The organism is Dissulfuribacter thermophilus, assembly GCF_001687335.1.
GTDB classification, from domain to species: Bacteria; Desulfobacterota; Dissulfuribacteria; order Dissulfuribacterales; family Dissulfuribacteraceae; genus Dissulfuribacter; species Dissulfuribacter thermophilus.
The window spans coordinates 57,672-115,342 of the sequence record NZ_MAGO01000004.1; the positions used below are offsets into that span (position 1 = coordinate 57,672).

At 45.1% G+C, this 57,671-nt stretch carries 48 protein-coding genes and 2 pseudogenes (2 of these 50 cut by a window edge); 32 read left to right on the forward strand and 18 right to left on the reverse strand.

Annotated features, from left to right (window positions below; all coding sequences use genetic code 11):
• The 3 genes from DBT_RS04325 to hpt form a co-directional block, all read right to left on the reverse strand.
• A protein-coding gene (locus DBT_RS04325; RefSeq protein ID WP_067616842.1) for a 3'-5' exoribonuclease YhaM family protein crosses the window boundary here: on the reverse strand, positions 1-887 show its 5' portion. 187 nt of this gene lie to the left of the window's left edge; the window shows 887 of its 1,074 coding nt (coding positions 1-887); it begins with the start codon at positions 885-887; its stop codon lies off the left edge, out of view.
• Between the two features lie 91 nt (positions 888-978).
• Entirely contained in the window at positions 979-2,622 is a 1,644-nt protein-coding gene (locus tag DBT_RS04330) for an NAD+ synthase (protein WP_067616846.1), read from the reverse strand.
• 642 nt (positions 2,623-3,264) lie between these two features.
• On the reverse strand, positions 3,265-3,831 hold the full coding sequence (gene hpt / locus DBT_RS04335) for a hypoxanthine phosphoribosyltransferase (RefSeq protein WP_067616848.1): 567 nt from the start codon (positions 3,829-3,831) through the stop codon (positions 3,265-3,267).
• Positions 3,832-3,944: 113 nt separating this feature from the next.
• On the opposite strand from hpt, the gene DBT_RS04340 reads away from it, so the two are divergent.
• The 3 genes from DBT_RS04340 (at position 3,945) to DBT_RS04350 (ending at position 6,126) form a co-directional block, all read left to right on the forward strand.
• A complete protein-coding gene (locus DBT_RS04340) occupies positions 3,945-4,157 on the forward strand; it encodes an FmdB family zinc ribbon protein (protein ID WP_067616850.1) in 213 nt (70 codons plus the stop codon).
• A gap of 63 nt (positions 4,158-4,220) precedes the next feature.
• Positions 4,221-4,952, forward strand: a complete 732-nt coding sequence (locus DBT_RS04345; RefSeq protein WP_067616854.1) for an ABC transporter ATP-binding protein — start codon at positions 4,221-4,223, stop codon at positions 4,950-4,952.
• 10 nt (positions 4,953-4,962) lie between these two features.
• The gene (locus DBT_RS04350; protein ID WP_067616857.1) at positions 4,963-6,126 is read left to right on the forward strand and encodes a SufB/SufD family protein; all 1,164 of its coding nucleotides are present in this window, start codon (positions 4,963-4,965) and stop codon (positions 6,124-6,126) included.
• Between the two features lie 361 nt (positions 6,127-6,487).
• Here the strand turns inward: DBT_RS04350 and prxU are convergent, their stop codons facing one another.
• From prxU to DBT_RS04420, 13 genes and pseudogenes are all read right to left on the reverse strand, one after another.
• Positions 6,488-7,207 carry a thioredoxin-dependent peroxiredoxin gene (gene prxU, locus DBT_RS11735; protein WP_083186620.1) on the reverse strand — a complete coding sequence of 240 codons (720 nt, stop codon included), beginning with the start codon at positions 7,205-7,207 and terminating at the stop codon, positions 6,488-6,490.
• Between the two features lie 217 nt (positions 7,208-7,424).
• Positions 7,425-10,475: an efflux RND transporter permease subunit gene (locus DBT_RS04365; RefSeq protein ID WP_067616862.1), complete on the reverse strand. Its 3,051-nt coding sequence runs from the start codon at positions 10,473-10,475 to the stop codon at positions 7,425-7,427.
• Positions 10,475-11,563: an efflux RND transporter periplasmic adaptor subunit gene (locus tag DBT_RS04370; protein ID WP_067616863.1), complete on the reverse strand. Its 1,089-nt coding sequence runs from the start codon at positions 11,561-11,563 to the stop codon at positions 10,475-10,477. The genes DBT_RS04365 and DBT_RS04370 overlap by 1 nt, the downstream gene beginning before the upstream one ends.
• A 20-nt stretch (positions 11,564-11,583) precedes the next feature.
• A pseudogene (locus DBT_RS04375) lies at positions 11,584-14,636 on the reverse strand (efflux RND transporter permease subunit).
• Positions 14,633-15,739, reverse strand: coding sequence for an efflux RND transporter periplasmic adaptor subunit (locus DBT_RS04380; protein ID WP_067616865.1), 1,107 nt, complete (start codon positions 15,737-15,739; stop codon positions 14,633-14,635). The pseudogene DBT_RS04375 and the gene DBT_RS04380 overlap by 4 nt, the downstream one beginning before the upstream one ends.
• On the reverse strand, positions 15,723-17,150 hold the full coding sequence (locus tag DBT_RS04385; RefSeq protein ID WP_067616866.1) for a TolC family protein: 1,428 nt from the start codon (positions 17,148-17,150) through the stop codon (positions 15,723-15,725). Before DBT_RS04385 ends, DBT_RS04380 begins: the two co-directional genes overlap by 17 nt.
• Positions 17,151-17,188: 38 nt before the next feature.
• Positions 17,189-17,758, reverse strand: coding sequence for a PepSY domain-containing protein (locus tag DBT_RS04390; RefSeq protein ID WP_067616869.1), 570 nt, complete (start codon positions 17,756-17,758; stop codon positions 17,189-17,191).
• A 218-nt stretch (positions 17,759-17,976) separates the two neighbouring features.
• Entirely contained in the window at positions 17,977-19,386 is a 1,410-nt protein-coding gene (locus tag DBT_RS04395; RefSeq protein WP_083186622.1) for an ATP-binding protein, read from the reverse strand.
• Positions 19,364-20,041 carry a winged helix-turn-helix domain-containing protein gene (locus DBT_RS04400; RefSeq protein WP_067616873.1) on the reverse strand — a complete coding sequence of 226 codons (678 nt, stop codon included), beginning with the start codon at positions 20,039-20,041 and terminating at the stop codon, positions 19,364-19,366. Before DBT_RS04400 ends, DBT_RS04395 begins: the two co-directional genes overlap by 23 nt.
• 19 nt (positions 20,042-20,060) lie before the next feature.
• A complete protein-coding gene (locus tag DBT_RS04405; RefSeq protein ID WP_067616875.1) occupies positions 20,061-21,452 on the reverse strand; it encodes a sensor histidine kinase in 1,392 nt (463 codons plus the stop codon).
• Positions 21,442-22,119, reverse strand: a complete 678-nt coding sequence (locus tag DBT_RS04410) for a response regulator transcription factor (RefSeq protein ID WP_067616877.1) — start codon at positions 22,117-22,119, stop codon at positions 21,442-21,444. Before DBT_RS04410 ends, DBT_RS04405 begins: the two co-directional genes overlap by 11 nt.
• A gap of 493 nt (positions 22,120-22,612) precedes the next feature.
• Complete coding sequence (locus DBT_RS04415) at positions 22,613-23,521, reverse strand: phosphatase PAP2 family protein (RefSeq protein ID WP_067616879.1); 909 nt, start codon at positions 23,519-23,521, stop codon at positions 22,613-22,615.
• A gap of 250 nt (positions 23,522-23,771) precedes the next feature.
• Entirely contained in the window at positions 23,772-25,262 is a 1,491-nt protein-coding gene (locus tag DBT_RS04420; RefSeq protein ID WP_161939902.1) for an ArnT family glycosyltransferase, read from the reverse strand.
• 249 nt (positions 25,263-25,511) lie between these two features.
• Between DBT_RS04420 and asnB the strand changes: the two genes are divergently transcribed.
• Positions 25,512-27,329 carry an asparagine synthase (glutamine-hydrolyzing) gene (asnB, locus tag DBT_RS04425; RefSeq protein WP_067616886.1) on the forward strand — a complete coding sequence of 606 codons (1,818 nt, stop codon included), beginning with the start codon at positions 25,512-25,514 and terminating at the stop codon, positions 27,327-27,329.
• Between the two features lie 4 nt (positions 27,330-27,333).
• On the forward strand, positions 27,334-28,461 hold the full coding sequence (locus DBT_RS04430) for a glycosyltransferase (RefSeq protein WP_244155310.1): 1,128 nt from the start codon (positions 27,334-27,336) through the stop codon (positions 28,459-28,461).
• On the opposite strand, the gene DBT_RS11740 is transcribed toward DBT_RS04430, so the two are convergent.
• A complete protein-coding gene (locus DBT_RS11740; RefSeq protein WP_244155314.1) occupies positions 28,458-29,186 on the reverse strand; it encodes an O-antigen ligase family protein in 729 nt (242 codons plus the stop codon). The two genes, DBT_RS04430 and DBT_RS11740, sit on opposite strands and share 4 nt — an antisense overlap.
• On the opposite strand from DBT_RS11740, the gene DBT_RS12460 reads away from it, so the two are divergent.
• Genes DBT_RS12460 through DBT_RS04450 form a run of 3 tightly spaced genes read left to right on the forward strand, consistent with a single transcriptional unit; the run spans position 29,116 to position 32,595 of the window.
• Complete coding sequence (locus DBT_RS12460) at positions 29,116-29,853, forward strand: hypothetical protein (RefSeq protein WP_244155316.1); 738 nt, start codon at positions 29,116-29,118, stop codon at positions 29,851-29,853. The two genes, DBT_RS11740 and DBT_RS12460, sit on opposite strands and share 71 nt — an antisense overlap.
• Before the next feature lie 8 nt (positions 29,854-29,861).
• A complete protein-coding gene (locus DBT_RS04445) occupies positions 29,862-30,839 on the forward strand; it encodes a glycosyltransferase family 2 protein (protein WP_161939905.1) in 978 nt (325 codons plus the stop codon).
• Positions 30,840-30,843: 4 nt separating this feature from the next.
• The gene (locus tag DBT_RS04450) at positions 30,844-32,595 is read left to right on the forward strand and encodes an ABC transporter ATP-binding protein (protein ID WP_067616903.1); all 1,752 of its coding nucleotides are present in this window, start codon (positions 30,844-30,846) and stop codon (positions 32,593-32,595) included.
• A 373-nt stretch (positions 32,596-32,968) separates the two neighbouring features.
• Here DBT_RS04450 and DBT_RS04455 read toward each other — a convergent pair whose 3' ends face one another.
• Entirely contained in the window at positions 32,969-34,003 is a 1,035-nt protein-coding gene (locus DBT_RS04455) for a transposase (protein WP_167349660.1), read from the reverse strand.
• Positions 34,004-34,378: 375 nt separating this feature from the next.
• On the opposite strand from DBT_RS04455, the gene DBT_RS04460 reads away from it, so the two are divergent.
• The 24 genes and pseudogenes from DBT_RS04460 to DBT_RS04560 form a co-directional block, all read left to right on the forward strand.
• On the forward strand, positions 34,379-35,446 hold the full coding sequence (locus DBT_RS04460; RefSeq protein ID WP_161939906.1) for a type I glyceraldehyde-3-phosphate dehydrogenase: 1,068 nt from the start codon (positions 34,379-34,381) through the stop codon (positions 35,444-35,446).
• A gap of 56 nt (positions 35,447-35,502) precedes the next feature.
• On the forward strand, positions 35,503-36,963 hold the full coding sequence (gene ppcA, locus DBT_RS04465) for a phosphoenolpyruvate carboxylase (protein ID WP_067616909.1): 1,461 nt from the start codon (positions 35,503-35,505) through the stop codon (positions 36,961-36,963).
• Between the two features lies 1 nt (position 36,964).
• On the forward strand, positions 36,965-37,135 hold the full coding sequence (locus DBT_RS12180) for a hypothetical protein (RefSeq protein WP_161939907.1): 171 nt from the start codon (positions 36,965-36,967) through the stop codon (positions 37,133-37,135).
• Positions 37,136-37,343: 208 nt separating this feature from the next.
• Positions 37,344-38,777, forward strand: coding sequence for a sugar transferase (locus DBT_RS04470; RefSeq protein ID WP_067616914.1), 1,434 nt, complete (start codon positions 37,344-37,346; stop codon positions 38,775-38,777).
• 48 nt (positions 38,778-38,825) lie between these two features.
• The gene (locus DBT_RS04475) at positions 38,826-39,242 is read left to right on the forward strand and encodes a 3-phosphoshikimate 1-carboxyvinyltransferase (protein WP_067616917.1); all 417 of its coding nucleotides are present in this window, start codon (positions 38,826-38,828) and stop codon (positions 39,240-39,242) included.
• A gap of 52 nt (positions 39,243-39,294) precedes the next feature.
• Positions 39,295-40,203 carry a UTP--glucose-1-phosphate uridylyltransferase GalU gene (galU, locus tag DBT_RS04480; RefSeq protein WP_067616919.1) on the forward strand — a complete coding sequence of 303 codons (909 nt, stop codon included), beginning with the start codon at positions 39,295-39,297 and terminating at the stop codon, positions 40,201-40,203.
• Between the two features lie 19 nt (positions 40,204-40,222).
• Positions 40,223-40,747, forward strand: a complete 525-nt coding sequence (locus tag DBT_RS04485) for a transcriptional activator RfaH (RefSeq protein ID WP_067616921.1) — start codon at positions 40,223-40,225, stop codon at positions 40,745-40,747.
• A 453-nt stretch (positions 40,748-41,200) separates the two neighbouring features.
• Positions 41,201-42,337 (forward strand): GDP-mannose 4,6-dehydratase, encoded by a 1,137-nt coding sequence (gene gmd / locus DBT_RS04495; protein WP_067616926.1) that lies wholly within the window; start codon positions 41,201-41,203, stop codon positions 42,335-42,337.
• Positions 42,338-42,872: 535 nt separating this feature from the next.
• Positions 42,873-43,013 carry a hypothetical protein gene (locus DBT_RS12185; RefSeq protein WP_161939909.1) on the forward strand — a complete coding sequence of 47 codons (141 nt, stop codon included), beginning with the start codon at positions 42,873-42,875 and terminating at the stop codon, positions 43,011-43,013.
• Positions 43,010-43,084 carry a hypothetical protein gene (locus DBT_RS12855; RefSeq protein WP_425248298.1) on the forward strand — a complete coding sequence of 25 codons (75 nt, stop codon included), beginning with the start codon at positions 43,010-43,012 and terminating at the stop codon, positions 43,082-43,084. The genes DBT_RS12185 and DBT_RS12855 overlap by 4 nt, the downstream gene beginning before the upstream one ends.
• Before the next feature lie 697 nt (positions 43,085-43,781).
• Entirely contained in the window at positions 43,782-45,047 is a 1,266-nt protein-coding gene (locus DBT_RS04500) for an oligosaccharide flippase family protein (RefSeq protein ID WP_067616933.1), read from the forward strand.
• The gene (locus tag DBT_RS04505; protein WP_067616936.1) at positions 45,040-46,104 is read left to right on the forward strand and encodes a glycosyltransferase; all 1,065 of its coding nucleotides are present in this window, start codon (positions 45,040-45,042) and stop codon (positions 46,102-46,104) included. Before DBT_RS04500 ends, DBT_RS04505 begins: the two co-directional genes overlap by 8 nt.
• A gap of 95 nt (positions 46,105-46,199) precedes the next feature.
• Positions 46,200-47,220: pseudogene (locus tag DBT_RS04510) on the forward strand (IS5 family transposase).
• A gap of 183 nt (positions 47,221-47,403) precedes the next feature.
• Positions 47,404-48,720 carry an O-antigen ligase family protein gene (locus DBT_RS04515; RefSeq protein ID WP_067616938.1) on the forward strand — a complete coding sequence of 439 codons (1,317 nt, stop codon included), beginning with the start codon at positions 47,404-47,406 and terminating at the stop codon, positions 48,718-48,720.
• A gap of 464 nt (positions 48,721-49,184) precedes the next feature.
• Positions 49,185-49,829: a glycosyltransferase family 4 protein gene (locus DBT_RS12190; protein ID WP_161939910.1), complete on the forward strand. Its 645-nt coding sequence runs from the start codon at positions 49,185-49,187 to the stop codon at positions 49,827-49,829.
• Positions 49,819-50,400 (forward strand): putative colanic acid biosynthesis acetyltransferase, encoded by a 582-nt coding sequence (locus DBT_RS04525; RefSeq protein WP_067616943.1) that lies wholly within the window; start codon positions 49,819-49,821, stop codon positions 50,398-50,400. Before DBT_RS12190 ends, DBT_RS04525 begins: the two co-directional genes overlap by 11 nt.
• The gene (locus DBT_RS04530) at positions 50,401-51,642 is read left to right on the forward strand and encodes a glycosyltransferase WbuB (RefSeq protein ID WP_083186626.1); all 1,242 of its coding nucleotides are present in this window, start codon (positions 50,401-50,403) and stop codon (positions 51,640-51,642) included. It begins immediately after the preceding gene.
• A gap of 167 nt (positions 51,643-51,809) precedes the next feature.
• A complete protein-coding gene (locus DBT_RS04535) occupies positions 51,810-53,021 on the forward strand; it encodes a nucleotidyltransferase domain-containing protein (protein WP_067616946.1) in 1,212 nt (403 codons plus the stop codon).
• Positions 53,022-53,139: 118 nt separating this feature from the next.
• Positions 53,140-53,763: a VanZ family protein gene (locus tag DBT_RS11745; RefSeq protein WP_083186627.1), complete on the forward strand. Its 624-nt coding sequence runs from the start codon at positions 53,140-53,142 to the stop codon at positions 53,761-53,763.
• A gap of 99 nt (positions 53,764-53,862) precedes the next feature.
• Positions 53,863-54,750, forward strand: coding sequence for an ABC transporter ATP-binding protein (locus DBT_RS04540; RefSeq protein WP_244155315.1), 888 nt, complete (start codon positions 53,863-53,865; stop codon positions 54,748-54,750).
• Positions 54,747-55,568 carry an ABC transporter permease gene (locus tag DBT_RS04545; protein ID WP_083186629.1) on the forward strand — a complete coding sequence of 274 codons (822 nt, stop codon included), beginning with the start codon at positions 54,747-54,749 and terminating at the stop codon, positions 55,566-55,568. The genes DBT_RS04540 and DBT_RS04545 overlap by 4 nt, the downstream gene beginning before the upstream one ends.
• Before the next feature lie 321 nt (positions 55,569-55,889).
• The gene (locus tag DBT_RS11750; RefSeq protein ID WP_083186630.1) at positions 55,890-56,906 is read left to right on the forward strand and encodes a YeeE/YedE family protein; all 1,017 of its coding nucleotides are present in this window, start codon (positions 55,890-55,892) and stop codon (positions 56,904-56,906) included.
• A 193-nt stretch (positions 56,907-57,099) separates the two neighbouring features.
• A complete protein-coding gene (locus tag DBT_RS04555; RefSeq protein WP_067616950.1) occupies positions 57,100-57,387 on the forward strand; it encodes a PqqD family peptide modification chaperone in 288 nt (95 codons plus the stop codon).
• Between the two features lie 4 nt (positions 57,388-57,391).
• Positions 57,392-57,671: the 5' portion of a lasso peptide biosynthesis B2 protein gene (locus tag DBT_RS04560; protein ID WP_067616953.1), read on the forward strand. Its footprint extends 170 nt past the window's final position; only the first 280 of its 450 coding nucleotides appear in the window; the start codon lies at positions 57,392-57,394; its stop codon lies beyond the right edge, outside the window.

Consider the following 57,671-nt stretch of genomic DNA (forward strand, 5'->3'; position numbering starts at 1 on the left):
CCTTGAAGGAAGTTCAGCTTGGCATCAAGATCATCAATCAAGTGCAATACCAAGGCCTCTTCAGTCATAGGTAGCACCGGACTGCCAAACTCCTTGTGACCATGGTGACTGAGGATCATATGTAAAAGGAGTTTTGCCTTTTGTCCTTCTTTGTCCATACAGGTCAATGCCAAAAATCTCTCTATGATGTTCGTGCCAATTACCAGGTGTCCTAAAAGTCTGCCCTTGTCCGTATAATCTATTGGAGGGGCGTCGTAAGAAAATTCCTCTATCTTTCCAATGTCATGGAGCAGTGCTCCACAAAGGAGTAGATCTGAATCCAACCAGGGATAATACCTGGCGATCATCTTTGCCAGTTTTGCTACGGACAGAGTATGCTCCAAAAGGCCACCAATATAGGCATGATGCATCCTTTTTGCCGCAGGAGCGCGCTTGAATTCATCCTGAATTGTCTTGTCTGCAAATATGGCCTTGAGCAGGTTATTTAGTTCTCTGTCCTTTATTGATTTGAGGATGCGTCTAAACTCATCCCACATGGCATCTATGGAAAATTTTGTATGAGGTAGGAAGTCTTTGATATCAATGAGACTTTTGTCCAGGCTCTTTACCGACAATACACGAAGTTGAATCTGGGCTTTAAAGGCCTGAGAAACCCCCTTAATAAAAATATAATCTCCTGTATCAAATGAATTAAAGGCAGCCACTGCCCCATCCCAAATCCTGGCTGCAATCCGCCCAGTCTTGTCTGAAAGGCTCATTGCCACATAGGGATCACCATTTTTGGTCTCGAGGAGGGATTTTTCTTCTACAAGGAAGACCCCTTGGACCTCCTGGTTTGCATCCTTTATATCAGAAACATAACTACCCTTTTTTATTTGAGAATTCATATTTCTTCAGTCCTAGTGTCTTTTGTAGACGAAATACAGTCTATAGCCCTCTAAACCTTCAATCTTAAGCCTTTAAACGTATCCCTTGTGGTCAATCACCAACTTCAAATCCATGACACACAGGCCACCGTCTTCCACAGCAAAGGGCCTTACTGGTTATCCTTGGGCCCATGGGGGCCTGGCGCCTTTTGTATTCACTTTTAATTATCATTCTAACTATCCGTTCTACCACTTCTCTGGTGAACCCCATATTCACAATCTCTTCAACTGTCATACCATCCTCGATGTAGGCCTTGAGGACCTTGTCTAGCAAACTATAGGGAGGAAGGTCATCTTCATCTCTCTGTCCAGGTCGAAGTTCGGCTGTAGGCGGCTTTTCAATGACCCTTTTGGGAATGATCTCCTTTTCCCTATTTATAAATTCTGCAATTTCATAGACCAGGCTCTTTGGGCAGTCTGAGATAAGGGAAAAACCTCCACTCAGGTCCCCATAAAGGGTACAGTAGCCAACTGCAAGCTCGGACTTATTGCCTGTACTCAATACCAAGTGACCGAACTTGTTCGATATTGCCATGAGGATATTTCCCCTGATCCTGGCCTGTAAATTCTCCTCTGTGACATTCCATGGGGCATCCTTAAAGATGGGACCGAGACTCCCTATATAGGCATCAAACATCTCTTTAATGGGCACGATGTGGGTCTTTATGCCCAAATTTTTTGCAAGCGCTAGGGCATCTTCAATACTTTCTTGCGACGTAAACTCCGAAGGCATGAGTACGCCCAGGACCCTATCAGGACCTAGGGCTGATTGGGCAATCGATGCAGTGAGGCTAGAGTCAATACCTCCGCTAAGCCCTACTACGACCTCTTTAAAACCACATCTATCCATATAGTCTACCAAGGCCATTTTGAGGGCGTAAAAGGCCTGTTCTGGATGGCTAGTGGAAATTGCATGGACTGGCCCCACCTTGGCATCTAGGTCTACTATGGCTAGACCTTCTTCAAAGGCTGGCAATTGGCTGAAAACATGACCATTTTCATCCATTACAAAACTTGCCCCATCAAATACCAGACAATCCTGTCCCCCCACTGAATTACAGTAAACTAAAGGCGTATTTGACTTGGTGACAATAGAGTTTGCGATACGGATACGTTGCTCAAATTTCCCTAGGTGAAACGGTGATGCACTGACGTTTATCAATACATCTATTCCCTGCTCCACCAGGTCACTAACTGGATCCTCACTGTATCTACACTCTGGGCAAAGTTCCTGATTAGTCCAAATGTCCTCACACACTGTAAGGCCAAATCGAAGCCCATTAAACTCTACTGGGCTAGAACATGATCCTGGTTCAAAGTAGCGGGTCTCGTCAAATATATCATAGGCTGGAAGGAGACGCTTGTGCGTAGTGTGTAAGACCTTTCCATTGGCAAGCAGGCTAACTGAGCTAAAGAGGGGCTTTCCTGTACTTGAAATATTTTCAGAAAAATGGCCAAGTATCAAACCGACTTCATTTACATTATTCACCAATCGCTCAAATACTCTTTCTTGTGCCTCTATGAATTCCCGCCTTTCAAGGAGATCCTGTGGCGGATAGCCACTAAGTGCAAGTTCAGGAAAGACGATTAGATCAACTCCCTTTTTTTGAGCATATCGATATTGGGAAAGGATCTTTTCAAGATTCTTCTCAAAGGCTCCAATCCTATAATTTATCTGAGAAACTGCGATCTTCACTGGATCATATCCTCATTTCTTCTTTTTTATTTATTATTTGCTCTTTTTTCTATCTCCTAAACCCTGCGTGGCAAAAGGGAGTAACAGGTAGAAGGCAGAAGGTAGAAGGAAGAAGCAAGCCCTGCCTGTACAAAAGCCCGATGCGCTCCCTTCTAGCTTCAACTCAAAACTTCCAAAGCTCTTTTCCTTCAACTCAACACTCAACACTTAAAACTCAACACTTCTGAAATGCTCAAAACTCAAAACTCAAAACTTTTAAAGTCCTTTTCCTTCAACTCAACACTCAAAACTCAAAACTCAAAACTTTTAAAAGACTTCTCCCTTCTACCTAGTACCGCACATCCCTTTTTTCATCCACGAGGGTGACGAACCAGGTCGTCATGAAAGTTTAAGTATATATAAAACTTAAAATTATACATTATGAAAAGCCAGTGTAAATCTAAACAAAAGATCGAATACGTCCGCGCAAAAGTAGAGTCGTCATCCTAGGTTAGGGAGCTCACAGAGTCACAGAAGATGTAGGACAAAAGGGACGCATAGGCACTAAGCTGCTCACCCTCCTGGAAACGAACAAGATTTGTAAAACTCGTAGCCCCTTTGGGGCTCCAAAGGTGTTTTTTAACTGAGAGATCCCAAACCTATTTATCTATCGGATGGTGTGTATGCCTTGGGCTCATAAGATGGATTTAGGTGAAAGATTCCTGGAAGATTTCTATATTGTTCATTGTAGTCTAGACCGTATCCGACCAGAAAGCCCCTTGGGACATCAAATCCCACATAGTCAACGTCAACCTCCACCTTCCGCCTCTCCCTTTTATCTATGAGGCAGCATACCTTTACTGACAAAGGCCCCTTGAGTGCGAGGACGTCCTTTAAATATTTTAAGGTGTATCCTGTATCCACGATATCCTCTACCACAAGGACGTGTTTGCCTCCGATATCAAGCTCTATGTCCTTAGAAAAGGTAATCCTGCCCGATGAATCCGTACCGCTCCCATAGCTCGAAAGCCTCACGAAATCGATCTTTACAGGCATATTTAGGGCTCTGGCAAGATCAGCCAGGAAAATAAAGGCCCCTTTCAAAATGCCTATCAAAATGAGTTCTTGCCCACTGTAATCACGATTTATTTGATCGGCTAACGCCTTAATTTTATTGTCAATCTCATCCTTCGAGATTATCTCTATGAGTTCATCTCGCGTCTCAGACATGACTAATCTCCAATTTTGTGATATTTAAGCCTGTACTCCTTGACATGAAGTACTTTGATATTAATTTCATTTGTTATAAAGCTAAACACTTTATTTGACAAGGAGGAAGTAATATGCCCATATATGAATTTGTGTGTAATAATTGTAAAAAAACCTTTGAAAAATTTGTAATGTCTCACAGAGACATAAGAGAAATCAGTTGTCCAAAATGTGGCTCTAACGAGGTCCAAAAGCTCCTCTCCAACTTCAGCTGCGGCTGTGGATCCAGTTCTTTTGGAACCCTCGGAGCAGGATGTGGTAATACCTCATCCACACGTTTTGGGTGAGCATAGTCCAATAAGCCCGGGCGTTGCCCGGGCCTATCTTTCAAAACAACGGGAGATACATAAATGCTTCAAATAGAAGATCTTTGGGTAGAGGTTCAGGGCAAAGAGGTACTAAAAGGCATCAATTTGCACATAGGCAAGGGAGAAACCCATTGTCTTTTTGGCAAAAATGGTTCAGGGAAAACCACCCTCCTAATGACCATCATGGGTTTTTCTGGTTACAAGGTACGCCACGGGAAAATCATATTTAAGGGGGTAGACATCACCCATCTTCCCATAAATGAAAGGGCAAAATTGGGAATTGGAATCTCATTTCAGCGCCCCCCCACATTAAGGGGCGTAAAACTCAAAGACCTCCTTCAAATCTGCGGTGATGACAAGGGCCTTGGAAGAAGGCTAGCTGTTTCATACGGATTTGATCACTTCCTCGACAGAGATGTCAATCTTGGCTTTTCAGGTGGAGAGATAAAAAAATCAGAACTCCTGCAACTCCTTACCCAAAACCCTGACCTCACACTGTTGGATGAACCAGAGTCTGGGGTGGATATGGAAAATCTAGACGTAATTGGAAATATGATTGGAAAACTCCTCCAAAAAGACATTCACAAGGGGAGAGAAAAATCTGGGCTCATCATCACCCACACTGGATTCATCTTGAACTATGTTACCGCAGATAAAGGGCATGTAATGTTGAATGGCCAAATATATTGCCAGGGAAACCCAGTAGAGATATTCCAGGGAATTCAAAAATACGGATATCAAGAGTGCATTAAGTGCATGCAATGTAATGTATAAAGGAGGAACCATGGCCTCGAACGATAAGGAGCTTTTGGAAAAATTCATACCTGCCTCCGAGGTTGAAGGTATTAAAAGTGTTGAAGAACTCGAGGAAGAAGAGATAAAAAAACTCAAAGAAACTGGCTTTCAGCCCGACGAATCTGGGCGCATAGGGAGTTTCATACAGACAAACTGTAGCGTTGCCCACTGTGATTGTTCCGTGCCTGGAGTGGAGCTTTTACCAGTTACAGACGCATTAAAAAAGTATGATTGGCTCGAAGACTATTGGTGGAAGCTTGTATCCAAAGACAAGGACATTTTTACAGAAGAGACAGATCAGCACCTAGATAACGGCTATTTCATTAGGGCAAAGGCCGGAGAAAAGGTTGTATATCCGCTACAAACCTGCCTTTACATCCGTAGCGATAATGTTGCCCAAAGGGTGCACAACATCATAATCGCAGAAGAAGGCTCAGAACTCCACGTAATCACTGGCTGTGCCACACACCCTCACCTCACTTCAGGTCTTCATATAGGAATAAGTGAGTTTTTCGTCAAAAAAGGGGCCAAGCTCATATTTACCATGATCCATAACTGGGGTGAAAATGTATATGTAAGGCCGAGAACTGGCGTGGAGGTGGAAGAAGGCGGCCTATTTATGTCTAACTACATATCGCTCAAGGGAGTCAAATCTATCCAGACATACCCAGTTGCCACTTTGAAGGGGAAAGGCGCAGTTGCAAGATTTAATTCTGTGGTTGTCGCCCCCCAAGACTCCCTACTGGACATAGGCTCCAAGGTAATACTCGAGGCCCCAGAGACCAAGGCAGAGATCATATCCCGCACAGTGTCTAATGGAGGCACTGTTATCGCCAGAGGCCATCTCGTTGGAAAGGCCAAAGGTGCAAAGGCCCACTTGGAATGTCAGGGCATGATACTCGCAGACAATGGAATTATTCACGCAATCCCAGAGCTCGAGGCCCATTTGGATGACGTAGACATGAGCCACGAGGCAGCAGTTGGAAAGATAGCGCAGGAAGAGATAGAATACCTGATGGCAAGGGGATTGTCTGAAGAAGAGGCAGTTGCCACTATTGTCAGGGGCTTTCTCGATGTCAAGATCGAGGGCTTACCACCAGAGCTGGAAGAGGAACTCCAGCGTGCTGTTTCAGAGTGCCAGCATGGAATGTAGACCAGATTGTACCCTCTACATCCTGCATGACAAATTCGAAAAACACAAAATACTTGCTGTATCTTGGCAATACAGTTAAAAAGACGATCTTGCTTCTCTTTTAATAAGGTAGAAGGTAGAAGGCACGGCTTGCTTCTTCCTTCTACCTTCTGCCTTCTACCTGTTAAATCAGGCGTATTATCCCAACGGGTATTTTCCCGTAAATCAGGCAGCTTTAAGACTTGCCGAAGATGTAATATAAAAAAAAGGCTTATCAAACCCATGATCTGATCTCTAATCTTCCCCATTTAACCAAAAGGCCGCTTATTAGAGCGGCCTTTTGGTCTGTAACTACCATATCTTGATTTAGGGGAGCAAAATATTAGTCAAAGGCCTTCTCAACCTTCCATTCTTTCCAAACATTTCCAACAAGGTCTTTACCTGGCTTAAGTGTCGGCTTTCCAGGTTTCCATCCTGAAGGTGTTGCTTCAGTACCCTTTGATTCGCGTACAAGCTGAAACGCCTTTATCTGCCTTAAGGTTTCTTCAATATTGCGCCCTACAGGAGGAGACAGCACCTCATAGCCCTGAACAACCCCGTCTGGGTCTATAATGAAACGGCCTCGTACATCTACCCCTGCCTCGCTGTCATAAACACCATAAATAGTTCCTACCCTGCCACCCCCATCTGATAGCATGGGGAAAGGAATCCCGCCTTCTACCATTTTTGAAAGTTCATTGTCATTCCACATCTTGTGCACAAACATACTGTCAACGCTCATTGCCAGGACTTCCACACCCAACTCTTTCAACTCGTCATATTTTGCAGCAACTGCTGCCAATTCAGTGGCTCACACAAAGGTAAAATCACCTGGATAGAAACAGAGAAGCACCCATTTGCCCAGATAATCCGACAGCTTTACATTGACAAAATCCCCCTTGTAAAAAGCAGGGGCTGAAAACTCCGGTGCCTTCTTACCTACTGCTATCATTGTTCTCTCCTCCTCTTCAAAAATTGTTTCTGGTTGGTTTGGTTCTGTCTTCTCTTCACCAACAGGGGCGCCTGTTGGCCTTGCACATGCAATTTTGAGTTCTTCTGCCATGATTTACCTCTCGTACGCGTTTTTTGGCCTTTGACTTTTATGAATGGAGAAAAGTCTATTTTTTAAGCTAATCATGCCATAGGACTCGTCAAGGCTGGCTCACTCGTTATCAGGAGTCCGTCGAGATCCTGTAGCTGTAAAAATTTTGAGCAACAAGCTTTTTTCTCTGACAAGGTCCTGATTCATTGTAAGACAGACCAAAACAGGCAGAGAATAGTTAGGAAATGGCCTTGGATTTTTCAGTAAAAAGGACCAACACTGGTACGATAACGACTGTTGCAATAACGGCCGTAATGAGGCCCCCGATCACAGTAATGGCAAATGGTTGAAATATCCTTGATCCAACGGTTGTACCTATAGCTGTAGGTATCAATGCCGCTATTGTTGTGAAGGTGGTGAGTAGAATTGGTCTCAATCGAACCGAGACCGCCGACATCAATGCCTCTGCAATGCCCATTCCTGACAATACCTTTTTATTACAGTAATCAATCAGCACAATGGCATTGTTCACGGAAATACCGGCCAACGTCACTGCCCCCATACCCACTGATACGTCCAGACTGTGCCCTGTAATAAAAAGGGCGAGGACTGCTCCCACGAGGGCAATGGGTATTGTGACCAGGATGATGAGGGGCTGGCTCCAGGATCCAAACTGCATGACCATGATAAAGTATATGAGGACAACTGCGCAGAGGATGGCAAGGAGCATCTCAAACGCAGTCTTGATAACGACATTGTATTGGCCGCTGATCTCTATGCTGTATCCTTGGGGTAGGGAAACAGACCGCAGCCTGTCCTTCAACCGTGACACCACTGCCTGGATATTGCCATCTAACTCTGCAATAATCGTAACTTCACGCTGCCCATTGATATGGGTAATTGCAGATGGGGCATTGCGAATGCGTATGTCAGCGATTTGTTCTAGTGGGACCATACTCCCGTTCGGAGTGCCAATTGGCATCTTTCGAAGGGCCTCGAGGTCTGAGGCGTACTCAGGGTCCGTTTTGACAATGACTGCTACTTCCTGCCTGTTACGGAAGATCTTAGTGGCCTCAACGCCATTTCGAGCGGCCTGAAGGGCATAGAGGACCTCAGACGGTTCCAGACCGTAGAGGGCCAGTCGATCATGGCGTAACCGGACATCGATTTCAGAGGCCTTTACCTTTGTATTGTTTATCACATTTGAAATGGCAGGATCACTGGAGAGGATGTTTTCTACTTGTCCAGCCAGAAAAGCTAGTTTTTCAGTGTCAACACCGTAAATGGTTATTCCGAAGAGTGCTGGAAGCCCTGAGAAACTCTCGTCTATCTTCTCCTGAGTGGGCTGGTGATAGAGAAAGACGCATCCCTCAATCTTTGAATACGCCCTCTTTAGAGACTCAATAATCTGTGCTGCACTGCGACTGCGCTCTGTTTTCGGCCTTAACTTGATGAGTAATTCCCCCTTGTTTACGCCCTCTATTTGATAGCCGTTTTCTGGCGAGCCATTCCTTCGATAAACGCATGATACCCCTGGGTCTTGAAGGGCTATTCTATCCAATATCTCCCCAATACGATCGCTTTCAGCAAGGGAAGTGCCAGGGGGCATGATGTACTCGATGAGAATAGCGCCCTCGTCCATAGGCGGAAGGACTGCCGCCTTTCCCATAAAGGCCAAAAGCCCTGCCCCACCTAGTGAGATCAGAGCGACAATAATGACTGCTGCTCTGTGCCTAAAAGAGAACTTCAAGATTGTTTGCAACCTTCCATGGACAAACCAGAGCAAGCGTTGTCCCAAGAAGCCTTCCTGCTGAGTCAAGGCCTTCGTGCTCCTACTGAATAGAAGGGGCACCAGGGTTAAAGAAAGGAGGAGCGACACCACTAGGGCAGAGCTTATTGTCAGACCAAAGGGTCTTAGAAAAAGCGATGCTATTCCAGTCACCACAATGAGGGGGATAAAGGCCGCCACAGTGGTAAAGGTGCCTGAGGCATCAGGGCCAGCGATTTCCGCAGCCCCCTCTATGGCCGCTTCCTTAGGATCGCTTGTTGTCTTGCCATGACGAAATATGTTCTCTGCCACAACAATGGCGTCGTCCACTATCATACCTATTGCAAGTGCCATTGCCGTCATGGTAATCACATTGAACCCCAGGCCCAAAGAGCGCATCACCGCAATGGTGGCCAGGAGCGTAAGCGGGATTGTGATGCCAACTATGAGGGTGGGCCGAAGGTCTCCCAGGAAAAAATATAGCACCAATACAGCCAGGAGCGCGCCAACAAAAAGGTCCTGGACTATCTCGCTACGAGACTCGAGGATGATCTCAGACTGGTCATAGAACTTCTTTACAGTAGTCCCCTCTGGCAAAAGGTCCTTTAGCCCCAAAAGCACCTTGTCAACGTCCCTAACAACATCGATGGTACTGACCCCAGGCTGTTTATGGACTATGAGGGCAACTGCGGGTACGCCATCCCCCCTAACCACATAATGCCTTGGTACCCTGCCCTCCTGCACCTCTGCCACCATACCAAGAAGGACTGGGGCCTCACGGTTTCTTGTCACAGGGATGGACCGGAGGTCTTCAAGGGTTTTCAATCTGGCATCACCGCGAATCAAATATTCTTTGCCAGACCGCTCTATGAAACCTGCCACTGCCGTAAGGTTGTGTCTCTTTAAGGCAGTTATGACCTCTGTGATGGAGATGTGAAACCAGGCCAGGGCCTCAGGCCTCAAAGTCACTATAAAAGCCTGTCTGTCGCCCCCTATGACATCGACCGAAGATACTCCTTCGACGCTCATCAGTCTGCCTGCAATGGCATGCGAGACTGTATTTCGCAGGGTGACTGGGTCTCCACCTCCGTAAAAGACGTATCCAGAGACCTCCTGCAGAGTTGTGTCTATATTTTCGAGCCTTGGTCTCACACCTTGAGGCAGGATGTTTCTCACTCTGGCCAGTCTTGCCTGCACCAGTTGTCTGGCATCCCTCACAGTGGTCCCCCAACTGAACTCCGCCGTAACCAGTGAAAGCCCCTGGACAGACATAGAGGCCACGCGCTTTATGCCTGGGATGGTGCGCATCTCATCCTCCACAGGCCTGGATACGAGCATCTCCATGTCTTCAGGAGCAGCTCCAGGATAGTGCGTTATGATGTTGACTACTGGGACCTCGAGGTCAGGGAAGAGGTCTACAGGCATGTGCAAAAAGGAATATGCACCACTGAACACAATAAAAACCACTAGAAGTACTGTGGCAGTGGGGTAGCTTGTAATAAACTTCAAAAAGGCGCGCATCAGTCTGCCACCTTATAGGCCTTGGAGAAATCGCGGTAGAAAAGCTCATATGCACCGCGAACCACCACTTGGTCTTCAATGGAAATACCTGAGACTATCTCGATCCAGCCCCCCTGTTCGAGTCCGATCTCCACCGCCTTTTTCTGGTATCCCTTCACGTTTTTTACAAATACATAGGCCTTGTCCTGTTCATCATGCACTACAGCATCCTCTGGGACCGAAAGCACCCCCTTTCGGGTTTTGAGTACGATCCAGCCGGAAACACCCTCTCCAGGCCTGAGAAGATCATCGATCTCATCTCCTTCAATCCAAACAACAGTGGCCCCCCCTGGAGAGCGTTCAGGCATCACCCTCTGGACAGTCCCTGATGTCTCAACGCCAGAGGCCCCGTAAACCTCCACTCGCTTTCCCACTAACGAGACCCCAGGAGGCGGAAAGAGACGTGCAGTAATACGAAGCCCAGTAGATATGACATCTGCTAGGTGCACTCCCCTGTCCACTTCTTGACCCACATGGACCCTTCGGTTTGTAAATATTCCATCCATAGGGGAACGGACAAATAGGGCGTGTTTAAGCGCAGCCAATCTCTGTTTAGAGGCGGAAAGTTCACATTTGAGCTGATCCAGATGTTCCTGAGCCGTCAGGAGGTCTTCGCGCTTCACCATCTTTTCCGCCACTGCCCTCAGCCTTGTCTTCACTATGGTCTCTGCCCTTGATACCTGGCTTTCCAGGGCCAAGACGCGTTGACTGAGCAGTGCCTCCTCATGGGCGACCCTTGGCCCTCCCAATGTAAACAGTACGTCGCCTTTGCGTACATGGGCCCCGTCTTGGGCCTCGATAGAAGTGATCCTTCCATCCACAAGTGGATTAATCCTTACTATGCTCTTTGTTTCTACCTGGCCAAACCAGCGCAGGCGCTGGACAAAGTCTCGCCTCACTGGGTGTTGGGCCTCAATGGTGATGAGGCGTGGGAGGGTTGAGATGGGAACAATGTTCTGTCTGCTTTTAAAGGCATTGAGCCACAGAGCACCACCCAGGACTGCAACTATGGCAATCAATGTCAGCGTGCCTGTTGCATATGATTTCATGGCGCCTCCCCCCACATCCTTTATTCACCAGAGGTCACAGCATCCCTTTTCCCCATAAGGACGTACATGAGCACAGGGAGGACAACGAGCACCAGTGGAAACTGGATGAAGAGTCCGGAAATAATACTGATTGCAAGAGGCCTGAGCATGGCCGCACCCTGACCAATGCCCAGAGCCAGGGGCATAAGGGCCAGGATCGCTGCTACTGTGGTCATGCCTATGGGACGCATACGATTCCTTCCAGCCAGTATCATGGCCTCCTTCATGGATATTCCTTTGGGGGATGACGAATATTCTGAGAGGAAAAATATGGCGGTCTCTGTCACTATCCCTATGATCATGGTCATCCCCATCATGGAGGATATGTTGATCTCAGTACCAGTGAGCCAGAGCCCAACGAATACGGCAGAAAGGGAAAACAGCGTATTTATTATGACGCAAAAGGCTATGCGAAAACTCTCATACAAGAACAGTAGCACTAGAAAAACCAGGACCACTGCTGCCAAAAATACCGCAACAAGCCCTTTGAATGCGATCTGCTGCTGTCTATAGAGCCCGCCTAGTTCGTAGTAGACACCCTTGGGGAGCAGGCCTGGCCGCTCTAGCACCTTCTTTACGTCATGTATGACAGATCCCATGTCCCTGCCACTAATGCGGCCAGTGACCGCCACCATCAACTTTAGATCATCCCTTGTGATCTGTGGCTGACCAGTCAACACCTCCACCCTGGCAATGCGCTTAAGCGGAAAGATATGTCCATCAGCAGCCCTCAGACGAAGCGCCTCAATGTCTTTTTCTGTGGTTCGAAACTCTTCAGGTATCCAGACCCTCACCCCCACCATCTTTGGGGTCTGCTGGATGTGTGTGGTGACAACCCCATGGAGATAATGGGACAGCATGGCAGTGACAGCCTCTGGGCGGATGCCTTCGAGGGAGGCCTTGTCCCTGTCTACGTGGACCACGATGGCATCGCCAGCAAGCACGATCCCATCCTTTACATCCACCACACCTGGGATTCTCCTGATGGCATCTGCCACATTCGGCGCAAGCCTTCTGAGTAATCCCTCATCATCGGAAAAGAGCTTGATCTCTATGGGCTGAGGCACGGCTGTGAGGTCTCCTATGAGGTCCTCCATAAGCTGTGCCATTTCCACCTCTATGCCAGGCACCAGCCTTTCAATCCTCGTCCTCACCTCATCCATGACCGTTTCTATGGAACGCCTTGGTGGTGGATTAAGACGCACGAAAAAATCTCCCTCATTGGCCTCGGTAATAGAGCCTCCGAGGGAAAGACCTGTCCGTCTGGAATAGGTCTGAACCTCAGGGGTCTGCCTGAGTATATCCTCTACCTGACGGAGCAGCCTATCAGTCTCAGTAAGGGAGGTACCAGCAGAAGTGCGGTAGTCTAGGATAAAACCTCCCTCATCCATTTTCGGCATGAATCCAGAGCCCAGGTGCCGGTATGCAAGCCACCCAACTCCTACAAGCGCCAATATCACCGGAAGCACCAACAGTGGACGATCCAAAACAAATTTCATAAGTCGCTGATACCATGACAAAACCCCATGCATCCCCATGCCAGATTCTTCTGCCCGGCCCTTTTGGGACTTAAGCAGATACCCTGCTAAAAGTGGTACTCCAAGCCATGCCACAAGGTATGAAACAATGAGACTAGAGGCCATGGTAAGAGAAAGTGCCTTGAAAAAGGCCCCAGTTACCCCAGTAAGAAAGGCAAGAGGCAGGAAGATGATGGTAGTAGTCGTTGATGAACCTGCAAGGGGCTTGGTCATCTCCCTTACCGACAAGGCAATATTGTTTTTGGGCTCGCCTCTCCCTACCAACCTCCTTACGATGTGCTCTTCCATGACGATCATATCGTCGATTATCAACCCAACCGCCGCAGCCAGCCCCCCAAGGGTCATGATGTTGAAGCTCATGTGAAACACCTTTAGAAGGAAGATAGTGGCAGCAAGCACACTGGGCACCATAATTGCCGCGATCAGTGTCATTTTTACGTTTCGTAGGAACAACCACAGAATCAGCACAGCAAAGATCAATCCAATGAGGACAGCGTCCCTCACGCTTGCCGCAGAGGCGAGGATGAGTTCACTCTGATCATACCAGTTGGCAATCTTTAGGCCTGCAGGGAGATGGCTGCGAAACTCCTTGAGTTTTTTCTTGCAGTCCAAGGCGATCTGAACGGTGTTTCCGCCTGGCTGCTGAAATACCTGTACAATGACCGCGTCGTGGCCATCGGCTGTTACCCGTATCCACTGAGGGCGAGTTGCCTTAGACACGGTTGCAATGTCTTCAAGGCACACAGGCCATCCTCTCCAGACCTTACAATGGTCTCCTCTATGTCCTTCAGTCCCCTGAGACGGGTATCGGAGATGCCTAGATAGAGCTTGTAGTGATCCTCCATGCGCCCAACAGCCTGGATGACGTTTGAGGCAGAAAGGGCCCTGGCCACATCATCAATAGTAAGTCCTAGGGCATCGATCCGGTCAGGGTCAACCATCACCTGGTATTCGGCCTCTGCGCCGCCCTGGACCCCTATCTTGGCTACTCCCCTTACAGTGGAAAGCAGAGGCCTAAGCTGATAAAGGGCTATGTCACGCAGTTCCACCAACGAGAGCTTGTCTGAGGTGAGGCTGTAGGCGAGGACAGGAAACACAGTGGGGTCCATTCGCCTTACTGTAAACGAGGTGCCAGGGGGAAGAGAGGATCGGACCTGGTTTATATAGGATTCGACCTGAAGCATGGCCGATACCATGTCTTCGCCCCAATCGAAATTTACAGATATGTCTGCACTACCGCGACTGGTGGTGGAGCGTACGCTTCGAACCCCTGGCACTGCCCTTATGGCTTCCTCCACTGGCTGGGTAACCTCGATTACCATCTGATCTGCCGGACGGTCTCCTGCCTCAAGGCTGATCACCACCCGTGGGAAGTCCACGTGGGGGAAGAGGGCCACAGGCATTTGAAAAGAAACGACTATACCTCCAACAGAAAGTACTGTGATGAGAAACAGGATAAAGCGATGGTGCCTCTGCATCCAATGGGTAAAACTCATCTGTTGTCCCCTATCCTCACTGCCATACCGTCAGTCAATTCATAATTGCCAACTGTCACCACTTGATCTCCCACAGAGATACCATCCCCCCAGATCTCTACCTCATTGCCATTTTCTGTCCCCACATGAACAGTATTCAGCCTCGCCTTGCCATCCTTTACGAGGAAGATGATGTACTTGTCTCCAGACGGAAGCACTGCAGAGCGGGGGACGATCAGTGCCTGGCGGGATTCAACCACGATCTTGGCCTTGACATACTCGTTTAGCATCAAAGCTGATTTCGAGTCCATGGTGACAAAGACATCCACTAGTCTAGTTGCGGGATTGATGCTCTGGGATACTGCACGGACCCTACCTGTCACTGAGGGAACCCTGGGCCTATTCACAGGGATTACCACTACCCGAAGCCCTTTTTTTACGAGACTCACATCCTCTGGCTCCACCCCTAGACGGACCTCCACCTCGTTATCCGCCACGATCTCCATGACAGGATCACCAGCAGCCACTAAGGCCCCCTTGGTTTTAAAAAGCCTTGAGACTATCCCATTGGATTTGGAAAAAATTACTATGTCTCCGGCCATATCCATGTTTTTAAGCATCTGTATCTCTGCCTTTGCCTCCTCAAATGCCTGCTGCGCCAGTAAGAGCTCTTCTCCTGTAGCAAGCTTGAGGGCAAATCTCTCCTCCACAGTCTTGAGCCGCTTTTGTGCTGCCTCATATCGAATCATGGCCTTTTCCAAGGTCAATTTTGCGTCTGGGCTAGGGCAGAGTTCGAGGAGCCTGTCACCCCTACGAACTGACTGTCCTTCAGTCACATAGACAGACTTTACATGTACAGCAAAAGGAATTGCCAGGACCTTGGTCTTTCCTGGAGCTGGAATCACTGATCCATAGGCCCAAATGGTCTGTTCAATGGTCCCTTTTCGAATAGGTGCAACCTGGACCAGGGCGCTCTTTTCATTGACCTTGTCACTTTCTGAGGCTAGGGCCAAAGCTTCCCCATCTTTTCCCTGATTGCCCTTTAAAAGGACTATGATTCCAATGGCTAATACCAGTACTACTGCAATAGATGTCTTTACTATGGACCTATGAATTGACTTCATGTTCATCTCCATTCCACTTACCGTCTCTTGTTTCTGGATGGGGCTTTTCATGCCCTACTGGGAATATCCGTCCAGAAGCAGTCTCTAGGGCCACGCCCAGGTCTGTCATCGTGGAATAAAGGTCTAGAAGCCTGAGCCGCTTGTCTATGAGATCCTTTTTTGCATGATAAAGGCTGACTACGTCTAGATTCCCCTGTTCAATTGCCTGTTCAAAGGCATCAACCAGTTTCTGCTGGGCCTCTACTGCCTGTTCCACAGCAGCCATTTCAGCTCTCACGCCCTCCAGTTCCTTTGTCAGAGAAAAGATCTCTGCACGCGCCCCAAAAAGACGGGCAGCATATTCGTCATAGAGTTGCTTCCTTGTAGCCCGTCTAATGGCGATAGTCCCCTGATTGCGGTCAAACAAGGGGATGCTGAACGAAACTGCTCCACCTGTAGTGATGACGTCTCCTGTATCCCTGGCTCGGATGAGGCCTATCCCTATCTTTGGAAACTGTTCAAGGATTGCAGACCTGAGCCTCTCTTCTTGACTCTCATAGCCCTTGCGCAGTGCCATGAGGTCAAGACGTCGATCTTCAAGGCTAGAAGTCAGGTCCGTGAGAGGGATCTTTTCAGGGGGCCAGGCTGTAAGATCAATGCCCCTTTGAAGGGTAACGTGTCTGTCTGGTGGAAGACCAAGGGATCGATTGAGGGCGCATCGCTCCTTTTCCATCTGTCGCCTCAGTGCTGAACGGCTCTGGCGCACATCCTGGAGTGTGGCCTGGGCAGCAGCAATGTCGAGCCCTGTCTTGACCCCCAGGCTCACACCCTTTTTGAGGGCCTCAAGGTTCGAGCTGAGCAGTTCCTCCTCTTCATCAAGGAGCGAGAGCTTTTTTTCGAGCCATGCAAGCCTAAACCAGTGAATTCTAGCTGCCTCAGCAGCCTGCCACTCCTTCCAGGCAATGGAAAGCTCTATGGACTCTGCCTGCCTTTTGGCAGCCCTGATATTGGAACCTCTTAGGATAAGGGCTGTTATTATGTCCCAATCGAGCTGAAGCCCGTAGGCATTTATGGTCCCCTGGGTAGCACCCCCTGTGGGAATCTCCAGAGTCGCGGACAACTGCGGATTGGGCAGGATCCCTGCCTGTAGGATCTGGGCCCTTGCTATGTCTCTACGGTCTCTTATGGCCCTCAATTCCGGGTTGGCTATGACAGCAAGGATAGCGGCCTCATCTGGCGAAAGCCCGTCCCGGTCATCAAATTCCAAGGGTTTCAAGATAGGATGCTGGATCTCATGTGCCTGGACCTTTATATATTTCGTATCTGGAGGCAAAAGACTTTTGTTGACCTCCTTGGAGGTCAGAGGAATGGGGTGATAAACACTACATCCACTCAAAAAGATGGCGATTAAGACGACCATGATACGAGGCATCAGAATCTTCTCCTAATTTGACAATAGTTCAGTCCAGTTTACTCGTCGTTGGCTTCTCCGTCATCAGATTGTTCTGTACAAATTACCTTGCCATCTATGGCATCTACCTTTACCTCGAGGCCATTGTCGAATTCAATTCCGTAAACCACCTGTCCGTTTTCATCTTCCAATTGGGCGTTTATGACGTTTGCATTGGGGTTTTCTGTTTTAGCGATGGAAATAGCCTGATCCTTTGTAATCTTGGCCTTGCTAGCCAGGTACTGACTCTCTTGGGTTTCATTGGCATCCTTTGCCTCTTTTTCATTTACACCATCTTTTACGAAGATCCCAAAATAATTGCCAGATACTGAATTCTGAGACAATGCCTCAAGTCTGTATCCTGCTGCCATCAATTGTTTGACCACCTTTACGCAGTCGTCTCCAGGTACAGCATTTATGGTGCCGTTAAATGACCTGAACGAGGTAACGGTGTAATCAGGGCCTGAAGTGCATTCCATGAATACAGAATCCTGGGAATCCCCTTGACTTGCTGTCCCAAAGGGATTTCCTGCCATGGCACCCCCGGCTAACAGGAGAAATGCCGTTAAAAAAATAAATGTTCTCTTCATCCTTAAGTCCTCCTTTTGGTGCTGTAAACACCGGGTCTCGATGCCTCGTATCGATTGGGGAGAATATGAGATGAAGATTATCTCAAGATTACAAAAAGATTATATTTTGGTAATCACCTAAAGACGAAATAATAAAATAGCTTACTTTAAGCACACAAAATAGATAATACCAAAATGCTTTAGAGACCAAAACAAATTCCTGAATAGAGAAGTCGATTTCAGGATTCAACTGGAAGCACTATAGTAAATTTCGTTCCCTTGCCTGGAGCGCTCTCCACCTGTATATCGCCTCCATGCGCCCTGATTATACTCAGGGAAAGACTCAGACCAAGGCCGCTACCTGGAGTAGAACGGCTCTTATCACCACGATAAAAGCGCTCGAAGATGTATGGAAGATCTTTTTCGTCTATACCGATGCCTGAATCGCCAATTTCTACCAGTACCATCCCATGTTCTTCCCTCTTTAAAGACACCTCGATCCTGCCATTTTCAAGGGAATATTTTATGGCATTGTCCAAAAGGTTTGCAAAGGCACGCTGAAGCCGGTGTCTTTCTCCCTTTATTATGACCTCTCCTTTGGGAAGGGATACCTCAATAGAAAGATCTTTCTCTTCTGCAAGGGGCATAAAGAGGTCAATTGCCTCTTCAATGATCTTTTTTAGGTCAACAGGCTCGAGGGCCATCTCGTTGATGCCTGAATCCGTCTTTGCTATCTCGAGCATGGTGTTGAGCATCGCGATGAGTTGGTCACTTTCCCTTATCACAGATGCTGCTAGCTCCTGATACTCACTCACATCTTTGCCTTTTATCAGGGTTGTCTCTGCCAACCCACGGATACGAGTAAGTGGTGTGCGGAGTTCATGGGCTATGTTGTCAGTAACGTGTTTCAATTCTTTTACAAGGGACTCTATCCTACCGAGCATATCATTAAATGCGATGACCAGGGCCCTTATCTCCTCTCCCTCTCCGCCATAGGGCACCCTTATTCTGAGATCTCCCTTTCCAATCCTTGAGGCTATTGTGGTCACTCTACTCACTCCACTCATGGCCTTTCTAGCCATGAACCATCCTATGAGACCTCCTGAGGTGATCATCACAAAAATTGCGGCTCCAAAGGTCTCCCTGTACCTTTCCATCATGAGTTCATTATTTTTTAATGATCTGCCTACCTCCATCACATAGCCATCTTCCATCTCTTTGGCTACGAGTCTAATCTTATGACTTAAACCATGGGGTGAAATGGTCCTTAGGACTGGCCTATCACTATCCGAATTCATAAGGTCAGGTTTTAGTGGCTCAAGGTACCTACATGCCCCAGCACCTGAGGATGCCACTACCTTCCCGTCTGGAGTCCTCAGACACAAAAAGACATTGTGTGCCCCCTCTGATTCTGCCTCTCGCAGAAATTCCGATCTGAGGGCATCTATACCACCTGTTTTGTAGAGAGACTCAAACTCCTTAATGGAGTTGAGAAGCTCATTTTCTATCTGCCAATGGAGGTACGAAACCAGGTAAAAATAAACCACCAAAAACACCACAAATGTTAGCAGGCCAAATATCATGGAGTACCATAGGGTGAGTCGAAAGGTGACTGTTTTCGAAAGATTAGTCACGTTCTTCCAACACATATCCCACACCACGGATGGTATGTATGAGATCTTTTTGGAAGGGGCGATCCACCTTGTCTCTGAGCTTGCAGATACGCGCCTCTACCACGTTTGTTTGGGGGTCGAAGTTATAGTCCCACACATGCTCCATGATCATGGTCTTCGATACCACCCTTCCGGCATTTCGCATAAGATATTCCAGAAGGGCGAATTCCTTGGGCTGTAGGTCAATATCAACCCCATCTCGAAAGACCCGTCTCCGCACAAGGTCCATCTTGAGACCTCCGACCTGAAGGACCGTAGGATCCTTGGCCCTAGTGGCCCTGCGTATAAGGGCATGAATCCTGGCAACGAGTTCGGAAAAGGCAAAGGGTTTCACCAGATAATCATCTCCCCCTGTCTGAAGCCCCTTTACGCGGTCATCCACTGAACCCTTTGCACTGAGTACGATAACAGGGGTCTCCACCCCACTTTTCCGCATACTGTCAATCAGGGAAAGGCCATCCATCCCAGGTAGCATGATGTCTATTACCGCGGCATCGTATGGCTCTGAAAGTGCGAGATCCAATCCAGTTTTACCGTCCAAAGCGTGATCAATGGCAAATCCCTCTTGCTTGAGCCCCTTTATGATAAAAGAGGCTGTCTGTTGATCATCTTCAACCAAAAGGATTCTCACGGAGACTCCCCCCTCAATACTATTTGCTCTTAAGTGGAATCCATACAGAAAATGTGCTTCCTGAATTCAAATAGCTTTCCACGTGGATCTGCCCTCCATGGGCCTCTATAAAGGCCTTGGCAAGGGCAAGGCCAATGCCCCGTCCTTGACTGGAACGAGAGGAATCGAGTCGGAAAAAGCGCTCGAATATCCGGGGGATCTTGTCTTGCGGGATTCCGGGACCAGTGTCCGAGACAGATATCTTAACGAATTGATCATCTCTATCCAACCAAATGGCCACAGTGCCGCCTGGAGGGGTAAATTTGAAGGCGTTATCCACTATATTCAACAGTGCCTGGAACAACTTTGCCCTATCCACCCTGATTATTACATCCCTTTCAGGATAGGCGACATTGAACCTGATACTCTTTGCCTTGGCAATACCAGAAAAGAGCCCCTCCAACTCCCTTAACAGCTCATATATTGAAATTTCTGAACGTTTGAGATCCAAGAGCCCTGTACGGGCCTCAGATATATCCATTATGGCATTTAAGACTGACAAAAACCTATCGCTTTCATTCATAATCTCCACGAGCACCTCCTGGATTGAATCCACGTCGTTGCTCGCAAGGCTCGTCTCTGCCATGGCCCTGATACGGGCCAAAGGCGTCTTAAAATCGTGGGCAGTATTGTCTAGCATGTCCGATAGTTCTCTTACAAAGGCCTCGAGCCTTTCTAACATGGAGTTGAATGTGGCGGCCAGCCTGTCTAATTCGTCTCCAGTGCCTTTCAATGGGACCCTCTGACTGAGGTCGTTACTATTTGCAATCTTTCTCGCCACATAGTCTATTTCCTGAATCTTAGACAGCGTGCGCCGAGCCATTATCCAACCGGTCAAGATGGAAAAAAACATGGTAAAGACCCCGCCCAGCCAAAACGCCCTTCTGAGCTCAGAGAGAATGAGTTCATTCCATTTAAGGGGTACCGCCACTTCAACCCAGTATTGCCCTATTGGAAATGTCATGACCCGGGCCTCTAGCTCTGGTCTTGCTGGTATACGAATTGTCTTAAATAGGACCTCATCACCGGTATGGGATGGTGGCAGATTAGTTTTCCAATTTCCCCACTGTTCAAGGTCTGTGGTGTGGATAATCCTTCCCTTTGCGTCTATGATCCTAAAACATTTATTTTCTGGACCATCATCACTCGACTCTCTGTCAACAAATCTCTTGAGGCCATCTAGACCCCACTGTTCATAGTTCTCGCTCATATCTGAAATGTCTTCCATGAGGTCCTGGTCCATCATTTTCAACAGTTCATTTTGAACGATATAATAGACAATCGAAAAGACCAGAATGAAGGCTACTGTGAAGAGACCTGCATAAAGTGTGGTCAGTCTAAAGGTGAGGGTCTTTGGTAGGTTAATCTTCATCTGTCATCATGTATCCTGCCCCACGAATCGTGCGAATCAGGCCATTTTTCCTTGGGATACCCAGTTTTTCACGCAATTTGCAAATGTGAACATCTACTACATTGGATTCAGGATCAAAACTGTATCCCCAGATCCGCTCCAGTATCTGAATACGCGTCAATACCCTCCCCTTATTCCTTGCAAGATATTCAAGTAGCGCAAATTCCTTAGGCAAAAGCTCTATCTCTTGGCCATTCATGTAGACCTTCCTGGCCAAAAGGTCGATCTCAAGAGGCCCTATCTTGAATGAAATGTCCTCCCTCATATTGCCCGCACGTCTGAGCAGGGCCTTTACCCGTGCAAGGAGTTCTGAGAAGGAAAAGGGTTTCGTAAGATAATCGTCACTGCCGATCTCTAGGCCTTTGACCTTGTCTTCAATGGACCTTTTTGCGCTCAACACCAATATGGGTAGATTGGGCTTGGCCCTTCTAAGTCGCTCTATGAGAGTATATCCGTCTAAAATAGGTAGCATTATGTCTACAATGACAAGGTCCACGTCCATATCTTGCGCCATACGGAGACCAGTGGCCCCATCCATGGCTGACTCTACTGAAAATCCCGCCTGAATGAGGCCTTTTTCAATAAACTGTACGAGTTGCTTATCATCTTCTACAAGTAGTATCTTCATTGGACATACCTTTAAGCGACGAAGCTTTTGGAGATCCTCCCAAACCTTTTCTATTCATTTGCCCCCACCGATCTTTCACCTTCTTGGAGGTTCAAACACCTTGTTTCAGCCATTAATAGCAAATTGTGCATCCAATTGGCGTACACTGCGCACTGCCTCTGCCGCGTCAGACCACACTGTATCTATGGTCTAGCCATCCAAATTCAGGAAGTCCATTTTAAAACACTCTCAGAGGCAACACTAGAGTCACAAAACGCCTTATTATTTTAGACCTCTCCCCATTTTATTAAACAGAAAAACTTAGTACATTTTTCTCTACCTCGTAAGCATTAATTCCTGATGAAAACTTTATTAAGAATTCTTAATAAACTAGATTTCAGACTGAAGAGTCACCAACAGGTAGGTGCCTTTGTTTAACAAAAGCAGCAAAAGGCTCACTATGGCATCAAGACATTTTGGAATGCTTTTTAGGCCAATCTAGCCCTTCGGAAAACTAAGCATGAAACCTGAGACTCCTAAATATATGGCCTTCTGAGGGGCCACCTCTAAGTCCAAATTCCGGGGACGCGGCCATACATTGCCAAATTGCGAATAGGATTGCCCCAGCCCCCAGCAGCTTCACAGGAATTTCCATGCCTGGCATCACGTCGCAGTAAAAAAATCCCAGATAAAAACCAGCCGAAGCCATCAACCCCATGGTCAAAAGGCGCAGTCTGGCGCGCCTGTGAGCAGAAAGCCGACCTAACCATCTGTACAATCGCTCATGGCAGCGCGCAGCCACCAAAGCGGCCAACGCTCCCAACAACGCCCCAGCGTAGACGTCCCGCGGAAAGTGAACTCCGACATAAATGCGGGAATAGCCCACCAACAGGCTGAGTACAAGGGCGATCAGCCCCAACCGCCGCTCCTTGGACAGCGAAAACAGCACCACACCCACTGACACTGCAGAGGCAGTATGCCCAGAAGGAAAGGAATAGTGTTTCAGTACAGGCCCAACCACGTGGATGAGCTCAGGCCTGAACAGCATTGGTGGACGCGGTGCTGCAACAATCCGTTTCAAGATTAGAGCAACTATCCCGGAAGTTGCATAGGCCTCAGCGCAGGCAATAGCCAGATCCCCTCTTCGGGGAAAGAGGAAAAAAACCAAGACCATTAGAACAAGCCCGTCCCCCAATGAGGTTATAAAGAGCATGATGTGATCGAGCCAGGGGACGTGTGTGCCATTGATGAGAAAAAACAACGCATCATTATTGGCATAGATCAGCTCCCCAACTGCCAATATGGCCAGCACCGCAATGAACCATCGGATCCTTCCAATCACTGCCCACCAGCTCCGGCTTCGGCCTACCGCTGCTCCTGAAAAGTGTCCGCAGTCGCCAATAAGACCAAACAATCTCTTCATGTTTTCATCCTCATTGAATTGATTTCGAGCAGTAAGCACCAGGTTCTGATGCCTCGAATCAATTGAGTAAATAGGGGATAAAGATTATCAGAGGATTAAAGGAAAATTATATTTTGGTAATCTCTCCAAAGAGAAAAATCGACCCTAAAGATCTCAATTAAGTCCTACCTAAATCCTAAATATAGGAGGCAACAGCGCGCCAGAGAGCGGCATAGCTATTCAAAGAAGGGGTTCCAGCAATGAAGTTGTACTAACCTTCTTTTGAATACACCTTGAAAAGCCCATATCTATGAAAGCGCTTTAGTAGTTTTGCTTCAAGACCTAGGTGTTTTATCAACTCAAGTCTGCTCTTCTTCTTGACATCCAGTACAAAGATTTCACTCTTTCCCTCTTTAATCTCTCGGATCTCTTCATCCCATTGCGAGTCTGTTGGATGCGAAGAAGGCCCTGATAGATTGGTAGGGAGATATTCAACTGGCTTTCCGCTATAAAACGCCAGGCCGTCGAGAAATGGCCCACCTATTGCGTCGATTTCATTCGAATCGTTGATATGTGAGGAAAATGCCCTGTACATGGCCCTTGCATCCTGAGGAGCCGGGATTACTGCAGCAATTCCCTTTAAGGTCAGGAAAAACACCAGGGTAACCAAGACCTTTTTGGTGAACACAAACCCAGGGGGCTCCTCTTTAAACAGGAGTCTTGCAGTGGCGATGGCCATTGGGGGGAATACAGGCAAAATGTAAAGCGGAAGTCTGGACTTGGCCACACAGAATATGAGGAGTGGCACTGCCCACCACAAAAATATGAATAGCCACTCAGGGTCCCTTGAGATAGCTATCTTTGCCTGATTGAGGGCATCTCTGAGTGTCCTGTGCTCTAGATGTCGTCTTACAATTCCAATCCAGCCAAAGGCCCATGGCAGACAACCAAACAAGACCATAGGAAGATATATATAAAATGGGGCATACCAGGCACTATTCCTGTGGAACATGTCGTAAAACAGCCTTCCAGTAACCTGTTCCTTTATTATCAAATCCATTGCCCAAGGATACTGTTTCCAGACTATCACATACCAGGAGAGCCCAGTGACCAGGAATATGAAGATTACGGCAAAACCTGCAGGGAATACCCTAAAGAGCCTCCTCTTAAAGATCCAAAAGAGCCCCAAGGCTGCTGCCACAGGAAAGATTGCAGGGCCCTTTGTCAAGAAACCAAGCCCCCAGAAAAGTGACATGATAGCGAACCACATACGAGCCCTGGCCTTTGTCTCTGCCTGATACCCCTTGAGAAAGGCCCATATAGCAGCCACCTCCCACATTACCAATATGGTATCAGTAGTCACAATATTGGAGGCAGCAAAAGGCACAATGGATGTGAGATATATCACAGACGCCCAGGGGCCGTACCTTTCTCCAAAAAGTCCTGCTCCAATAAGCCCCACCAGCAATACAGTCACAGAAAACGCCACTGCATTGGGAATCCTTGCCCCCCATTCATTTATGCCAAAGGTGTTCAAGCTTACACCAATAGCCCAATATGTAAGGGGAGGCTTTGTAAGATGGGGTTTGAAATCCCTTAACGGGATCAGCCATGAGCCTGTAATGAGCATCTCTCTTGCGCATTCAGAGTACCTGGTCTCATCACGGTCGTATAGTCCACGTGAGCCCTGAAAACATATGGATACCAGTAGGGCAACTATAAAGACCGCTGTGTATGTTCGAGTTAATGATAACGTTTCCAATGTTCTCCTCAATTTTTTTCACCAAAATACAATTTGGGCGAAAAAAGGTAAAGAGCCTGTTTATACTTTATAATTCACTTCTAATTAAACATTTATTAAATTTTCTTAATCTTTTTTTCATCAAAGATTAATTTTTAGGCCTTATAAATCCCCTCCAAAACTGTTTTAGAGCAAACCAGAAATGAGAGCACAGAGCCCATCACAATCCAAACCCAAAAATCAGGTTTCTTATAACCGAGGGGAAAATATATGTGCGGCATAGGTGGCGTCTTATGGAAGAGCCAGCCAGCCACTAAAAAGGACCTTGAAACCATAGGGTCATTGATAAAGCATAGGGGCCCTGATGAACACGGCATCTTTTTAAGAGACAATCTCGGCCTTATTCATTCGAGGCTCTCCATTATTGACCTCAAAGGCGGCAGACAACCCCTTTGCGCAGACAATCCCAACATCGTACTCATTGCAAACGGCGAGATATATAACTTCAAGGAAATTAGAGAGCAGCTCAACCTAAGGGGTCGAGATACGTGCACACTATCTGATTGTGAGGTCATAATTCACGCATATCTGGAATTTGGATTGGACTTCATCCAAAAGATAGCCGGGATGTTCGCCTTTGCCCTATGGGATGGCGAAAAAAGGCGCCTTTTACTTGGAAGGGACAGACTTGGCATAAAACCTCTATATTATTTGGAGAGAGACGATGGTCTTTTCTTTGCCTCAGAGATAAAGGCCCTCGTGCCCTTTATGAAGGCCAAAGAGATTCACCCGCCTTCTCTGGTAGAGGGGCTTCAAAACCAGTTTTCTTCAGGTAGAAACACCATTTTGTCCGGTGTTAAAAGAGTACTACCTGGAGAGATGTTGATCGTAGAACAGGGCCAGGTGAGATCCATGAGATACTGGGATCTCACCCGCACAAGCCCCATAAAAATTGACTACAATGGGGCTGAGGAGATGTTTTCATCTCTGTTTGAAACTGTAATGGTCCAGCACATGAGGGCAGACGTCCCCTATGGGGTATTCCTGTCTGGGGGCGTGGATTCAGCCACTGTTCTCGCCATGATATCGAGGCTTCAGACCAACAAAATCCTCTCTTTCTCGGTTGGCTACAAGGGCGTAGAGATGAAAGATGAGTTGGATGACGCACAGCGGATTGCACGTCTCTTTAACACTGAACACGTCCCTATCGTGCTCGAGGCCAATGAGATGTTTTCGAGAATACCCCATATGGTGTGGTCCACTGATGAATTTATGTGGGACTATGCCTGCCTTCCAACTTCGTTTCTAGCGGAACATGCGAGAAACCACTCTCTAAAGGTGGTATTTACTGGTGAAGGTGGAGACGAGGTATTTGCCGGATACGGAAGATACAGAAAGACGTTTGTGGAATGTCTGGTCAAGAAAATGGCCAATCCCAAATCAGGCGGTTTCAGGACCCGTGGTCGATGGAGGAATCCATGGCCAAGAAAGGTATTTGGTGATAAACTGGCCCAATTCTCCAAATCCTACAAAACGCCATTCATAAATGCCTGGTCATGCACCCCTCCAGCATGGGACTATACAAAAAAGGCCCAATATACAGATATTGTTACCGAACTCCCAGAGGATCTCCTTGTGAAGGTCGACAGGATGCTCATGGCATTTGGGGTGGAAGGGCGTGTCCCCTTTCTCGACCATCGCGTAGTGGAATTTGGCCTTTCCCTTCCAAGATCCCTCAAGATAAGGCCACACTACGGAAAGGTCTTTTTGAGGAGATGGGCTGAAAAAGACATTCCCATGGATCATCTCTGGAAAAAGAAGCGAGGATTTCACGTGCCCATTGGCGAATGGTTAACAGGAGACTTTTTGAACAGACTGGAAGAAAAGCTTTTGCAAAACAAGGCCATTGGCAACTGGTTCCAACGAGATGGCATTCGAGAGCTCTTTTCAGCACAACGGGCCAAGAAAAAGGCATCCAGAGAGATTTGGGGCCTCATGCACTTTGCCATCTGGCACAATCTCTTCATAGAAAAATCCTGTTCAGTGGCCCCTTCTACCAAAGAAGATCCCCTAGAATTCATCTCATAAGAGGATGATGTCCAAGGGCCAGCGCTACCGAGGAAGAATTGCCTGTTTCTTTGCGACCTCCGGCCATAGCGGTGTGGATCGTATTGCCCAGAATCTGCTCCCTTCACTGGTGGAAGAGGGCTATGAGGTGGATCTCCTAAAGGTGCGCAATCACGGCCCTGAGCTCTCGAAACCAGTTCCAGACGGGCTCAATATCATAGATCTGGGGACATCCCACGTATATTCGTCTCTATATCCTGTGGTCAGATACCTAAAGGACAGGAGGCCCGACGTCCTCTTATCAGACAAAGACCGCGTGAACAGGGTGGCAATATTTGCCAAAATCCTCTCAAGGGTCCAGACAAGGCTCATTTTGAGTTCAGGCACCACCATTTCAATTGACCTTGCCCACAGGGGACCTTTTGAACGCTGGCTCCAGCGCACATCCATGGCCAGGCTCTATGGCCTGGCCCACAGGGTCATTGTGACGTGCGAGGGTGTAAAAGAAGACATGGCCAGCTACACAGGCCTCAAAAGAGATCACATAGAGGTGGTCCCCCCTCCTGTGATACCCTCTTCTGTTTTTAAAGAGGCGCAGCCCATCCCAGATCATCCATGGTTCCAAAGACCTAATGGAAGAATAGTCCTTGGGGTTGGGGAACTGGGCTATAGAAAGGACTTCAACACCCTCCTCAAGGCCTTTTCCATCTTGAGAGGCAAAGAAAGGGATCTAAGACTCATAATACTTGGCCGTGGAAAAGACAGGGACAATCTTATAGGGCTGGCCCAAAAGCTCGGAGTTGGGAACAAGGTGTCTTTCCCTGGATTCGTAAAAAACCCCTATCCTTTCAAGGCACACAGTTCACTATTTGCCTTTACCTCGCGCTGGGAGGGCCTGGGATTTGTACTCATTGAGGCATTGTCCCTGGGCACCCCGTGTGTGTCCACAGACTGTCCCAACGGCCCATCAGAGATACTTCAGCACGGCAGATATGGCGAACTAGTGCCTGTTGGAGATGCAGGGGCTCTGGCAGAGGCAATGGAAAGGACGCTTTCGTCTCCGCTTTCGCCTGAAAAATTGAAAGAAGCTGCCTGGCCTTATGAAGTCAGACGATCCACTAGGGCGTACCTGAAGGCCATGGGCTTTGATTAGGATAGCCCCATTTTACTTTCACCATGAGACAGGCCCAATACAATGGAGGAAATTATGAGGAGGAGATTTCTATAGGGCACATGTACGATCCTGAACTCTATGAGGCTAAATAAGAACATTAATGAGATTGAGGAAAGGAGGAACAAAAATACGTCTGATGACACAGCCCCATTTATCCTTGCCCGTACCAGTCCATAAACAAGTGAGAGGAAAATGGCCCCTAGAATGCACGTGCCAATCAATCCAAGCCGTACCAGGGACTCTATGGGGTCACTGTGAAGATGAGTGGCATAAATTGGCAGTTTTTCCCGTTCCTCATCAGAGGAAAAACGCGCTTTGGTTTCAAAAAAGGGAGAAGACAAGGCATTGGTGCCTGGCCCCCAGCCCAGGACAGGGGAAAGCAGCCAGGTGCGCACTCCAAAACACCACACATGGGCCCTTATCCCTATAGAGGTCTCATATGGTAGGGAGTCTACGTCGAGACGTAAAATTTTGTAGGCATCGTCTCTTTCCTGTAACAACCGCTTTTGTATTGTGCCAGCCTCGTACCAGGCTACTAGGGCCATGAAGGAGACAATGATGATGCCTGCCACACACCTCATGTCCCGAAACACACGCCCAGCGCGGGCCATATTGATACCAGAGCCCAACGCCATGGACACCAAGATGACCATAAGAAACAACCACACCCCCCTTGATTGGGTGGTAATCAGGACCTGCACCATGAAAACAAACGAAAACAGACAGGCAAGAATGAGAAAAACGCCAATCAATAGCCCGTATCGTTTGATGCCTTGTTTGAACGTGCTGACCAGTCTGCCAAAAAGAGTGATAAATGCAAGGATGAACACCCCTGAAAGCAACGATATTGTAAGGCAGGGAAAGCCAAAACAGTATCTTTGCCCCTTCAACCACGAAGGAAAAAGCCCCCAGTCAGACCTAAGTATTATGGAGCAAATAAGCCCCAAGAATGCCACGGCCATGAGCCTTAGGCACCTTTCCTCATTTGCCCTGATCCAAAAGGCGCATGGAAGCATGAAGGCAATGGATGACCATCTAAAGGCATATTTCCACTGTAGGCCCCACGTCGTGGGAAAGAGCAGTGTGCCCCTATATGCCATGATGGCCACATACCCTATGAATGCGCAAATAAACGGGAAAATAATCGTTGACCTAAGCCACGGCCAAAAATCTTTCACCCTCACAAAGGCCAAAATGAGCAATGTGACCAGTGCGATCTCTGAAAGGGTCGTGCTCAGCCAGGCGCTTAAACAAAAGAGATACAAGGCCCCTAGGCCCAGATTTTCTAGGAGAGATGGGGACGAACTCAACCTCATGAACGCTTTGATAACACCTGTTTCAACAAGAGGCAACGAAAACTCTCTATTATGAAAATGCACATGAGTGGCCAAACAGAAAGAAAATATCCTGGATTTTACCAGTATGAATACCTTTTCACTGTGCTCGTCATCACCTTCAACAGGGCGAGCTTACTCAAGAGAGCATTGGAAAGCATTACCAGGCAGGGGACCACAGACATCGAGGTCATTGTGGTTGACGACGGTTCCACCGACGACACAAAGGAGGTCGTAAAACGCTTCAAGGCCCGAACAGGCCTAAATTTGAGATACATGTGGCATGACAACTGCGGTAAACCTGCCTCGTACAATAGAGCATTAACTAAAATCAGTGGCTATTTTACCATTATATTGGACTCTGACGACGTGCTTTCAGACCATATACTGCCGCGTCTGGATTATTGGTGGAATACAATTCCCGAGGAAAAGCGCCCTTTCTTTGCAGGGGTAGAGGGGCTCTGTGCAGATCTCAACACAAAAAAGGTCATGGGCGACCCGTTCCCGTGGTCCCCAATGGATTCTGACTTTTTGGAGACACGTTATAGGTACGGAATATCAGGGGACAAACGACACATCATGAGAACGGATGTAATGAGGGAATTTCCTTTTCCCCTGTTCAATGGAGAAAAGGAGATGCGCGAATCTGTAATATGGTGCCGAATGGCCCACAAGTACAAATTCCGCTACGTAAATGAAATTGTCCAGTATTGCGAGCAACTTCCTGGAGGACTGACCTCAAGGGCAAGGGAAAGGAGACTTTCTAGCCCCAATAATTTTAGACTGGCCTTTTTAGAGCTCCTTAACCTTCATAACACTTATCTCACCCCCAAAGACCAGTATAGGGCCATGGTGCGCTACATTCGCCATTCCACATGTGCGAGGATCTCTTGTATCAAACAGCTTGCTGACCTGGTGCCTGCTAAGAGGCCCATGTGGTTCATGGCATTTCCAGAGGGCTTCATTGGTGCATTGAAAGACCGCCTGCTAGTGAAACGCAAATTCGAGAGGGAAAGGACATAGTTCAATGAATAAAAATACTCAGAATATCCTGGTTGCATGGAAGAAGATCTGGCGACTTATTAGGCCGTATATTTCCATTGTCATACTCTCCATAATACTGAGCCTAGTCGCCTCTGGGCTCAAGGGTATCATTGCCTGGCTCGTCAAGCCAGCAATGGATCGCGTTTTCATAGAAGGCCAGAGGCAGTATCTCCTGGCACTTCCCATTGGTATGTTCGTGGTATTTGTCTTGAGGGGTGTTGCCGACTGCGCTCAGGCCTATCTAATGGCAAACGCCGGCTTGAGACTCGTAAGGGACCTTAGAAACAAACTATTCATCAACATGGTGAGAATGCCAGTTTCAAGGTCCACGCAATGGAGATCAGGAGACATCATCTCACGTCAGCTAATGGATGTAGCCCTTTTCGGACACGTCCTTTCAGATAGTTTTAGCGTGTTCTTGGTGGAGGTCCCCACAGTTATAGTGCTTATGGGCGTAGCCTTCTATAGGGGGCGCTCCATTGCTCTGTTGGCCCTCACTCTTTTGCCTTTGGTAGCCCTTGGGACCAGGAGTTTTGGTCGTCTGGTCAAAAAAAGACGTATTGAAGTGCAAAAATTCATGGGGCGTCTAACCCACCGCATGAACGAGGCCCACAATGGGCTCAAGGTCATAAAGATCTTTGGCATGACAGACGATAAAATAGGGCAATTTATGACGGAAAACCAACGGGTCTATCACCAGGATTCCAGGGTAGTCCTGTTTAAACAGGGGACACGCCTATTCATAGACCTCATCTCCGGTTCTGCTGTTGCCATAATCCTTGGGTGGGGAGGCGTATTGATTGCAAGGGGAGCAATGACCACTGGTGATCTCTTTTCCATCATCGTATCCCTTGGCATGCTGTTCACCCCTCTTAAACGCCTTGGTTCTGCCTACAACATACTCCAAGAGAGCGTAGGAGTCCTAGAACGAATAGAGGAATACCTGAACGTCCAACCTGAATTGATCCAAGGCAAAGAGGCATGGCCACTGAAAAAGGCCCTCAGACTGGAGGGTGTTACGTTTTCATATCCAAATTCACCAGAACCAATCCTAAAGGACATAAACCTCAAGATACCTGCTGGGAAAATGGTGGCAATAGTAGGGCCGAGCGGTGCTGGAAAGAGCACCCTGGTGGATCTGTTCGTCCGATTCATTACCCCCGATCGAGGGAAAATCCTATGGGACGATACAGACATCCAATCTTTCAACATAGAGAGCCTGAGGGCGCAAATAGGACTGGTCACCCAAGAGGTCATCCTCTTTTCCGATTCCATCCTGGAAAATATTGCAGCAGGCCGCCCCTCAGCCTCTTTTGAAGAGGTGGTTGAAGCTGCAAAGATGGCCGATGCCCATGACTTTATCTCAGCGCTGCCAGATGGTTATTACACAGTCCTCGACGAACGGGGGCTCAATCTCTCTGGAGGCCAGAGGCAGCGTATTGCGCTGGCAAGGGCGATCCTGAAGGACCCTTCCCTCCTCATCTTGGATGAGGCCACGAGCGCCCTCGATACCGTATCTGAGCAGGCGATTCAGCGGGCACTCCAGAAAATAAAAAAGGGGCGCACTACCGTTGTCATTGCCCACAGGCTGAGCACAATAGTAAATGCAGACCTCATAGTAATAATGGATAGAGGGAAAATCGTTGCCCTAGGAGACCACGAGGGATTATTGGACTCTTCAGCACTTTACAGGGAACTTTTCAATGCCTGGCAGAAAAATGATACTTCAGGATAACCCCTGTCCAAAAGCCCCCCTTCTTCCAGCTTACCTTAGTTCACAAAGGGACACCCACTTTTTATATACCCTGCTCCCGGCCATCGTCCTTATGTCGACAACAACCTGCCTGTCTTTATTAGAATCCAGATTGAACTAGTTGAGATCCAGATATTTCCGTCTTGTGAAGATAGTTTTGCCAGGCGGCCTGGCTCATGTTTTGACAACTATCCTGCGGGGTTAGGAAATAGGCAAAAAATTAAGGAATTCGCTATATCTGAGGGCTTTTCAATTTATGAGTAAAAAAATACCCGTAACCTTTGACATATGTTGGCAATATAAAAAGGTAATAACGAAATTTCATGTTCTTTGGAAGCACATTGATGCTCAGTTTTCAACCCAAGGCCCTGCGTGCTGCCCTCATGCCCTTCACAAACCTCACCCCCACAAATGCGCTCCTTTTACGCAACCTCATGCTGTCACCCACTGCATGGCCAAACTCTTTCAAAAAACTCCTGGAAAGTTCAAGAAATCCCTTGGGCTCTATCCCTAGCCTTTTGAGGATAGTGGGAGCTCCCACGTCCACATGGCCAAGGCCCTCTTTCCTTATATGCCTCGCAGTCCAGTCCACTAGCTCGAGATATTCATGAAATTCGTATGGAATCTCGGTGACATGGCAACAAGAAACACCCTTTGCAACCTTGCTGTGGCCCCGTTCTGATGGACCATATTCTTTTGATACATTTGATACATTCCCCTTAAATGGCATGAGCCTTTCATCATAGGCCTTCTTCCCATTCATGGCCTCTATGCGCTCATATACGGATGTAAACTCAGATTCTTCAGGGTACTTGGCAATGCCTGCCCTTACTGGATTCAAGTCCACATAGGCAAGGGCTGCCAAAAGGGCCTTCTCATCCAAAAGGGCCTGGCTCTTATAACGGCCCTCCCAGAACCGACCCCTTGCACCATCCTCCTTGTTAGCGAGTCTCGCCACATATTCATTCAGAGTCCTCATGTACCACGAAAGACTGTAAAGACGCCCCCTTATCTCCTCCACTGACCTCAAAAGCACATCCCTCTCACCATCTGTGAGCTCCTCACCATCCATGAACTTCCTCATTACATCAGTACCCTGAAACAGCCTGGTCCACCTCTCTATGACCTCCCTATCATCCAAACTCAACGCCATGTCCCTGTCCACGTACAGTATCACATGATAGTGATTGCTCATCACTGCATAACCCGCCACATGAATACAGAAAACCTCGGACAACTTCTTTATTCTCTCTGCTATCCACCCTCTCCTGTGAGAAAAATCTTTTCCGGTAACTTTGTCCTTGCCACACAAAAAAGCTCGCCTCACACATCTGCTCACGCAGTGATACCACGGCGTCTCGTCCAAGGACACTATGCTCGACCTGGGCATGGTCATCTCTGTCATCCCTCCATATTTTATTTAAATACGATCGTTCCCTGACTTACCGATCCTTTCATGTCCCTCATTAAAAATCTACCTCTTTAGGTCTAGATAGTCAACAAAAATGGGTGTCCTTTTTATTACTGAATCTTAGGTAAACTTGCGGGCTCTCCAATTTAGGTTCATATATACGGGGATAACCAACCTAGTGCCTGAAGATGTCCACTAGGATTGCTGGCGGAAGCCAAGCTGTGATCTTCATGGAAAATCTTGACATGAGGAACATGACGGCATCGGGTTCTGGGTCGGTGAAGGACTAAGCCAGAGTTTGTATGCATAAAGTAGCGAGCACACGGAAAATGTTGACGTAAACGCAGTAAAATTGTGAGGTATGAGAAGATGCCAGTCAGACCTATTAAGATCGCCATAAATGGATTGGGCCGTATCGGAAGAGAGATCGCCAGGCGGATCATCACCCTAGACACCAGGGGCCTTGAACTGATTGCGATCAATACCATTGACCCCTTGGAGGCCAGCGTTTTTCTCCTGGAGCGAGACACCCTCTACGGCAAATTCCCCATCCAGGCCAGTCCCCTGGACGGGGATCTCATATTGAATGGAAGGAAGATTCGCATGTTCCACATCGAGGACCCAGCGCTTCTACCGTGGAAAGACCTCGATATCGATCTGGTCATCGAGTGCGCCGGCATAGGCCAGAAGGCATGGGGGCACCTTGAGGCCGGTGCAGCCAGGGTCATAGTGGCAGGCTCCATCCCCAACCCGGATATCACAGTTTCCATGGGAGTAAACCACCAGGAGATCAATCCTGACATGCACAGGATGATATGCGGGGCGAGCTGCACCACTGCCATGATTGCCCCTGCACTCAAGGTCCTGGACAACAAATTTGTGGTTGAAAAGGCCATGGTGACATTCGTCCATTCGTACACCAATGACCAGGCCCTGCTGGACTCATGTCGTGCAGACTTCAGGAGGGCGAGGTCAGCGACCCAGAACCTAATCCCCACCACAACAAGCGCAATCCACCATCTTTCTGAAATATTTCCACATCTCAAGGGGAAAATCGACGGCACAGCCATACGCGTGCCTACCCCCATTGTCCACATGGCCCATCTCATAGTCCAATTGCATGGGAAGATAGATAAAAAGGACCTCATGGACGCCATGCTGGAGGCCTCCAAAGGGCCAATGAAGGACATACTTGCCATAAACCATGCCCCCCTGGTGAGCATGGACTTCAAGGGCGAGAGTCACTCTTGCATAGTGGACATGGGCCTTTCCACTACATTCAAAGACATGGCAAGGATTTTGATCTGGCACGACAACGAATATGGATACTGCTCAAGGCTCCTCGAGCTGATAGAATACGTAGCAAGCCTTACAGTGAGGGGATCCAAAGCCGGCAACGGAGACACCCTGGATTCCCCTTGATTTGTATTTTACCGGATTCCTGTTAAAGTTAGTCAAAATTCTTATGGAGAACTACCATGAAAATTCCCCGTGTGATGTCTACTCAGCACCCAGACAACGTGAAGCTTCCCTTCTTTGCCCAAAACCAGGACATGTCTGGAAACGATGAAATACACGAGGCCTATTATGCCTTTTCCCACATCGGCTGCGATGAGCAGATGTGGGACTGCGAGGGGAAAGAAGCTGATGCATACGTTGTGAGGAAATTACTCACCCGATACGAGCACTTTTTTAAGCACACACGCCTGGGAGAAGACGTCAGGCTCACTCTCCGCCTCCCCAACCCAGACGTGGAAAAGAGCGAGGCCAAGGTCTTTGTGGAGACACTTGAGAGCATTCCCCGCTCCTGCGACACAGCCAGCCTGTTTTATGGCTTTGATTCGCCGCCAATCCGTGAAGTCATCCTCCCCATGACCATGTCTGCAGAAAGCATGAACCGCGTATATCACTATTACAAGGACTTTGTTGTAGGCAAACAAAACAAGCCTTTTTATCCTGGAGATATCAAGATTTCCGAATGGTTTGGGGAGTTCAAACCTGCTGAGATCCATGTAATCCCCCTTTTTGAAGACCGAGAACACCTATTGGAGGCGCACAATATTCTCAGAGCCTATCTGGCAGACAAAGACATTGAGCACCAGCGGGTATTCCTCGCTAGATCAGACCCAGCAATGAATTACGGCATGGTAAGCGCCATCCTCTGTAACAAGCTCGCCCTCCAAAGGTTACAGAGTCTTTCAAAGGAAATAGGCGTGAAGATTTATCCGATACTTGGAGTAGGCAGCGCCCCGTTCAGAGGACACCTTTCTCCTGAAACAGTGGACATGGTGCTAAATGAGTATCCAGATGTCCAGACATTTACAGTTCAATCTGCATTTAAATACGACTATCCATTTGCCATGGTGACCAATGCCATAAATAAATTGCACAAGTCCAAAATGAGAGAACGGGATGAAATAGACGAAGAACGATGCCTCCAGATAATCGACAAGGTTTCTAAAAATTATCAGCATGTTATCGAACACCTTGCACCACTCATAAATTACGTGGCATCATTTGTGCCCCGCAGAAGGATGCGAAAGCTCCATGTGGGTCTATTCGGCTACGCCAGAAGTGTCGGAGACACAAATCTGCCCAGGGTCATCAGTTTCTGCACAGCCTGTTATTCAATAGGCCTCCCGCCTGAGCTTCTTGGCCTCTATCCCTTAACAGATGAAGATCTTCGCTGCATAGAAGACATGCATGTCAATTTCCTGTTCGACGTCCACATGGGCATGTCCTATTTCAACCAGGAAGTCCTTACAATCTTGCCTGAAGAGGTGAAAAAAAACCTTCGATTCGACTGGGGTTCATATGAAATCAATGAAGAGCACCGGGAAATCACCTCGAGAATCATCAAGGCAGTCCAAAACCGTGACAGTTCTTCATTGCAAAGAGACCTCATCGAGGCCGCACATATAAGGGGGTTCCTGGGTTAATATGCAGCCCAATTGGGCTGCCATTGTATCCATTTTGGATCAACGTGCCTCTGGCATTTCAACTCAAAAGGGGCTTACCAAACTTACCGGATCCCCTGGCATTGCCAGGGGCCCCTTAGTACCTATGCTTCCCCTCTTTCTCATATCTTTGAAAAACCTTCGCACTACATAATCCAGACTAAAATATTGCAATCTGCTTTTTTTCTGTTAAATATTTTTCATATTTTTTTCAATTGTGGGGTGGGTCGAAAATTTCTCTCTTATTCCACTATTAATTTGGAAAAAAGATGGATTTTAGCCCCAAAACGAGCTTTTTATAGTGATTAAAATTTTGGGTATGTTGGTTTTTCCAAGACTACTATAAAAAATATTAACAGACGATGTACTTAGGCAATAAAAAAATTTTAAAGTATTTTCTGCGCCTGCTCGATCTAGCCCTGCTAATTGTTAGCATGGTCGCAGCCTACATTTTGAAAAAAGACTTTCTCGGAGGTTATTCTGGGCTTTCCGAGAACGAGAACTATTTCCTCGTCTTTTTCCTCATGTTCCTTGGCTGCTATGTGAGCTTCAATTTCTTCGGGCTCTACAGAGCAAGGGAACTTCGCTCCATACCCAATATACTGGTCAAGGTGCTCCTGGCCCTGGGATCAGCCTCTATCTTTCTGATTGTCTCCCTATATATCTTTCATCAAGCAGACATAAGTCGTCTTTTGCTCCTGCTCATCAACTCAATTGCTTTTGTCCTGGTATCATTGAGGGCGATTCTCACTTACAAGTATCTTCATTCAGGCTCTAGCAGAGAAAAAAATTCTGTGAACATACTCATCATAGGCAGTAAGGAACGGGCCAAGGAGACCATAAAGACCATATATTCAGCCCCAACCAATCTACTCAATGTAGTAGGGTGCCTGGAACTAGATGATAGGCGCAAGGGCCAGGATGTGGTTGAGGGCGTGAAGATATTGGGAGGAATGAACAGTTTCTGTTCCCTGCTACTCAATGAGGTCATAGACGAGGTCATCTTTGCAATTCCCCTCAAAAAGATCCCAAATGTAACTTCTTATATCAAATTTGCAGAAAAACTTGGCATTAGAATCCGGATAATGCCAGACTGGCAGCTACAAAAGATAATGTTTAGGCCAGAGACGGCCTCGATCACCTTTGATGATTTGGTGGGCCTTCCCACCCTTCTGCTTTCCTCCACCCCAAGGAAAGATGTTCAGTTACTCATAAAAAATATCATCGATTACGTAGGGGCTGGCCTAGGCCTTCTTATTATGTCTCCTCTCATGCTCATTATAGCCATTTTAATAAAACTGGACTCCAGTGGGCCAGTGTTTTTCATTCAGGAAAGAGTGGGAGTAAACGGTCGTCATTTCAAATTATACAAGTTTCGTACCATGGTAAAAAATGCGGAGGAGTTGAAGAAAAAGCTCGAGCAACAAAATGAAATGGATGGCCCAGTATTCAAGATAAAGAATGATCCGCGCATCACCCGCATCGGGAAAATTCTCAGAAAGACAAGCCTGGATGAGCTCCCCCAGTTGTTCAATGTCCTAAGGGGAGAAATGAGCCTAGTTGGCCCAAGACCCCCTCTTCCCAACGAAGTGGAAAAATACGAGCCACATCAAAGGAGACGACTCTCCATGAAGCCTGGACTTACCTGCATATGGCAGGTAAGCGGGAGGAATGATGTGGATTTTGACTCCTGGATGAAGATGGACCTGGAATACATAGACAACTGGTCCTTACTCCTAGACTTGAAACTCATTTTTCGCACCATGTTGGTAGTTCTACTGGGCACTGGGCGGTAAGGCAAAGAGGCAGCCATGGGCCAAAGATAGAAGTGAGAGTGGGAATTCATGGACGAAGACAAGACCAATGGCATAAAAAACGACCCATTCATAAGAGAATTATTGAGAAAACTCCCCTCTGAAGAGAGGGATTCCTTTACAGACAGACAGTTATTGGCCCTCAAGGCAGCACTTGGGGCCAGAAGGCGATGGGGACGCCACCTCATTGATATTAGAGGCACAATAGGCCTTTGGAGATGGCGCTACTATTACGTCATCCTAGGAGGAAGAGAAAGGAGGAAACTGAGCAGGCGACAAGAGCAGATGTTGAGAAGCGTAAAGCTGGCATTCCTTGTTGGCTTTCTTACATTTTCATCTCTGCTCGGCCTGCTGATCATATATCTGGTGAAGTCGGCCCTTGGCATAGACCTGATACCAGGTTTCAGCCTTGGGATTTGGGATTGGTTCAAAAAAAATGTTTTATAGACCCAGATGTGGATGACTTTTTTGCTGTATCTGGGGATAGAGGAGGAGGTAGATGAAGATACAGAAGGCTGTTTTCCCTGTAGGGGGGCTTGGAACCCGTTTTTTACCAGCCACAAAGGCAATGCCAAAGGAGATGCTGCCTGTTGTAGACCGTCCGCTAATACAATATGCAGTGGAGGAGGCAGTAGCCTCTGGTATTGAGCAGATAATCTTTGTGACGGGTAAGGGTAAGGAGGCCCTGGAGGACCACTTTGACCGTGCCCACAACCTAGAGAACATCCTTAAAGAACGGGGCAAAAGGGATCTGTTAGAACAGGTAGAGAGCCTTGTCCCAGAATCAGGGACCATTATTTATACCCGCCAAGACCAACCACTTGGCCTCGGACATGCCATATGGTGTGCCAGAAATGTAGTTGGTGATGAGCCATTTGCAGTCCTGCTTGCCGATGACCTCATACACTCAGAGACACCCGTCCTCAAAAAGATGATAGAGGAATTCGACAGGCTTAGGGCATCCATAGTCGCTGTTGAAGAGGTCAACCCCAACCAGACTGGTAAATATGGAATAGTCGAGCCTGTAGAGAACATGGACGACATCATCAGAATAGGCGGCCTTGTGGAAAAACCAAAACCAGAAGAGGCCCCTTCAAACCTGGCCATAATAGGCCGCTATATCCTCACTCCCAAGATCTTTGAGATACTGGACCGTAAGATTGTGGGCGCGGGCAATGAAATACAGTTAACAGACGCAATGGCAATCCTCTTAGAGTCTCAGCCGATATTCGGCTATCGATTCAGAGGGAAACGCTTTGACTGTGGGGACAAAGCCGGTTTCCAGATGGCCAATCTGGCATTCTCTCTGGACTGGCCAGAACTACGCAGTGACCTGCTGCCTTTTTTATCATCAATATTGGATGAATACGATTCTGAAGAAAAACAGCAGAACAATACCCACTATTAAAAGGAAACGGAGAAAAAAAATGGAGGCTGAGCAGGGAAACTGGTTTGCAGTAAGGACAAAACCCAGAAAAGAGCTATATGCCAAGACAAACTTTGAATGCCAGGGCTATCGTGTCTACCTCCCCATGTGCCGAACATGGCGAAGTTCTGCTAGGCGAAGGGAAAGAGTTATAAGGCCCTTTTTCCCTGGATATCTCTTTTTATATCTACTTCCCCACGAACAAAACTGGGTTTCCATAAATAGCACCTTTGGAGCAATAGGGGCAGTGAGATTTGGTAATTTCTATCCGCCGGTTCCAGAATATCTCATCAATGCCCTGAGGCAAAGGGAAGCAGACTCTGGGATCATCGAGCTTGCCCCAAGGCGGTCCTCTCCATTCAAAAAAGGCCAGAAAGTAACGGTCATGATAGGGGAATCCGTGGTTTCCGGTCTTTTTCAAGAAATGCACGACGACAACCGCGCAATTGTGCTGCTTAACATTTTGAAGCAACAGATCAAGGCAAGGGTGCCCATTGAGGCAGTTACCACATATGCCGTTGCCTAGCACTTCGCCACAATCTGGAATGACTTGGATTTTTTAATCCGGATTATGAACTTCAAATGCCTGAGATTTATCACGGATTGAACTTCACCTTTTGGGTGAAGACACAATGGGCAAAATGCATGCTGACTGTACAATAATTCGTAAAAATTACTTTCTTCTGGGATTTGCAGTCTATAATCCGGGTTTAACTGCTTGACATAAACACTTAGTCCTATTATTAACTTATGTGTTTTGTTGATGTGTGCAATTGCCATTCTTATGGCGGTAGCCTGTCCTTTTGGTGGGTATGATTCGTCTTGATTATCCTATCTCTTAGATTTTCCCTTAACTGATATGAAATTTTTCATAAGCCATTATTCATCACTCATTCTCAGGCATTTGAAGTGCATAATTTGGATTTTAGTATTAAGTTCTTTATAGCTTATAAAAAAATGTTCTTTTGAGGGATAACTCATGAATAAAAAAGCACTAATCACAGGGATTACTGGCCAGGATGGGGCCTATTTGGCTGAATTTCTCCTTGAGAAAGGTTATGAAGTACACGGCATAAAACGGCGAACATCTCTCTTTAACACCGATAGAATTGATCATTTATACCAAGATCCCCATGAAGAGGATCGCAGATTCATCCTTCATCATGGGGACATGACGGATTCTTCCAGTCTCATTCGGATCATTCAGAGGGTTCAACCAGATGAGATTTACAACCTGGCAGCACAATCCCATGTGGCAGTCTCTTTTGAAGAGCCGGAATACACAGCCAATTCAGATGCCCTTGGGACCCTACGCCTTTTGGAGGCAATAAGAATACTCAACCTGACAGACAAAACCAGGTTCTATCAGGCCTCTACATCAGAGCTATTTGGAAAGGTCCAAGAGGTTCCGCAAACAGAAAAGACGCCATTTTATCCCCGCTCCCCATATGCCGTTGCCAAACTCTATGCCTATTGGATCGTCGTCAATTACAGAGAGGCATACGGCATGTATGCATGTAATGGCATCCTATTCAACCATGAATCCCCAATCCGTGGGGAAACCTTTGTTACAAGAAAGATTACTCGTGCCCTTGCCCGTATAGTTCTAGGACTTCAAGATTGCCTGTATCTGGGCAACCTGGATGCCAAACGCGACTGGGGCCATGCAAAAGATTATGTTGAGATGCAATGGCTCATGCTCCAGCAAGACGAACCAGATGACTTTGTCATAGCCACTGGTGAGCAACACAGCGTGAGGGAGTTTGTGGAACTGGCTGCCAAAGAACTGGGCATAATTTTAAGGTGGGAAGGTGCTGGAATCGACGAAGTTGGCATTATCGAGGAATTGAGGCCTGAAGAATCGGGCATAGATCTGAAGAAATCGGGCCTAAAGCCTGGAAAGACCATAGTGAGGGTAGATCCGCGCTATTTTAGGCCAACAGAGGTAGAAACGCTTTTAGGAAATCCTGAAAAGGCAAGAAAAAAGCTAGGCTGGAGGCCCCGCATAACCTTTAATGAACTCGTAAAGGAAATGGTGCGCTCAGATCTGGAAGAGGCCCGACGCGACGCCCTCTGCAGAGACAAGGGCTTTAAGACGTTCAACCACCACGAATAAGTGGCTAATGTCTTTCGCTATAAAAATTTGACAGCCCTCAACCCATACACACGATAGTCGTTAATAAACGAAAATGACTGCACAAAGGCACAATAGTGCATATTTACCCTGTATAGAGGGTTCAACAAGATAGGTGAAAATGGTATTCCCCTAAAACGCTTTAAAAAATTGTAGGAAAATATTCAGGCCTATCTTACAGAAGATAAGTATAATAATAATAGAAAGGCAAATGCAGGGCGTAGACCATTTGGCGTGGTGCTCCTTGTTAAGATTTTGATCTGTAATCCTCGTACAATCTTTCAGACGATGCCACAGTGGCCCAGTTGTTGGACCGTCTTTCATTTAAGCATAGGCGACTGGGTACCAGATGCTAAGAGGATATGGCTTTTCAGGGAGCACCTAAAAGAAGCTTGTTTACTACGTGAGGGATCTTTTCAAGCAGTTTGACAACTAGGTGTGGTACATGGTTTTGAGGACCGTAAGGGCCAAATAGTAAATGCCAGAATAGTATCTGTGCCAAAACAGAGAAATATTCATGAGTGAAATGCCAAGCCAAAGAGAGGAAAAAATAAGCTTGGCAGGTCCGAGGGAAAGAGCAGCCAGAAAGACACAGACGCTCAATGGACCTAAAAGGATGGAAGAGCGTATTTTGGATACAAGAATCATATTTCCATAGATGTAGAGCATGAATTTGTGCGAAAATTTATAGTTACGGATGCATCCGTACATGATAACCAAGTATTTTAAGGAAATTTTAGTTGACCAAAACACAAGTTACAGGGGATGATGGGCTGACTCTGCCTATCAAAGTCTTGAGAATCTTTCGCTCATCTGCTTGAAAGGATTTATCAAGCGTATCCAACGCAAGGGATGTCGCTATAGCAGCGCTAACCAAAATAGGAAATAGGACGGCCTGAAAATGAAACCATGTCTAAGATACAAGCTAGGATAGACATGTATTTCGAGACCAGCTTCAGCGAGCAGGAAACCTGATCGTGCGCACCATAGATTTGGCGCGAGCTTGGATCAAGATATGGTTAAAGAATTTATCCTAACAGCTTTCTTGCGTCTAGGGCCAGATAATATTGGATTTAAAGTGGAAATAGGTCCCTTGAAAATAATAAATGAGTCCAGACAATATAAAATGACAAATTTCAAAATGAAAACCTTCTATGGTATTTGAATAAAATCTGTAAAATAAATGCCTAGAGGTACTCTTCCTAGAGCGATAGCTGAAACCAGAACCTTTATAAAAAAGCCATATCAAATGCCGAATAAACCAAAGGGCGGTAGATAATACGTTACCTCTTCACACTGATGGCACGTTCTTGCTACTAACGAAAAAGCACGACTTCATAAACACCATCTTCCAAAAGAGGAAAAAACTCTGAAGCAGAGAATAATTTTTGAGTGCCTCAAAAAGTTTATCGTAGAGGTAAAATAATTGTTTCAAAAAGTTCAAGTTTTATTGCAGGAAGAAGAGAAAAAAAGAATTCTATCGAATTTTTTATCTCTTTTGGTACTCCAAAGTGCGAATTTCCTTTTACCACTAATAATACTACCATATTTAGTACGTACATTGGAACCTGAAAAATTTGGTTTGATCATGTTTGCTCAAGCATTCATTACTTATTTTACAATTTTTACTGACTATGGATTTAATCTTTCTGCTACGAGAGAAATTTCCATTGCAAGAGAAAATAAAGAAAAAATTTCAAAAATTTTTTCAGCTGTGATGTTAATTAAAATTATTCTTTTAATTATATCTTTTTTGCTATTATCCGCAATTGTGTTCAGTTTTACCAGATTTAAGGAAGATCGGTTAGTTTTTATTTTTACTTTTGGAATAGTTTTGGGACAAACAATTTTTCCTGTATGGTTCTTTCAAGGCATAGAAAGAATGAAGTATATTACTATCTTAAATATTATTGCAAAATTAATCTTTATGATTGCAATCTTTCTTGTTGTTCACCAAACATCAGATTATTTATATGTACCAATTCTTAACTCCATGGGATATATTATTGCTGGTTTAATCTCTTTATATATAATATTTTCACACTTTGATATTCAACTACACAAACCCAAAAAGTCAATGCTAATCAGATTATTCAAGGAAAGCACTCAGTTATTTTTTTCTAACCTATCAGTGACACTTTTTACCATAAGCAATACATTTATACTTGGTCTTTTAACCAATAATACCATCGTTGGCGTTTATGCTAGTATAGAAAGAGTTATTATCGCAATAAAAAATCTATATATACCACTCTATCAAGCATTATTCCCATGGCTATCAAAAAAAAATAAAAAAGAGATTGAGATATTCATAAGAAGATTAATTCCAATCATATTTATTATAAGTTTACTTTTTTTCATAATTCTACTATTCTTTGCTGAAGATATTCTCAATATACTTTATAGCAATCCTATAATAATACAACATGTATTGATTTTTAAATTCTTTTCTTTAATTTCAATCTTCGCCGCATTAAACATGCTATTTAATTTGCTCTATCTTTCTTCAATAAGAGCTTATAAAGAACGTATGAACATAATGCTCAAAAGTGGTTTATATAGCATAACAACTACTATAGTAATGACTTTTTTTTTTGGCATTTACGGAACGGCGTTCTCGGCAGTTTCTACTGAATTAGTTTTATTACTGTTTGGAATATACTATTTTACGAAAATAAGAAGAAATGGCTAAATTTATTATATTACAAACTGTTGCTACCGATTATAGGAAGAAATTATTTGATACTATTAACCAAAGATATGGAAATGATTTTCTGCTTTACGCAGGAGAAGATTATTTCGAACCAACTGTTAAAACAGATAAAACAATTTCATACAGAATCCCCGTCACCAACTATTATTTTTTTAATCGGAAAATATTATTTCAAATAGGCATGTGGAAAGATGCCCTAACCGCAAAAACTGTAATAATGGAAATGAACCCTCGTATTTTGTCAAACTGGTTATTGCTCATTCTACGCAAAATAGCAGGTAAAAAGACTGTGCTATGGGGTCATGCCTGGCCTCGTAAGGGGAAAGACAGTATAAGCGATATCGTAAGACATGGAATGAGGAATTTAAGCAATACGATAATTACTTATACAAAAACACAAGCAGAAGAACTGCAGGAAAAGATGCCTAATAAAAAAATTGTTTATGCGCCTAACTCTCTGTTCTATTCACACGAAATGACGGTTTCTAAAAATATAGAACCGACAAATATTATATATGTTGGACGACTGACAAAAAAGAAAAAACCAGCTCTCCTTATAGAGGCATTTGCTATAGCTATAAATAAGCTTCCTCAACAGGCAAACCTAATTATAGTCGGTGATGGTGAAGAAAAAGAGTATCTTCAAAAATTAGTAAAAAAGCATGGTATAAAAAACAGGGTAAAATTATTAGGTCATATTAGTGATTATGAAAAACTTAAATCCCTATATAATAAAGCACTTTTTAGTGTGTCTCCTGGCTATGTAGGGCTTTCAATAACACAAAGTTTCGGTTTCGGAGTTCCCATGTTGATTTCTAAAAATGAACCTCACTCACCTGAAATAGAAGCAGCCATTGAAGGAAAAAATTCTATATTCTTCAAAACCAATGATGTACATGACCTTGTAAAAAAGATATTATCTTTTTACAACAATCAAAAGCAGTGGATAGAAAAAAGAGAGCAAATTTGTAGAACATGTAAATTTAAATATTCTATTGAGTTCATGGCAAAAACTTTTTTTGATTTAAATGATTGACGATATTTTCAGGGAACTTCTAAAAATTACGTGCATCATTTAGAGGTTCAATGTGTACTAGCCTCCTGAAAATACAAGATTTCAGGAGTATTTCAATGAAGCTAATAGGAATGTTTGATCTACATACGTAGGTTTAGCAAGATCGATAAAAACGGAAATCCTCTTAAATGACTTAACGAGGTAGTAGATGGGGAGATATTCAGGCCCATCTTACAGAAGGTAAGAGATCCGAATAGGAAATCAAAGGCTGGCCGCAGGCCATTTGATGTAGTGCTTATGTTCAAGATTTTGATATTGCAGTCTTTGTATAATCTATCAGACGATGCCACAGAGGCCCAGATACTGGACCGTCTTTCTTTTATGAGTTTTTTGAATCTTAGTATTGGAGATCGTGTTCCAGATGCCAAGACCATATGGTTATTCAGAGAACGCCTCAAAGAGGCCGGCATACTGATGGATCTCTTTAGGCAATTTGACAGTTATTTAATAGAGCACGGTTTTGAGGCTCGTAAGGGCCAGATTGTAGATGCCAGTATAGTGTCTGTTCCGAAGCAGCGGAATACACGTAATAAAAATGCTGGGATAAAGAAAGGAGATAAGAATCCTGACTTGTCTGAAAACATGAATAGGCAGAAAGACACAGAGGCTCGTTGGACTAGAAAACATGGGAAAGCATATTTTGGGTACAAGAACCATATTCCCATAGATGTAGAGCATAAGTTCATCAGAAAGTTTGTAGTGACAGATGCCTCTGTACATGACGGTCAAGTCTTGAAGGATATTTTGCATGATCATAACACAAGCCGCAAGGTATGGGCTGACTTTGCCTATAGAAGCAGGAAGAATCTTTTGTACCTGTATCTGAATGGATTTAAAGAATACATTCAGCGGAAGAGCTGTCGGTATGCCAAACTGACCCAAAAAGAGAAGCGAGGGAACCGGACGAAATCTAGGATACGTTCCAGAATAGAACACGTATTTGGAGTCCACCTTCAAAGAGCCGGGACCCTGATTGTTCGAACCATAGGATTAGCGCGAGCCTGGATCAAGATAGAGTTAAGGAATTTATCCTATAACTTGGATCAATATAGTCTACTAGTATCCAGAACGGGGTAATATGTTAGAAAACTTTCTCGGCTAGGCCTCAGTTAAAATAAAATGAGGCATGAAAATAATGAATCGTGTGGAAAAATTAATCTCACAGTGATGTACAGAAAGTTGTAGGACATCTTTTTAGGCAAATTTATAAATAAATGAATTCCTAGAGGTACCCACAAAATTTAAAAAAGAAAACCTTCTATGTGTTTTGAACAAAATCTGGAAAATGAATCCCTTAAGATACCAAACATTTTTAAGAAACAAATGAGCTCACTTGCAATAAAAATTCCACGTATTTTCTATTATCTAGGCTGCCTAACTATAGCTCAAATGATATTTAGACCTGCTTTTTCAACAACTTTATCTGATTATCTTTTTTTCATATCTCTAATATTTGCACTAATCAACATTACTATAAAATCAGAAGAAATAAAATATAATATCCCAAATGGTCTGACAATTGGCGTATATCTATTTCTTATAAATTTATTTCTGACATTGCTATTTGTTGATGATAGCCATCTTGTAAAATTTTCTACTATAGTTGCGGTAAAATTTTTATATCTTATTTTAATTTGGTTTTGGTTGAGTATGAATATTTTGCGAACCCCCTCTCAGGTAAAATTTGCCTTAATATGCTTTGGAATTTCGTGTGCCATTAGCGCTGTGTATGGGGTGTTTGAAAATCCACAATATTTATGGCAGCGGCCTAAAGGAATGGCTGATCATGTTAACCAATTTGGGGCAACATGCGGAATGGGAACTATTTTGGGCTTTTCTTATTTGTGGAACACAATAAGGGACTTTACTAAGCAAAATAAAACTCAGCTACTCGTTTTTCTCTTTATATTTATAAGTTGTTTAGCCGGCCTATATGTATCTGAGTCGTTAGGATCACTACTTGCTGTTGGCGTTGCCCTATTAGTTTGGACAATATTAAAGGGGGCAAGGCTAAAGAAAATTATTGTTGTTAGCCTAGGAATACTTGCGTGCTGGATTTTCTTACTTCATCAGGCACAGTATAATAAATATTCCATAGCTCAACGTTTTAAACGTGAGACTAACTTAAATAATAGGAATGCGACATTAACCTCTCGCCTTCTAACCTATAGGGTAGCCCTTGAACGTATTTTCCATAACCCACTGATTGGCGAAGGAATAGGTAAAAAATTAAATGAAACCGGATATGAAGTCCATAATATTTTTCTGAAGGTACTTTTTGAATGCGGCTTTATTGCAATGTTTGGCTTTGTATTAATTTTATATTCATCTTTTAAACATTTAATATTCCTCTTTAACAATTCTCAGTCTACCGAAGAAAAACAACTCTCAATTGCACTTCTTTTATGTTTTATAGTTTATTTTGTTATTTGCCTGAAAGAGCCTATTTTTTATAACCGTTTTGGATGGCTTCCAATAGCACTTGCTCTTGCACTAAATGATATTTTAGCCACTAAGGAGGCCCATCTGCATGCTAGACAACCTAATATTTCTTCCTCTGAAATCTCTTTTTTTTAAAGAAATGCTAATCACAAAAACTTTCTGGGAGGAATCTTTTGATTTTTATTGGCCCATTGCCCCCCCCCGTCCACGGCATGGCTGCGGCTAATCAGGCAGTTCTAGACCGCCTAGAATCCGATGGCTGGAAAATAGAAAAACTTAATACAGCTCCCCGAACGTTAAGCCGATCCTTATTTGCACGCTTGGGACGGTTGTTGCCCGTGCTACGAGCATGGTGGCGCCTTCTTAGATATAATACTAGAAACCGAAAAACTGTAGTTTATCTGGCACTCGCAGGAGGATGGGGACAGCTTTACGATTTGATCACGGTATGTATTTGCAGAGTTAAAAGAATGCGTATTGTCTTTCATCATCATAGTGTTGCATATCTAAACAAAACTTATCCCCTAACATGTTTAATAATTAGGGCCGCTGGCAAGGACAGTGGCCATGTAGTGTTGTGCGATGATATGCGAAAGGCTTTGAAGACCTGTTATCAAGCTCCTAATGTAGTAGTGTTGTCCAATGGAGCATTATTCCCAATCGAAAAAAGCTCAGTGCAACGTCCAAAAGTACGCACAATTGGTTTTTTGAGCAATCTTACATATGAAAAAGGCGGAGGAATCGTAACTGCATTGGCTAAAGCTATAAAAGATCGAAGCTGGCCTTTAAAAGTTGTCGTAGCCGGCCCTTGCGTTGACGATCAACTTTCGTCCGAACTAAAAGCTGCAGAAGCTAAAGGCATTTTACAATGGATTGGCCCTGTTTATGGGAATGAGAAAGAAAAATTTTGGTCAACGATTGATGTTTTCATCTTCCCCACTCAATATCAGAATGAGGCCGAACCATTAGTATTGTGGGAAGCCTTGGCAACGGGAACTCCAGTGATAGCCTATAGGCGTGGATGCATTGCGGAACAGGTTGCAGAAGCCGGTGTGATAGTTCCCATAAATGAAAATTTTATTGGCAAAGCTTTATCCGTTTTAGACTCTTGTATTAAGGATACAGCCTATTACAAGGCCCTATCCGAAACAGCTAGAAAACGCTATGCAAATGTTCGCAGACAGTGTGAAGCAGACTGGAATACTTTCAAGTTACTATTGAAGAGAGGCTTGGATGCCAATTGATGAATGCCAATTAGAAAAAGCAACTTGGCAAAATTTAGCTAGTTTTCGTTTGCCACCTGGATTTCGGGGGCGGCCTGCTTTGTTTGTGCAATTATGGTGGATAGTGCAGGCAACATTATTCGCTTGGTCACCTCAATTCATGTATGGTTGGCGGCGCCTTTTATTACGTTTATTTGGAGCACAAATAGGGAAGCGAGTATTAATTAGACCTTCTGTTAAGATTACATATCCATGGAAGGTAAAAATAGACGATTATTCATGGATAGGTGATGATGTAGTGCTTTACAGTTTAGGAAAAATTGAAATCGGAAAACATGTAGTTGTTTCGCAGCGATCTTACTTATGCGCAGCGAGCCATGATTATACCAAAACGACATTTGATATTTTTGATCAAAAAATTGTGATAGGGGATCAGGTTTGGCTAGCTACTGATGTATTTGTGGCCCCTGGAGTGAAAATTGGAGACGGTACAGTAGTGGGGGCCAGGAGTTCTGTATTCAATGATCTTCCATCAGGAACAATTTGTTATGGTACCCCAGCTAAGCTTGTAAAAAAACGCACTTCTATTTAAATGATGCGTATTCTCATCTACGGCATAAATTATGCACCGGAACTTACTGGTATAGGCAAATACACGGGTGATATGGCTGTATGGCTGGCAAAACAAGGCCATGAAGTCCGAGTTGTAACCGCGCCTCCTTATTATCCGAACTGGAAAATTGCTAAGGGATATGCTGGGTGGCGATATATCAGAGAGAGTATCAATGGAGTAAATGTTTGGCGTTGCCCATTATATGTACCGAAATTGCCTACTGGCTTAAAACGGCTTGTTCATCTGGCCAGTTTCGCTGTGAGTAGCCTGCCTATAATGCTTCGCCATGTTTTTTGGAAGCCTGATGTGGTTTTTGTAATCGAGCCACCATTTTTTTGTGCACCTTCGGCATGGCTTGTAGCCCGCCTAACCTGCGCACAAGCCTGGCTCCACATTCAAGATTTCGAACTAGATGCGGCATTTGAACTAGGCCTTCTGAGCAAGCAGGGCATTAAAAAAATAGCGGCTACACTAGAAAGATGGTTAATGCGCCGATTTGATAGAGTGTCGTCAATATCTGATAGTATGGCTGACCGTTTAGTCGCTAAGGGAGTTCCACCCGAAAAAATTGTTCTTTTTCCTAATTGGGCCGATACCGATATTCTTCGATTTGACAAAAAAAAGGCTGCAAAATTTCGTAAAAAAAATGGTCTTAAAGAAAATGATTTTATTATATTATATTCAGGGAATATGGGGCATAAACAGGGCCTTGAAATAGTTCTAGAGGCGGCCAGAAAACTGAAACATTATCAAGAGATAAAATTTATTTTATGTGGAGAAGGAGCGGTAAAGCGAGATTTACAGAGCCGAGCGTTAAGGATGCACCTAACAAACATAATGTTTCTTCCTCTACAACCTCAAGACGCTTTTATTGGAATGCTTTCTGCGGCAGATCTTCACCTGGTCATTCAAAGAGCAAATGCGGCAGATCTAGTGCTTCCATCAAAACTAACAAATATTTTGTCTGTGGGAGGTTTGGCTTTAGTGACCACAGAACCAGACACAGAATTGGGGCGTCTAGCAGCAAAAAATCCAGGCATTTTTTTTACCTGCCCCCCAGATAATTCTGCTAGTTTAACTACAGCGATAGAAAGAATTTTTAAAGAAAAAAAACATAGTATAAGCAAAGGACCATACAAACTGGCAAGAGAATATGCTGAGGAGCATTTTAACAAAGAAAATATACTTAAATCTTTTTTAGATCAATTTAAACACAAATAAATGCTAGATTTGATTACCATTAAAATTGCCATCATAACTAAACAAATAAAAACATCAAAAAAATCTATAATTTTGTATTTCAACCTCAAAAAAAAACAATATCTAATTATTTAAAAACAGAAAGAATTCAATTTCTTCTTGTAAAATTTAAAGCTTCATCTTTAAAAATGAATGATGTTATTGCCAAACCAAACAAAGTGTTGCTTGCCTTTCTTGGGGAAAAAGACAGACAAGAATACCTTGAAATTATAAGTAATTTATCTAAAAATGCTTGGTATCAAATTATCAAGGAATCCAACCGTCATCTGGTGTCATCTTTATTGTATCTTCGATTTAAACAACGCGATCTTATAAAAGAGATCCCACCACAAGTTCAAGAAGTATTGCATAAAATTTATTTACATAATTCGGCAATCAATTTAAAAAAATACCATACGTTAGCCCAAATATTAAAAATTCTAAATCAAGCAGATATCCCGGTTATAGTCCTTAAAGGGGGTTATTTAATAGAAAACGTATATCAAAATATTGGAGCACGAGAATTATGCGACTTTGATCTCCTTTTTCAAAAAAAAGACCTAGCAATGGCCGAAAAGGTTTTATTACGAGCGGGCTATTATAGTAAGGACTGCCCGGTTCTCTTGGATCTTCACTGGTATGTTGAACAATATTTAAATATTAACATGGCCAGAATTTGGCAGCGTGCTGAGCCAGCAACCATAGCTGGGCAAAAGGTTATGAGCCTTTCTCCAGAAGATCTGATAGTCCATTTATGTGTGCATAACGGTTTTCATCATCTGTTTCAGAAGGTAGGTTTGAGGGCGTTATGTGATTTACAAGCAACCATTGGCCATTTTGAGCAGGCCATTAACTGGGATCAACTAATTGCTGTTGCGGATGAATGGGGAGTCCGAGATTGCGTAGCACTTTGTTTGCAACTCACCAATGACCTACTTGGTACCCCAGTACCAAACAAGATACCCAAAAAGCTTAAATCTTCAAATTTTGATCCTTTGCTTCTGAATTGGGCACGAACGCAGATTTTTGATAAAAGTTCTGATAAGTACGGACAGAAAATTTCCATTTATTTTTGGAAGCTTTGGAGTGAAGCATCTTGGAGAGAAAAACTTGCTTCTTTCAAACGTTTGATTTTCCCATCATCTGAGTACTTGTCGCAAAAATATCCCACCGTATCAGGGAGCAGTACAAACAAGTTATTTTATCTCCTCAGGTTATGGGATCATCTTGGGCATTATTGTAGTGTTCTTTGGCAGATTTTAATGCGGAATCCCGAAATGCTCAGAGAAATTGAAAAACAAAATAAAAATATCACTATAATGAAAAAATTAGCTAAAGATGCTATTTGGATTTACAGATAATTTTTCCATAATACAAATTACCTATGGATCTAGACAAATTGACAAATTTTATTTCGTTAACTGTTAATTTTAATATTAATCTTGAAAATTAAACATTAATCCTTTAAAACCCCTCTCAATGACCTACCTGTGGAAAATTATTGCATTTACCATCCTTACCCTCCTCTCCTATTTTCTACACCAATATATTGATCACCTTGCTTTCCATCAGAGCTTCCATAGCTTAGCCCCAAGCTGGATAACATGGGCGGTATTCGCCCTTTGGGCCATTTTCCTTACAGCGGTTTTTTCTGCATATGTGTCCGGACCAGGGAAAAGGCGTGGGGCCAGTGTCTTCCTATTTGGTTTGACCCTTGTAACCATAGTTATTGGCACGACCATGCCTGGAAGTTGGAAGATGACGATACTATTAGATATTTATGCCTTTATCCAAAAGATTTATGGATTAACCCTGGCACATTTTGCCAGGACAGTGAATATAAGCAAGTTAGCACATCCCCTCCTCTTTGGCTTTCTTGGGGGGATATGCTGGCTACTTGCCAGAGACAGATCGCCTTTTATGAAGGCTGCTGACATCGCCATGCTTGCCGGGGCCACAGAGATGATGCAGTTGTTTGTAAAGGGAAGGACTGCAAGTTTTCTGGATTTTTTGCTTGATTGCGCTGGTGGAGCAGGTGGGGTAGTACTTTTCCTGTTGTTCATAAGCTTGCTGCGCAGGGCAGAGAAAAAGGCGGTGATCTGAATCCTAGTAGTAAAGGATCTTCATAAGACTTTTAGGGAAAGGAGTCTCAAAAAGCTTTTACTGGGGCGCCCCAGGAGGCACTTCAGTGCTTTGAACGGGGTGTCGCTTTCTGTCAACAGGGCAGAGGTTGTGGGGCTTTTAGGCCCCAATGGAGCTGGTAAAACCACCTTTATCAAGATACTTGCAACCCTTATTGAACCAGACAGGGGAAAGGTCTTTGTAGGCGGCTATGATGTAGAGAAGCATCCCTCCAAAGTTCGAAGGATCATAGGCCTTGTAAACACCAACGAACGTTCTTTCTACTGGCGCCTCACTGGCAGGCAAAATCTGGACTTCTTTGCAACTCTCTATGGGCACTGGGGCAAAGAAAAGGAGAAGAGAATAGACGAGGCCCTTGAGACAGTAGGGCTTACCAACATGGCAGATAGGCGTTTTTTCTGTTATTCCACTGGACAGCGCCAACGACTTGCCATCGCAAGGGCACTTTTGAGCAATGCCCGACTCATCCTTTTTGATGAGCCAGCCAGTAGCCTCGACCCACTGGCCGCCTCAGAGCTTGCGCGTTTTACGCGAAATCGCCTGGTGAATGAACAGGGCATGACCGTAATCTGGTGTACCCATAATCTTACCGAAGCAGAAATAGTAAGTGACAGGATTGCCTTTATGAAAAATGGAAGGGTCGTCGCGTGTGGGAGCCTCGAGGAAATACGCCACAGGCTGGCAAGGGAAGAAACCTATGAAATAGAGATAGAATACGACTCCCTGGCCCAAATCAGGATTGAACACCCGTATGATGTGCTGAAAAAGGGATCGAGCCGACTAGTGCTTCGGGTAAAGGTTGGTTCAGATGAGCTCCCTGGATTCATCTCCTTTCTGTGCAGAAAAAAGGTGAAGGTCTATTCCTGTAGGAGGATCGAGATGGGACTAGAGGAGATATTCAGGATTTTGTCATCCGGAGATGAAAACTGGCTAGAGGTAGAAAATTGAACCTTTCTGGAGAGATCCGTAAGGCCGCTGCATTTCTCTTGAGAGATCTTCAACTGGCAATGGGCTATCCCCTCAAATTTGCCAGCCAGTTGGTAGGGATATTGGCCTCAACCTTTATGTTCTACTACATATCAAGACTTGTGGACCAGAATGGATCAGGCTCTCTAGCTGCCTATGGAGGAAACTATTTTCCGTTTCTCTTGGTGGGAATCGCACTTTCTGACTACCTTATGTTTTCCATAAATGCGCTTTCTAATGAGGTACGAAAGGCCCAGGTCATAGGGACATTTGAGGCAATACTCGTTACGCCGACCCACCCGTCTCTCATTCTCTTTTCATCGTGTCTCTATTCTTTTCTTTTTACCAGTGTACGCATACTCTTTTATTTCCTGGCAGGAACAGTCCTCTTTGGTGTACGTTTTCCACCAATATCTCTTTCTGCCCTCACTGTATCGCTCATACTGACCATACTGCCCTTTTTAGGCATAGGGCTTTTGTCTGCAGCCATTATCATTGTGTTTAAACAGGGTAACCCATTGACCTGGATATTTGGTTCTTTTTCCGGGCTATTGTCTGGGGTGTTTTATCCTGTATCTGTGTTGCCCCACTGGCTTCAGCCATTTGCCGCTTTTATTCCCCTTACTTATGGGCTAGATGCCGTGCGAAAGGTCCTGTTGACTGGCGCTGGGATACTTGAAGTTTCGCACCAGCTCCTGGTCCTCCTATTTTTCTCTATAGTATTTCTTGGAGTCGGATTGGCTGCAGTGGCCTATGCACTGAAGATCGCACGAAAAGATGGGACATTGTTGTACTATTGATTAGTAATAGGACGTTCCCTATCTCAACTAGAGTTGATCAGACAGATGTGAATACCTTTGATTTTTGCAAAAAATAATCGTAAGCCCGAATGTAATGTTCCTTGAGTGCCAAAACTAGTTGATTCCATGTCAAAGCTGCTTTATTCCAGATTATGCGCTCCAAATAGAGAACAAAGAGATTTTTTCTTTACATTTCAGATGATTAGCAATATTATACCTTTTGTTACAATTCACGCAAAAAATAAACTGGATTTATACTGAAAGGACATTTCCTAACGGAAATCAATTTGACAAAGCGACTTACAGGAGGGGGAGCGTTCTATGGTAGAAATACTGTTTTTTGGGTTCTTATTTGGTGCAATCATCTACCTTTCAAAATTGAACAGAAATGATGTTATCAGTGGGTTAGCAATGCTGAAAGATTTCAGTGTTGCAAAAGCCATCGCAGTGGCAATTGGTCTAGGCGCAATCTTATTGAACACGGAAATAGCACTGGGGCTTGCCACGTATCACATTAAACCTTTTATTTCAGGTGGAGTAATACTAGGCGGCCTGTTGTTTGGAGTGGGAATGGCCATTTTGGGATATTGCCCAGGTACATTGCCTATATCCCTAGGGCAGGGATCAATAGATGCATTGTTTGGTATTTTCGGAGGGTTACTAAGTGGGTTTGTATTTACGCTGTTATTCCCACACATGCAAGGCATATTAGGGCCTAATCTTGGTAAAATTTCATTATACACCCTTTATGGTAGCGATCCTGTGAAATTTTTTGTCCTCACCTTTATCATTGGTGCTGGCCTTATAGCAGTGGCATTTTTTATTCACAAAATAGAGGGAGCAAAAAATTTACGTTGGTTTTATGGTGGAATCGCCCTTGCCATTTTGAATTCAATTGCTTGCCTTTCAGCCACTACAGGACGACCCATTGGTGCATCGACTTCTTATCCTTACCTAGCTGATATAATAGTCGGATTCACTCAAAATTCTTATTTTGAAAAGATCCAGGCCCCTGGGCATTGGGAAGTGATCTTTTTGGCAGGTGCATTGATTGCGAGCCTTGTATTGTCAGTGATGAGAAAGGAATTCAAAATCACATTTGTTCATTCTCGCTGGGCATCTATTAAAGGCGATGCTGTTCCAAAACGTTTGACTTGGGCCTTTATCGGTGGTTTCATCCTCATATTTGGTGCAAGGATGGCAGGTGGATGCACTAGCGGCCATGTTATATCAGGGGGAATGCAACTTGCCCTCAGCAGTTGGACCTTTGCAATATTTGTCTTCATTGCATTCCTGATTACAGGTAAACTCTTTTATAAGACCCCCAAAAAACTCTAACACCTCGCCTTCTAGATACCTTGGGGAGCACATTTATTGTGCTCCCCATCAAACAGTTCAGTCAAAAACCAATGAGCCAATAGGCCTCAAATAAGGGGAAACCTTGAATTAGGGTTGCAACTTCGGCAAAATTGCTAGCTGCATGATCCGGGATAATAATGCACAATGATAGGAACCAAAAAGGAGATGGGAAATGGAGGGAAAGATCGTTGACCAGACTATTTTCCAACGGACGGACGGAAAGATATCGGCGGATCTTGAAGGCGAAGAGGTCATACTCGATATGGACAGCGGCATGTACTTTGGATTGAACGAAGTAGGCCAGTTCATATGGAAAAGACTTGAAGAACCCTCTTCCTTTCGAAGCCTTTTGGATTCCATGCTGTCAGAATATGATGTAACAGAGGAGCAATGCCGTCAGGACCTAAAAACTTTTTTGAATGCCCTGCTGGAGGCCGGCCTCATCCAGTTAGTAGAATGAACAAATGGGGAAATTATCCAGGTTCATATGCCTTGAACCTCTAGAGAAAAGGCTTTTTTTTCTCTCCTTAGGCTGGATATTATTTACGCGATTTGCCCTTACCATATTTCCTTTTAAAAAGACCCTAGCTTTGGTCGAATCACAGGCAAAAAAATATCTGAAAAATCCCAAAGCCACTTCTGGAGAGATTTCTGTTGCCAGGCTAGCGTGGCTGATTTCACGCGCTGCCCATATAGTGCCTGGCTCTACCTGCCTAGTCCAGGCCTTAGCTGGAAAGATAATCT

What these genes read in the sequence shown, in the direction of transcription:
- ppcA (WP_067616909.1), top strand. Translation starts at nt 35,503, where the DNA reads ATGAAAATTCCCCGTGTGATGTCTACTCAGCACCCAGACAACGTGAAG.
- galU (WP_067616919.1), top strand. Translation starts at nt 39,295, where the DNA reads ATGAAGATACAGAAGGCTGTTTTCCCTGTAGGGGGGCTTGGAACCCGT.
- DBT_RS04380 (WP_067616865.1), bottom strand. Translation starts at nt 15,739, where the DNA reads ATGAAGTCAATTCATAGGTCCATAGTAAAGACATCTATTGCAGTAGTA.
- DBT_RS11740 (WP_244155314.1), bottom strand. Translation starts at nt 29,186, where the DNA reads ATGGTGCAGGTCCTGATTACCACCCAATCAAGGGGGGTGTGGTTGTTT.
- DBT_RS04505 (WP_067616936.1), top strand. Translation starts at nt 45,040, where the DNA reads ATGGCTAAATTTATTATATTACAAACTGTTGCTACCGATTATAGGAAG.
- DBT_RS04415 (WP_067616879.1), bottom strand. Translation starts at nt 23,521, where the DNA reads ATGAAGAGATTGTTTGGTCTTATTGGCGACTGCGGACACTTTTCAGGA.
- DBT_RS04525 (WP_067616943.1), top strand. Translation starts at nt 49,819, where the DNA reads ATGCCAATTGATGAATGCCAATTAGAAAAAGCAACTTGGCAAAATTTA.
- DBT_RS12185 (WP_161939909.1), top strand. Translation starts at nt 42,873, where the DNA reads ATGAGTGAAATGCCAAGCCAAAGAGAGGAAAAAATAAGCTTGGCAGGT.
- DBT_RS04410 (WP_067616877.1), bottom strand. Translation starts at nt 22,119, where the DNA reads ATGAAGATACTACTTGTAGAAGATGATAAGCAACTCGTACAGTTTATT.
- DBT_RS04535 (WP_067616946.1), top strand. Translation starts at nt 51,810, where the DNA reads ATGAATGATGTTATTGCCAAACCAAACAAAGTGTTGCTTGCCTTTCTT.
- DBT_RS04390 (WP_067616869.1), bottom strand. Translation starts at nt 17,758, where the DNA reads ATGAAGAGAACATTTATTTTTTTAACGGCATTTCTCCTGTTAGCCGGG.
- DBT_RS04455 (WP_167349660.1), bottom strand. Translation starts at nt 34,003, where the DNA reads ATGCCCAGGTCGAGCATAGTGTCCTTGGACGAGACGCCGTGGTATCAC.
- DBT_RS11745 (WP_083186627.1), top strand. Translation starts at nt 53,140, where the DNA reads ATGACCTACCTGTGGAAAATTATTGCATTTACCATCCTTACCCTCCTC.
- DBT_RS04405 (WP_067616875.1), bottom strand. Translation starts at nt 21,452, where the DNA reads ATGAAGATTAACCTACCAAAGACCCTCACCTTTAGACTGACCACACTT.
- DBT_RS04350 (WP_067616857.1), top strand. Translation starts at nt 4,963, where the DNA reads ATGGCCTCGAACGATAAGGAGCTTTTGGAAAAATTCATACCTGCCTCC.
- DBT_RS04430 (WP_244155310.1), top strand. Translation starts at nt 27,334, where the DNA reads ATGATGTCCAAGGGCCAGCGCTACCGAGGAAGAATTGCCTGTTTCTTT.
- DBT_RS04450 (WP_067616903.1), top strand. Translation starts at nt 30,844, where the DNA reads ATGAATAAAAATACTCAGAATATCCTGGTTGCATGGAAGAAGATCTGG.
- DBT_RS04485 (WP_067616921.1), top strand. Translation starts at nt 40,223, where the DNA reads ATGGAGGCTGAGCAGGGAAACTGGTTTGCAGTAAGGACAAAACCCAGA.
- DBT_RS04475 (WP_067616917.1), top strand. Translation starts at nt 38,826, where the DNA reads ATGGACGAAGACAAGACCAATGGCATAAAAAACGACCCATTCATAAGA.
- DBT_RS04340 (WP_067616850.1), top strand. Translation starts at nt 3,945, where the DNA reads ATGCCCATATATGAATTTGTGTGTAATAATTGTAAAAAAACCTTTGAA.
- DBT_RS04470 (WP_067616914.1), top strand. Translation starts at nt 37,344, where the DNA reads ATGTACTTAGGCAATAAAAAAATTTTAAAGTATTTTCTGCGCCTGCTC.
- DBT_RS04515 (WP_067616938.1), top strand. Translation starts at nt 47,404, where the DNA reads ATGTGTTTTGAACAAAATCTGGAAAATGAATCCCTTAAGATACCAAAC.
- DBT_RS04345 (WP_067616854.1), top strand. Translation starts at nt 4,221, where the DNA reads ATGCTTCAAATAGAAGATCTTTGGGTAGAGGTTCAGGGCAAAGAGGTA.
- DBT_RS04555 (WP_067616950.1), top strand. Translation starts at nt 57,100, where the DNA reads ATGGAGGGAAAGATCGTTGACCAGACTATTTTCCAACGGACGGACGGA.
- DBT_RS04370 (WP_067616863.1), bottom strand. Translation starts at nt 11,563, where the DNA reads ATGAAATCATATGCAACAGGCACGCTGACATTGATTGCCATAGTTGCA.
- DBT_RS04365 (WP_067616862.1), bottom strand. Translation starts at nt 10,475, where the DNA reads ATGCGCGCCTTTTTGAAGTTTATTACAAGCTACCCCACTGCCACAGTA.
- DBT_RS04385 (WP_067616866.1), bottom strand. Translation starts at nt 17,150, where the DNA reads ATGCCTCGTATCATGGTCGTCTTAATCGCCATCTTTTTGAGTGGATGT.
- DBT_RS12180 (WP_161939907.1), top strand. Translation starts at nt 36,965, where the DNA reads ATGCAGCCCAATTGGGCTGCCATTGTATCCATTTTGGATCAACGTGCC.
- DBT_RS04530 (WP_083186626.1), top strand. Translation starts at nt 50,401, where the DNA reads ATGATGCGTATTCTCATCTACGGCATAAATTATGCACCGGAACTTACT.
- DBT_RS04445 (WP_161939905.1), top strand. Translation starts at nt 29,862, where the DNA reads ATGAGTGGCCAAACAGAAAGAAAATATCCTGGATTTTACCAGTATGAA.
- gmd (WP_067616926.1), top strand. Translation starts at nt 41,201, where the DNA reads ATGAATAAAAAAGCACTAATCACAGGGATTACTGGCCAGGATGGGGCC.
- hpt (WP_067616848.1), bottom strand. Translation starts at nt 3,831, where the DNA reads ATGTCTGAGACGCGAGATGAACTCATAGAGATAATCTCGAAGGATGAG.
- asnB (WP_067616886.1), top strand. Translation starts at nt 25,512, where the DNA reads ATGTGCGGCATAGGTGGCGTCTTATGGAAGAGCCAGCCAGCCACTAAA.
- DBT_RS12460 (WP_244155316.1), top strand. Translation starts at nt 29,116, where the DNA reads ATGGACACCAAGATGACCATAAGAAACAACCACACCCCCCTTGATTGG.
- DBT_RS04395 (WP_083186622.1), bottom strand. Translation starts at nt 19,386, where the DNA reads ATGTGTTGGAAGAACGTGACTAATCTTTCGAAAACAGTCACCTTTCGA.
- DBT_RS11750 (WP_083186630.1), top strand. Translation starts at nt 55,890, where the DNA reads ATGGTAGAAATACTGTTTTTTGGGTTCTTATTTGGTGCAATCATCTAC.